We start from the raw sequence: 55,398 nt of genomic DNA on the forward strand, positions 1-55,398 counted from the left end.
GCAGGACCGTTGGCGCCATGGATGGCGCCATCGAGCCCCCATGGACGGGTTTACGGCGTGTCCTGCAAGCCCACACCACCCCGCCCAACAAACAGAAAAGCCAGAGCCGGCTGTTGCTCCGGCTCTGGCTTTGGCTGCTGCTGTTGCTGTTGCTGTTGCTGTTGCCTCTGCAGGTGCCGGGCCGCAGGCCCGGCCGATCAACTCACACCACCGGTTCGCGCAGGGCGGGGTTGTCCCAGCCCGGGCGCGGGGCGAAACGGTCGCCGTGGCGCTGCTGCAGTGCCTTCAGCCGCTCGACGATCGCGTCGGCACCCTCCGCGCGGATGTGCTGGATCGGACCGCCACGGAACGGTGCGAAGCCGGTGCCGAAGATCACGCCGGCATCCAGCAGGTCCGCATCAGCCACCACGCCTTCGTGCAGGCAAGCCACGGCTTCGTTCAACAACGGCAGGATCAGGCGGTCCTCCAGATCGGCCGGTGCCTGGTAATCGCTGGCCACGTCCGGCTTTTTCGGCTTGCCGTTCTCCCAGGTGTAGATGCCCTGGCCATCCTTCTTGCCGCGCTTGTCCGGTTCCACCGTCTGCAGCGCGGCCGGAATCTGCAGGCCCAGGAACGGCGCCAGTTCGCGGCCAACGCCAGCGGCCACGTCCAGGCCCACGGTGTCGATCAGTTCGATCGGGCCCATCGGCATGCCGAACTTCACTGCGGCCTTGTCGATCACCGGGCCCGGGATGCCTTCGGCATAGGCGGTGGCGGCTTCCAGCATGTACGGGAACAGCACGCGGTTGACCAGGAAGCCCGGGCTGCCGGCCACCGGCACCGGGAACTTGCCCAGTGCCTTGCAGAACGCGGCCAGGCGACGCTCGGTCTCAGGCGCCATGCCGTCGTGGTGGATGATTTCCACCAGCGGCATCTGCGCCACCGGGTTGAAGTAGTGCAGGCCGGCGAACTGCGCCGGGCGCTGGATGTGGTCGCGCAGCTCCAGCAGCGGAATCGACGAAGTATTGGTGGTCAGCAGCGCGTCCTGCTTCATCTTCGGTTCCAGCGTCTGGTACAGCGCACGCTTGGCTTCCGGGTTCTCGATGATCGCTTCGATCACCAGGTCGGCCTCGGCCACGCCGTTGCCTTCCAGATCAGCCCGCAGGCGTGCGGCCACCGCTGGGCGCTTGCTTTCGTCGCGCACTTTCTTGGCGAACAGCGCCTGTGCGCGTTCCATTGCCGGGTCGATGAAACGCTGCTCACGGTCCTGCAGGGTGACCTCGAATCCCTTGTAGGCGGCCCATGCAGCAATGTCGCCGCCCATCACGCCGGCACCGACCACGTGCACGTGGCGGATGCCCGAATCACCACCACCCAGGCCCTTCAGCCGCTCGGTAAGGAAGAAGATGCGGATCAGGTTGCGCGCGGTGGGGGTGCTGGCCAGTTTCACCACGGCGCGACGTTCGGCATCCAGGCGTGCCTGCACCGGCTTGCCGCCGCTGCGCTGCCAGGTGCTGATCAGCGCGTATGGCGCGGGGTACTGGTCCTTCTTTGCCTTGCGTGCCACCTGCTTGGCCATCTGCGGCGCCAGCAGCGTGCGCGCCAGCCAGGTGTTGGTGGCCCAGGCCGTCGCGCGCTGCTTGAACGGGCGGGTGGTGCCGGACAGCGCCAGCGCCACGGCGGTGTCGAGTACCACCGCCGGTGCCACCACCTTGTCGACCAGGCCAATGCCACGCGCGGCCGAGGCCGACAGGGTGCGGCCGGTCAGCATCATGTCCATCGCCGCCGGGGCGCCGACCAGCTGCGGCAGGCGCGCGCTGCCGCCCCAGCCCGGGAAGATGCCCAGCTGGGTTTCCGGCAGGCCGATGCGGGTCGAACTGTCATTCGAAGCCACGCGGTAGCGGCAGGCCAGCGCCAGCTCGGTGCCGCCGCCCAGGCAATGGCCATGGATCGCCGCCACGGTCGGGCAGGGCAGCTCGGCCAGCTTCTGGTAGGTGGACTGCCCGCGGCGGATGGCATCGTTGACGGTGCCGCGGCGGTCGAATTCCTGGAATTCCTTCAGGTCGGCACCGGCGATGAAACCGGCCTTCTTCAGCGACTGGATCACCACGCCCTTGGGCGGGTCCATGGCGATACGCTCAAGCAGGTCGCCCAGTTCCAGCAGCACGTCCTGCGACATTGCGTTGACGCTGCTGTCCTGACGATCCAGGGAGAGGATCACCACGCCGTCGTCGCGGATCTCGGGGAGCCAGTGGCTGAAGCGGAGACCATCGAAGCCTGAGAGCATGGACGTTCCATCCGGTTGTGTATGGAGAAGCGGCTATGATCCAGAGGTTGTTTCCCCCGCGTCAAATCCCAATAGCAGGGGGTGCAGCCCCCGGATCCAGAGCCTGGAACCGGGACGCTAACGGAACGGTGGTTAAAAGCTGGTGCGGCGCCAGGTGATCGGCGACTGAACTTTTCCCGGGATTGGCAGTCTCATTGCCCGACGTCGGTTGGGCTGACAGGAGTGCGGCCCCTCATGGCCGATGTTGATACACCTCAGGAGCTGGATCTGGAACTGGTCCGGCGCGTGCAGCACGGCGAGAGTGCCGCCTTCGATGTCCTGGTGCGCAAGTACCAGCATCGGGTCGTGGCCCTGGTCGGTCGCTACATCGCCGACTGGAGCGAATGTCAGGACGTCGCCCAGGACACTTTCATCCGTGCCTACCGCGCGATCGGAAGTTTCCGTGGTGATGCCCAGTTCTCAACCTGGTTGCATCGAATCGCCGTGAATACCGCCAAAAACTACCTGGCTTCACACAATCGCCGCCCGCCGACCGATGACATCGACATCGGCGACGCCGAACAGTTCGACAGCGGGACGCGCCTGCGCGACACCGACACGCCCGAACGCGAGTTGATGCGCCAGGAGCTGGAACAGACGGTGATGAAGGCCGTCAACGCGCTGCCGGAAGAACTCCGGCTGGCGATCACCCTGCGCGAGGTGGAAGGACTGAGTTACGACGAAATCGCGCAGAAAATGGGGTGCCCGATCGGCACCGTGCGTTCACGGATCTTCCGGGCGCGCGAGGCGATCGACACCGAACTCCGGCCGCTGTTGGACATCGGCAGCGCCACCCGTGAGAAGAGCCGCGTATGACCAGTAATCCGTTCAACGAATCGCAGAACCATCAATCGCCTGCCGGGCAGCGCCTGGACCAGCGCCACCGCGAGCAGCTGTCGGCCCTGGTCGATGGCGAGCTGGGCGCCGATGAGGCGCGCTTCCTGCTGCGCCGCATGGAACATGACCCCGAACTGGCAGGCTGCCAGGAACGCTGGCAGCTGCTCGGCGACGTGATGCGCGGCCAGGCCTCGCTGCTGGCGCCTGCCGGCTTCGGTGCCGCTGTGGCCGCCGCCATCGCTGCCGAACCCGCGCCGCAGGCCGAGCCACGCCGCCAGGTGCGGCGTAGCGGCTGGCGGGCCTGGGGAGGTGGTGCCGCACTGGCCGCCTCGGTGGCTGCAGTGGCCCTGTTCATGGGCGGCGAGAAGCTGCAGGAAGCCACGCCGGGCGAGCCGCAGGCGCCGCAGGTGATCGCCAGCCAGGCCGAGCTGGCGCCGGCACCGAGCAACCCGGCTCCGGTCACCGAAGCCTCGGTGGATACCGCAGCGATGGCCGTGGCTGCTGCCCCGGCGGTGGCGATGGCCGCTGCCGGCCGCCGCCAGGACACCCGCCGTGCCAGTGCGACCCGCAGCCAGCAGGCCGCGCGTGCCGCGCAGCGTGACGATGTACCGCAGCGTGCGGTGGCTGCCGCGCAGGCGCCGTTGACCCCGAGCGTGCCGGCCAACGCCAGCCGCAACCTGCCGTTCGGCGAGGTTGGTGGCCTGCAGGCACGACCGTGGCCGCGCTCCAGCCTGGCGCCCGCCGCCGGTGGCGCGCTCAATGCCAGCTTCCCGGCCCACGCCGGTGGTGCCGCGTTCTACCCGTTCGAGCCGCGCCTGCAGGATGACCTGCCGGTGCCGCCGCGCCCGCGCGACTGAGCCGGGCGCTTTCACGCCCCGCCGTCGGCGGGGCCCGTATTCATCTTTCCATCCGACCCGGAGGTTGCCGTCCGATGACTCCCCGACTCCGCACGCAGGCCATTGGCCTGTTCGCCCTGACCCTGCCGCTGGTGGCCTGTGCCCAGCCAGCGCCGCCTGCCGCCCAGCCGCAGGTTGCCGCTGCGGCAGCCCCGCGCGCGCCGGCGCAGCCGCTGGTCAGCGGCCTGCCCGATTTCACCCGCCTGGTAGAACAGGTCGGGCCGGGCGTGGTCAACGTCGACACCACCATCGTGCGCAACAACCGCCAGGCCTCGCGTGGCCCGATGGGCGGCGACGATGACATGCCGGAATTCTTCCGTCGCTTCTTCGGGCCTGACTTCCCGATGCCGGGGCAGGGGCCGGGCGGGCAGGACGGTGGCCCCAGCATCAAGGGCCGCGGCATGGGCTCGGGCTTCATCATTTCGCCCGACGGCTACGTGCTGACCAACTACCACGTGGTGGCCGACGCCAGCGAGGTGAAGGTCAAGCTGGGTGACAGCCGCGAATTCAACGCCAAGGTGGTGGGCAGCGACCAGCAGTACGACGTGGCCCTGCTGAAGATCGACGGCAAGAACCTGCCCACCGTGCGCGTGGGCGATTCCAATACCCTGAAGCCGGGCCAATGGGTTGTCGCAATCGGCTCGCCGTTCGGCCTCGACCACTCGGTCACTGCCGGCATCGTCAGCGCGCTTGGCCGCAGCACCGGTGGCGCCGATCAGCGCTACGTGCCGTTCATCCAGACCGACGTGGCGATCAACCAGGGCAACTCCGGCGGCCCGCTTCTGAACACCCGTGGCGAAGTGGTCGGTATCAACTCGCAGATATTCTCCTCCGCCTCGGGCGGCTACATGGGCATCAGCTTCGCAATTCCGATCGACCTGGCGATGAGCGCGGTCGAGCAGATCAAGAAGAGTGGCAAGGTCACCCGTGGCCAGCTGGGCGCGGTGGTTGAGCCGATCGATGCGCTGAAGGCGCAGGGCCTGGGCCTGCCGGACAGCCGCGGCGCGCTGGTCAACCAGATCGTGGCCGGCAGTGCCGCGGAAAAGGCCGGCGTGCAGATCGGCGACGTGGTGCGCTCGGTCAATGGCAGCCCGGTCAACAGCTGGTCGGACCTGCCGCCGCTGATCGGTGCGATGGCGCCGGGCAGCCGGGTCACGCTGGGCGTGATCCGCGACGGCAAGCCGCGTGACCTGAGCGCCACGCTGACCGCGCTGAGCGAAGACGGCCAGGGCAATGCCCGCACGGCCGCAGGACCGAAGCCCGATGCGGCCCCGCAGGCGGGTGCCAATGCACTGCTTGGCCTGGATGTCAGTGATCTGACCGCGCCGCAGCGCAAGCAGTTCGGCCTGGACGGCAACGAAGGTGTGCGCATCACCGGGGTCAAGGGCCAGGCGGCACGTGATGCGGGCCTGTCGCCGGGCATGGTGATCCTGCAGGTCGGCCGCACCACGGTCGGCAGCGTGGATGCCCTGAACCGCGCGCTGTCCAGCTACAAGAAGGACGATGTGGTGATGCTGCTGGTACGTACCGGCAACGGCAACAGTGCTTTCGTGGCGGTCAAGGCCGGCCAGTAAGGCCTGCCGGGGCCGCCCTGGCGGCCATTGCGACTCCCCCGAAGCCCCGCCCTGGCGGGGCTTCGGGCATTCCGGACCCGGCCCGATGAGGCCGTTTTCGCGACCGGGCCCCGGGCGTGCGATAATCGACCGTTACCCTGACGACGCCGCGCGCCGCCGCCACCTATGTCTTCTGATTCGATGCGGAACATCCGCAACTTCTCCATCATCGCCCACGTCGACCACGGCAAGTCCACGCTGGCCGACCGCATCATCCAGCTCTGCGGCGGCCTCCAGGCCCGCGAGATGGAAGCGCAGGTGCTCGACTCCAACCCGATCGAGCGCGAGCGTGGCATCACCATCAAGGCACAGTCGGTGTCGCTGCCATACCTGGCCAAGGATGGGCAGACCTACCACCTGAATTTCATCGACACCCCGGGCCACGTCGACTTCTCCTATGAAGTCAGCCGCTCGCTGGCCGCCTGCGAAGGCGCGCTGCTGGTGGTCGACGCCGCCCAGGGCGTGGAAGCGCAATCGGTGGCCAACTGCTACACCGCCGTCGAGCAGGGCCTGGAAGTGGTGCCGGTGATCAACAAGATCGACCTGCCCACCGCCGACATCGAGCGCGCCAAGGCCGAGATCGAGGCCGTGATCGGCATCGATGCCGCCGACGCCGTGCCGGTCAGCGCCAAGACCGGCCTGAACGTGCAGGACGTGCTGGAAGCCATCGTGCACCGCATCCCGCCGCCGAAGCCGCGTGACACTGACAAGCTGCAGGCGCTGATCATCGACTCCTGGTTCGACAATTACCTGGGCGTGGTCTCGCTGGTGCGCGTGATGCAGGGTGAGATCAAGGCCGGTGACAAGCTGCAGGTGATGTCCACCGGCCGCAACCACCAGGTCGACAACGTCGGTGTGTTCACCCCGAAGCGCAAGGTGCTGCCGGCGCTGCGCGCCGGTGAAGTGGGTTGGGTCACCGCCAGCATCAAGGACGTGCATGGTGCGCCGGTCGGTGACACCCTGACCCTGGCCGCCGACCCGGCGCCGAAGCCGCTGCCGGGTTTCCAGGAAATGCAGCCGCGCGTGTTCGCCGGCCTGTTCCCGGTCGATGCCGAAGACTACCCGGACCTGCGCGAAGCGCTGGACAAGCTGCGCCTGAACGATGCTGCGCTGCGCTTCGAGCCGGAAAGCTCCGAAGCAATGGGCTTCGGTTTCCGTTGCGGCTTCCTCGGCATGCTGCACATGGAGATCGTGCAGGAGCGCCTGGAGCGCGAGTACAACCTGGACCTGATCAGCACCGCGCCGACGGTGGTGTACGAGGTACTGAAGACCGACGGCACCATCATCAACATGGACAACCCGGCCAAGCTGCCGCCGGTGAACCATGTCGAGGAGATCCGCGAGCCGATCATCCGCGCCAACGTGCTCACCCCCGAGGAGTACATCGGCAACATCATCAAGCTGTGCGAAGAAAAGCGTGGCAGCCAGATCGGCATCAACTACCTGGGCAGCCAGGTGCAGATCAGCTATGAGCTGCCGATGGCCGAAGTGGTGCTGGACTTCTTCGACAAGCTGAAGTCGGTCAGCCGCGGCTATGCGTCGCTGGACTATCACTTCGTGCGCTTCGATGCCGGCCCGTTCGTGCGCGTGGACGTGCTGATCAACGGTGACAAGGTCGATGCGCTGTCGCTGATCGTGCACCGCAGTCACGCCGACCGCCGCGGCCGCGAGCTGTGCGAGAAGATGAAGGACCTGATCCCGCGCCAGCAGTTCGACGTGGCCATCCAGGCTGCCGTCGGCTCGCAGATCATCGCCCGTACCACGGTCAAGGCCATGCGCAAGAACGTGCTGGCCAAGTGCTATGGTGGCGACGTTTCGCGCAAGAAGAAGCTTCTGGAAAAGCAGAAGGAAGGCAAGAAGCGCATGAAGCAGGTCGGCCGTGTGGAGATCCCGCAGGAAGCGTTCCTGGCCGTGCTGCAGATGGACAACAAGTAAGCCCGCACCGGCCCTGCGGGGCCGGTCGTCTGGTGACGTTGCAAAGGACCCTGAATGAAACTGTTTGAGATCCTCCTGGTCGTGCTGACCCTGTCCTCGGGCCTGATCCTGCTCGCGGACAAGCTGTATCTCGCCAAGCGCCGCGCCCAGCGCGCGGGCCTGCTCGATTCCGAGCCGGTGCTGGTGGACTACTCGCGCGCGTTCTTCCCGGTGCTGGCGATCGTGCTGATCGTGCGCAGCTTCATCGCCGAGCCGTACAAGATTCCGTCCAGCTCGATGATGCCGAACCTGCTGATCGGCGACTTCATCCTGGTCAACAAGTTCTCCTATGGCCTGCGCCTGCCGATCAGCAACACCAAGTTCGTGCCGGTCGGTGAACCGTCGCGCGGTGACGTGGTGGTGTTCCACTTCCCGGGCCACAGCGACCAGGATCCGGCCAAGGGCGAGAACTTCATCAAGCGCGTGATCGGCGTGCCGGGCGACACCGTGGTCTTCGAAGGCGACGGCGTGATCCTCAACGGCGAGCCGCTGAAGTACGACAACAAGGGTATCTACGCCGGCCACAAGGGCCAGGGCGAAGGTGCCAACCTGCTGGTCGAGCACCTCCCGGGCCGTACCCATACCGTGCTGGAGACCGACTATCCGCGCGGCCAGGGCCAGTGGACCGTGCCTGCCGGCAAGTACCTGGTGATGGGCGACAACCGCGACAACAGCGACGATGGTCGTTTCTGGGGCCTGCTGCCGGAAGAGAACCTGCGCGGCAAGGCATTCCTGATCTGGCTCAACTGCCAGGGCTGGTTCTGCAAGGATGGCTTCGAGCCGTCGCGGATCGGTTCGAGCATCAACTGATCGGGCATCAACTGAGTATTTTCACATCCAACGCGTATCTGGGGAGAACGCAATGAAGACGATGAACACGCAGCGTGGCATGACCCTGACCTCGTTCCTGGCGGTCCTGATCGTGGTCGGTTTCTTCCTCTACATCGGCATGAAACTGTTCCCGATGTACCAGGAGTACTACGCGGTGCGCTCGGCGATGAAGAGTCTGGCCAACGAGCCGGGCGTGGGCAGCATGGAGCCGTCGCGGATCCAGGACCTGTTCTTCAAGCGCCTGTACATCAACTACTCGGACAACGTGAAGCCGGCCAACGTCAAGTTTGATCGTCGCGACAATGGCTGGACCCTCAAGGTCAACTACGAAGTGCGCCGGCCGCTGGTCGGCAACCTCGATGTGGTTGGCAAATTCGATTCTTCCCAGGACCTGACACGAAGCGGTGCCCAGTAAATTCATCCAACGTGGCGACCTGATCGGTCATGCCTTCAGCGATCCGGCCCTGCTCAAGCAGGCGCTGACGCATCGCAGTGCCGGTGCGCCGCACAACGAGCGCCTGGAGTTCCTCGGCGACAGCATCGTCAACATGATGGCGGCCGAGGCGTTGTACCAGCGCTGGCCCAAGGCTGACGAAGGCGCGATGACCCGTGCCCGTGCCGAGCTGGTGCGTGAAGGCGCGCTGGCGGTGATCGGGCGCACCCTGGAACTGGGCGAACGGCTGACCCTGGGGCCGGGCGAAATGAAGTCCGGCGGTCATCGTCGCGACTCGATCCTGGCCGACGCGGTGGAAGCCGTGGTGGCCGCGATCTACCTGGATGCTGGCTTCGAGGCCTGCCGGGCAGTGGTACTGCCCTGGTTCAGCGCTTCGATCGAGGCATTGCCGGCCTCCGGCCGGCCCGAGAAGGACCCCAAGACCCGCCTGCAGGAATGGCTGCAGGCCCGACAGAAGGCGTTGCCGCAGTATGAACTGGTGTCAGAATCCGGTGACGACCATGCCAAACACTTCCGGGTACGCTGCATCGTAGCCGACCCGGCCGCCAGCACCGAGGGCGAAGGCGCCTCGCGGCGGCTTGCCGAACAACAGGCGGCTGCGGCCGTCCTAGAACAACTGGATTCCAAGTGAGCGAACAAACTCCCCATCATTGCGGCAGCCTGGCCGTCATCGGCCGCCCGAACGTGGGCAAGTCGACCCTGACCAATGCCCTGGTCGGCGCCAAGGTCAGCATCGTCTCCAACCGTCCGCAGACCACGCGCCATCGCCTGCTGGGCATCGCCACCTATCCGGAAGGCCAGCTGGTGCTGGTCGACACCCCCGGCCTGCACAAGGTGCAGAAGCGGGCGATGAACCGGGTGATGAACCGCGCCGCGCGCGGCTCGCTGGAAGGCGTCGACGCCGGCCTGCTGGTGATCGAAGCGGGTCGTTGGGACGAAGAAGACAGTCTGGCCTTCAATGTGCTGCGCGACGCCGGCATCCCGGTGGTGCTGGTGGTCAACAAGATCGACCGGCTGAAGGACAAGGGGGCGCTGCTGCCGTTCCTGCAGGAAGTCACGGCCGGCCGCGATTTCTCGTCCGTGCATCCGATCTCGGCGCAGAAGCGCAACGGCCTGGAAGCCCTGGTGCGCGACGTGCTGGCACTGCTGCCGGAAGCGCCGCCGATGTTCGGCGAAGACGAGATCACCGACCGCAGCCAGCGCTTCCTGGCCGGTGAGCTGGTGCGTGAACAGTTGATGCGCCAGTTGGGCGAAGAGCTGCCGTATGCCACCACCGTGGAAATCGAACGCTTCACCGAAGATGGCAACCTGCTGCGCATCGGTGCGGTGATCTGGGTCGAGCGCGAGGGCCAGAAGGCCATCGTGATTGGCAAGGGTGGTACCCGCCTGAAGGAGATCGGGGCCAAGTCCCGCCTGCAGATGGAGCGTCTGTTCGGGGCCAAGGTGTTCCTGGAAACCTGGGTACGCGTGCGTGAAGGCTGGTCCGACGACGAGGCCGCACTGAAGGCCTTCGGTTACGAGTAACCCGGAACGGTCGCTTCGATGCTGATCGAGGACGATACCGGCTTCGTGCTGCATGCACGGGCCTACCGTGAGACCAGCCTGCTGGTCGAGGTATTGAGCGCGCAGCATGGCCGCATCGGCCTGCTCGCGCGCGGTGTGTCCACTGCCAAGGGCCAGGTGCTGCGCGCCGCCCTGCAACCACTGCAGTGGATCCGCTTCAGCGCATTGCAGCGCGGTGAGTTGGCCCAGCTGCGTGGCGCCGAGGCGCTGGACGCGGCACCGCGTCTGGTTGGCCAGGCGATGCTGGCCGGCTTCTACCTGAGTGAGCTGACCCTGCGCCTGGCCCCGCGCCAGGACCCGCTGCCGGAACTGTACCTGGCCTACGGCGAAGCGCGTGCGCGACTGGGAGTGGGGGCGGGCCTGGCCTGGACTCTGCGCCGGTTCGAACGCGAGCTGCTGACCGCACTGGGCCTGGGTTTTGAGCTGGACAGTGCCAGCGACGGTCAGCCGATCGACCCGGCCGCGCGCTACGAACTGGACCCACAGGAAGGCGCGCAGCGCCTGCTGAGCGAGCGCGGTGGCGAACGCCGCGCAGCCGCGACCGGCTCGGCGCTGCTGGCGCTGGCCGCCGATGAAGAGCCTGATGCCGCCGACCTGGCGAGCCTGCGCCTGCCGATGCGGCGGGTGCTGGCCCATCACCTCGGGCCGCGGGGACTGAAGTCCTGGGAAATGCTAGAGCAGCTCGCTCCCAGGCGTTGAGGGGTGTTTGGCAGGGCTTGCAGCCCTGCACCTGCCGAGGCCAAGGCCAAGGCACGAGCCAGAGCAACAGCAACAGCGTGCATTCCGTGGGATGGCGGGGTGGGTCCGGTTGCGGGAGACGCCGTGAACCCGTCCATGGGGGCTTGGCCGCGGCATCCATGCCGCGGACACTCCCGCAACCGGACCCACTCCGCCTTCGACAGATTCCCGCGATCTGTCGGAATGGCATGGGGTCAGATCCGTTTTCCGAAGGAAAACGGATCTGACCCCAGTTTGAATTTCGATATCTGACAGAAATTCATCCACGCACGGTGTGGATCTACCAGCCGTCACCGGAAATTTGTCGGGGGTGGGGCGGTGTGGGTTGGCAGGACCGTTGGCGCCATGGATGGCGCCATCGAGCCCCCATGGACGGGTTTACGGCGTGTCCTGCCAACCCACACCGCCCCGCCCAACAAGCAGAAAGCCAGAGCCGCTCTGGCTCTGGCCTTTGACGTTGCCCTGGCTTGAAGCTTCGGCAGGTGCAGGGCGCAGCCCTGCCGAGCGACCCTCAATGCAGCAGGGCAGCTACCGCGTCGCGGAACCCCGCCTGGGCCTGCCCGGACTCCGGCGCATGATGCAACTGGCGCACCGCACGGGCCAGGCGTGCCGCGCCCACGAAGCCGCAGCTTGCCTGCAACCGGTGCAATTGGCTGCGCAGCTGGCGCTCGTCGTGCTGGTCCACCGCCTGCTCGACCGCATCGCGCACGCCCGGCAATTCGGCCAGGAACAACTCGCGCAGGGCGATCAAATGGTTGCGCTGGCCATTGAGCGCGGCCAGCGCCGCCGTCTCATCCCAGTCCTGGACCTGCAGCTCGACCGCCGCCGGCACCTGTGCCATGACGATCCCGGCGGGGCTGTTGACCAGGGCGCGCCGCACGGCCTTCAGCAACTGGTCGCGGCCCAGTGGCTTGACCAGGGTGTCGCTGAACCCGGCCTCGCGCAGGCGGGCATGAATGGAGGTATCACCGTCGGCGGTATGCGCCAACGCCGGCGTATCGGGGTGTGAACGGCGCAGTTCGCGCAACAGCTGCGCACCGTTGCCGTCAGGCAGGTTGACGTCGATCAGCCACAGATCATGCGCGCCGGGCTCGGCGCTGGCCAGGGCACTGGCCAACGAGTCTGCGGTGTCCACGTCCGCCGGTAACGTTTCCAACGCCGCTTTGAAAAAACCGCGGCTGATGATGTCGTCCTCGACAAGCAGGAAGCGGGGCCGGCTGGCCCGCGGGGTCATCTGCATCAGGGCTGCCTCCATGTCAGCTGCTGTAATCATCAAGCACGGCGGCGGCGGGCGCAAGCGGGTCCGGACCCTGCCGGTCAGGATCTGCGACAATACGCGCCCATTTTTGCCCGCAGCCTGTCGCCACGTGGCCCGATCCCGTTCCCGCATCGACCGTACCCCGTTCCAGACCGAAATCCTCGACCTCAGCCATGATGGTCGCGGCGTCGCCCGCCGTGAAGGCGAGGGTGGCAAGGTCACCTTCGTCAGCGGCGCCCTGCCGGGTGAGGTGGTCATGGCTGAACAGACCGCCCGCAGCCGCCATTTCGACGAAGCGCGTACGGTGGAAGTGCTGAAGGCCTCGCCGCAGCGCGTCACCCCGAAGTGTCCGCACTTCGGCACCTGCGCTGGCTGCGTGCTGCAGCACCTGGACGAAGACCAGCAGATCGTCGCCAAGCAGCGCGTGCTGATGGACAACCTGGAGCGGATCGGCCATGTGAAGCCGGGCACCGTGCTGGCGCCGCTGGTCGGCGAGAGCTGGGGCTACCGCCGCAAGGGCCGCTTCTCGGTGCGCCGGGTCGAGAAGAAGGACAAGACCCTGGTCGGCTTCCGTGAACGGGATCCGCGCTTCGTTGCCGATCTCAGCCAGTGCCTGACCGTGATCCCGGAAATCGGTACCAAGGTCGAGGCATTGTCGACCTTCATCGAGTCGCTCGATGGCAAGCGCGACATCCCGCAGATCGAATTCATCGCCGGTGACCAGGCCGTGGTGCTGACCGTGCGCCACCTGCAGCCCTTGAGCGATGCCGACCGTGCTGCCTGGGCCGCCTTTGGCCAGCAGCATGGCTTCGTGATCTACCTGCAGTCCGGTGGCGTGGATACCGTGCAGCCGCTGGACGGGCAGGGCGTGCCGCTGTCGTTCCGGCTGGCGCCGTGGGACGTGGAGCTGGCGTTCCGTCCGCTGGACTTCATCCAGGTCAACGCCAAGCTCAACGAGAAGATGATCGCCCATGCCCTCGACCTGCTGGAGCCCGGCGAGGATGAGCGCGTGCTGGACCTGTTCTGCGGCCTGGGCAATTTCACCCTGCCGCTGGCCCGCCGCGTGCGCGAAGTGGTGGGTGTCGAAGGCGATGCCGGCCTTGTCGCCCGCGCCCGTGAGAATGCCGAACGCAACGGCCTGGCCAATGCCCAGTTCTTCAGCGCTGATCTGACCCAGGACCAGCGCAGCACGTCGTGGATGCGCCAGGGCTTCGACAAGCTGCTGCTGGATCCGCCGCGTTCGGGTGCGATCGAAGTGCTGCAGCAGCTGCCGTTGAAGCAGTTCAAGCGCATCGTCTATGTCAGCTGCCACCCGGGCTCGCTGGCACGCGATGCCGGCTACCTGGTCAACGAGCAGGGCTTCACCCTGGTCAGCGCCGGCGCCATGGACATGTTCCCGCATACCGCGCACGTGGAAAGCATCGCGGTGTTCGAGAAGCGCTGAACGGCTGTCATGCCCATCGCGCATAATGGCGCGATGGGCATCGAAATCGAACGCAAATTCCTCGTCAGCAGCGACGGCTGGCGCGCCGCCGCGCACCGGGTCATCCCGATGGCGCAGGGGTACATCAACGACCTGGGCGCGCTCGATCGCGGCACACAGAACGCCTCGGTGCGCGTGCGCATCGAAGGCGACCATGCCGCGCTGAACCTGAAGTCGCGCACCATCGGCCACACCCGCCAGGAGTTCGACTATCCGATCCCGGTGGACGATGCCCGCGCACTGCTGGCGCTGTGCGTGGGTGGCCTGATCGACAAGCGCCGCCATCTGGTCGAATACGCCGGCCTGACCTGGGAAGTGGACGAGTTCCTCGGCGACAACGCCGGCCTGGTGGTGGCTGAGGTTGAGCTGGACAGCGCTGACCAGGCTATCGACCTGCCGGACTGGGTTGGTAACGAAGTCACCGACGACGCCCGCTACTACAACGTCGCGCTCGCCAACCACCCCTATTCACAGTGGTGAACCCTGAAAAGGGGACGGAGGGGATTAAGCCGCCTTTACCCCATCTGTGCGGAAAGCGACTTAATCCCCTCCGTCCCCTTTTATCGAGGGTGTCGGCCCCCATGTGGAAAGGATGAGAATCGACATCTACTCCGACGTGGTCTGCCCGTGGTGCTGGATTGGCAAGCATCGTTTCCAGCAGGGTGTGCAGTTGCTGGGCGCGAACGCGCCTGAACTCGACATCCATTGGCAGCCGTTCCAGCTGGACCCGGACGCGGACGCCACCCCGGTCCCGCTGCGCGAGGCCTACGTGCGCAAGTTCGGTGGCGTCGAGCGCACCGAGCAGATCCTCGGCCAGACCCAGACCACTGCGCGTGCAGAAGGCCTGCCGATGGATTTCGGCCAGGGCCAGATGCGGGTGACCACGCTGCCGGCGCACCGGGTGCTGTGGCTGGCCGGCCAGCACGGCGTGCAGGATGCGGTCGGCGAAGCGCTGTTCCGCGCCCACTTCGAGCATGGCCAGAACCTGGCGGACCCTCCGGTGCTGATCAAGGCCGGCGTGGCTGGCGGCCTCGACGCTGGTGAAATCGCGCAGATGCTGGCCTCCGACTGCGGCCTGGCCGAGGTCGAAGCCAAGCTGGCGCAGGCCCATGCGCTGGGCATTTCCTCGGTGCCGACCTTCGTCATCGATGGAAAGTGGGCCATTTCCGGGGCACAGCCGCCGGAGGCCTTCGCCAACGCGCTGCGCCAGATCGCTGCCGAACAGGGCGCTCCGGCAGCTTCGGCTGACGGAGACGAGGCCTGCGGCCCGGACGGCTGCAAGGTCTGAGCGCACTCCAAAAGGGGACGGAGGGAATTAAGACGTATCCAGCCCGTAGGGGCCGATTGCGACTTAATCCCCTCCGTCCCCTTTTCTGACCACTGCGCCTGTCGGCCGGTTCTGCGACAATGCGGCACTGCGCCATGCTGGCGCGCGTTGTGGAGATTGACCATGCTGCTGATCGGCGTTGCCGGCACCGAACTGACTGCCCAGGAGCGTGACTGGCTGCAGCACGATGCCGTGGCCGGGGTGGTGCTGTTCAAGCGCAACTTCGCCTCGCGCCAGCAGGTGACCGATCTGAGCGCGGCGATCCGTGCCGCCGCCCCGCGCCCGCAGCTGATCTGCGTGGACCAGGAAGGCGGCCGTGTGCAGCGTTTCCGCGAAGGCTACAGCGAGCTGCCGCCGCTGCAGGACATCGGTGCGCTGTACGCCACCGATCCGCAGCAGGCGCTGGCCCTGGCCGAACAGCATGCCTGGCTGATGGCCAGCGAAGTGCGTGCCAGCGGCCTGGACCTCAGCTTTGCGCCGGTGGTCGACCTTGGTCGTGGCAACCGCGCCATCGGCAACCGTGCCTTCAGTGAAGACCCGCACGTGGTGGCGGCGTTCACCGCAGCGTACGTGCGTGGCATGCACGCGGTCGGCATGGCCGCCACGCTCAAGCATTTCCCCGGCCACGGCACCGTGCTGGAAGATACCCACGTCGATACCGCGATCGATCCGCGCGCGCTGGACGAGCTGCGCGCGCAGGACCTGGTGCCGTTCCAGGCCGGCATCGCCGCAGGCGCTGACGCGGTGATGATGGCGCACGTGATCTATCCGCAGGTGGCACCGGAACCCGCTGGCTACTCGCCGCGTTGGATCCAGGACGTCCTGCGTGGCGAGCTCGGCTTCCGCGGCGTAGTGTTCTCCGACGACATCGGCATGGCCGCTTCGCACAGTGCCGGTGGTGTGCCGGCACGCGTGCATGCGCACCTGGATGCCGGCTGCGACGTGGTGCTGGTCTGCCATCCGGAACTGGTCGATGAAGCCCTGCATGCGGTGCAGGGACGCTCCCTGAATACTGCTGCGCTGCTGGGCCTGCTCGGTCGCGGCGCGCTTGGTTGGGACGGCCTGTTGGCCGATGCCCGCCATGGTGACACCCAATCCCATTTGCTTGAAACCCTTGGAAGAACCGTCTGATGCCCAACCTCACCATTTCCCAGGCCCTGGCCCAGGCTGACCTGCTGGTCGACCGCCCCACCATCGACAAGGCCATCGCTGGTATCGCCGACGCCATCGCGCGCGATTACAAGGGCGAGGTGCCGCTGTTCCTGTCCATCATGCACGGCGCGCTGCCGTTTGCCGGCCAGCTGGCGCTGGAACTGGGCGCGCGCGGCCAGGACGTGCAGTTTGATTACCTGCACGCGACCCGCTACCGAGGTGAAACCACTGGCGGCGACCTGGTCTGGAAGCACAAGCCGGCCACCTCGCTGTTCGGCCGCCGCGTGTTGCTGGTCGACGACATCCTCGACGAAGGCTACACCCTGCAGGGCGTGCGTACCTGGTGCCTGGAGCAGGGCGCGACCGACGTGCGCATCGCCGCGATGACCGTGAAGCAGCATGACCGCGCGCTGCCGGACGTGGTTGCCGACTACGCCGGTATCGAACTGCCGGACCGCTACGTGTTCGGCTTCGGCATGGACGTCAACGAAACCCTGCGCTGCGTGCCGGCCATCTACGCGATGAAGGAATAACGGCGCAGCCGCCCACGGCGTGTCTTCTTCCACCGCCGGCATCCTCGGGTGCCGGCGTTCGTCTTTTCATGGAGTGCTTCGAATGCAACAGATCGCCCTGGCCGTGATCGGCGGTACCGGTGTCTACAACCTGGCCAAGCTCGACGACGTGCAGACCCATGAGGTCGACACGCGTTTCGGTCGTCCCTCCGGCCCGGTACGCGTGGGCACGCTGCTCGGCCATCGCGTAGCGTTCCTGGCACGGCATGGCGAGGGCCATTCGCTGCCGCCGCACAAGATCAACTATCGCGCCAACCTGGCCGCATTGCAGCAGATCGGTGCGCAGCGGGTGCTTGCGTTGAACACGGTGGGTGGCATCGGCGACGACTTCGGTCCGCGCGTGCTGGCTTGCCCGGACCAGATCATCGACTACACCTGGGGCCGCATCAGCACCCTCTGTGAAGAAGAGGGCAGCGACGTGCTCCACGTCGATTTCGGCCATCCGTACACTCCGATGCTGCGCAGCAAGATCCTGGCGGCGGCCAAAGTGACCGGTGTCACGGTCCATGACGGTGGCTGCTACGGCGCGACGCAGGGCCCGCGCCTGGAAACCATCGCCGAAATCGCCCGCATGCGCCGCGATGGCTGCGACCTGGTGGGCATGACCGGTATGCCGGAAGCCGCGCTGGCACGGGAGCTGGGGCTTGATTACGCCTGCCTGGCGATCATCGCCAACTGGGCTGCCGGCTGTGGGGACGGCGAGGAGATCACGATGGCCGAAGTGCTGGCCAACGTGCAGGCGGCCAGCAACGGACTTCCGGAACTGGTGGGCGAATTGGCACGGGGGTGATTGTCTTCGCTGAGCAAGCTTTGCATACTCAGCTTGTGCGCGGGTTCAGCGTACACCACCCATTCATTGCATAAGGTCTCGCATCACCATGCCGAACGGTACCGTCAAGTGGTTCAACGACGCCAAGGGATTTGGCTTCATCTCGCCGGAGGATGGCAGCGCCGACGTGTTCGCGCACTTCTCCGCCATCAACTCCAAGGGCTTTCGCAGCCTGCAGGAAGGCCAGCGTGTCACCTATGACGTGACCCAGGGCCCGAAGGGTGCCCAGGCTTCGAACATCACGCCGGCCGAGTGATCCACTCGACAGTGCGTTGAAAACCCCGCTTCGGCGGGGTTTTTTTTGCATTGCCGCCTGCGATCCGTTCGCCATCGGCCCGGCTCGGGCACAATGCGGGAATGACGGAACGACTGCGCATCGCCGTGATTGGTTACGGCACCGCTGGCCAGGCATTGGCCATCCTGCTCACCCGTGACGGCCACGAGGTGGAGATCTTCGAGCGTGTGCCCACGCCCGGGCCGGTCGGGGCCGGCTTCCTGCTGCAGCCCAGCGGCCTGCAGGTGCTGTGGCAGATGGGCCTGCTCGAGGCCGTGCGTGCGCATGCCGCACCGGTACATCGCCTGTATGGCGATACGCCGTGCGAGCGTGCGGTGATGGACATGCGCTACGACGGCCTGGACGCGCGCCTGCATGGCCTGGGGATGCAGCGCGGGGCATTGTTCTCGCTGCTGGATGAAGCCCGCGCCGGCGCGGGCCAGTTGCATGCCGGAACGACCATCGTCGAGGTGGATGCCGAGCACGGCCGCCTGCGCGACAGCGAAGGGCGTCAGCACGGCCCGTTCGATCTGGTCATCGCTGCCGATGGCGCAGCGTCTTCGCTGCGCGGCACCATCGAGGGGGGCGCCGGGCTGGATCGTGTGTATCCGTGGGGCGCGCTGTGGTGCCTGTTGCCGGCCGAAGATTGGCCGCATCTACAGGAGCTGCGCCAGCGCTATGTGGCTGCGCGCAAGATGATCGGGCTGCTGCCGGTGGGTACCCGCCCGGGCGACGACACGCCGCGGCTGAGCTTTTTCTGGAGCCTGCCACGCGCCGACTTCGAACGCTGGCAGGCCGATGGCATGGCCCCCTGGCTAGATGAACTGCACACGCTGTGGCCGCAGGCCAGTGCGCGCTTCGCGCATCTGCAGGGCGCCGGACAGCTGGCGCGCGCGGTCTATCGCGATGCAGTGATGACGCGCTGGCATCACGGCCGGATGGTGCTGGCCGGTGACGCCGCGCATGCGATGAGCCCGCAACTGGGGCAGGGCGTGAACATGGCGCTGCTGGATGCGTGGGCGCTGCGTGATGCGCTGCGCGCGCACGGCGGCGGTGCGATCGCGCTGCAGGCCTACCAGGCGCAGCGGCGTGCGCACGTGGCCGTATACCAGCGCTGGAGCCGCTGGCTGACGCCGCTGTTCCAATCCGATCGTGATGTGTGGGCGAAGGCACGCGACGTGCTGCTGGGACCGATGGGGCGCCTGCCCGGTGGCCGTGGGCGCATGCTGCGTGTGCTCAGCGGCACCCAGCACGGCTGGTTCGGTTCGCTGGCACTCGATCCCGCCTTCATCGATGCACTGGCCGATGTTGCCGAGCCACACCGCATCAGCACGGCAAAAGCACTCGCGTGAAGCCGCGTCGTCACGTGAATTAACGGTTGCCTCACCGCGGATATGCGACAAGAAGGGAGCACGCAAACGTCGCGTCGCCCGTTTTCCTTTCCGTGATCAACATCGCGCGTGGCCCGGGCGGTCCTGCCGTTGCAGCCTGTTGCGGCCCGGATGTGCCGCCCGATGTTGAAGAGGAGGACGCCATGTTGTTCGCGGTCGAAGAGCTGGAATCGGAAATCTGCAAGCTGCGCGGTCTGCTGCAGATGCTGCACGAGGACCAGCCCGACGTACTGGAGGACGTGTTCGAGTTCCATGTCGGCAGCCTGATCAGCCACGCATCGCAGGAGCATCACGCGCGTATCCGCGCCTGTGCGCAGGAGATGCTTGCGGCGATCCGGGCACTGCCGCGGCGGCGTGACGATGACACGCCGGATTTCCGCGTGATGCCGGAGCTGGACATCCGCCCGGCCTGAGTCACGGCGCTGGCAGTTGCACCAGGCTGCCTTCCACGCAGGCCAGCATGCGCTCGCCGCGTGCCGGTGCAGGAACGATGCCAGCGGTGAACGCGGAGAACGCGGGCAGGACCGTGATCCGCTCGCGCAGCCAGAAGGCGGGAAAGCGCCGGCGCAGCGAAGGTAATGCAACCTGCGGATGCAGATGCCCCGCGATCACGTGCAACGCCGCATCCGGTGTTGGTTCATGGCGGAGCAGGAATGGCGGCAGTCGCGCTTCCTCGTGGATCTGCACCTGCAGTTGGGCATGCGGCAGCTGACGGTCGTGATTGCCGCGCAGCACATGCACCTCCAGCCCGGCATTCCGTTCGCGCCAGCCCAGCCACTGCTGGTACCACGCTGCGCGATGCGCTGGCCCATGCAGGATGTCGCCGAGAATCCACAGTTCGCGACAGGCATGCTCGTCCAGCAACACCTGCAGTCGTTGCAGGTCTTCCGAAGTGCCGCCACTCGGCAGCGCGATTCCCGCGCGGCGGAACACATCAGCCTTGCCCAGGTGCAGGTCGGCGATCAGCAGCGCCTGCCGCGCTGGCCAGTACAGTGCGCGCGTGCCGGCAACAATCATCGGCTCGCCGGCCAGCAGCAGCGGAAGTTCATCGGCCATGGCGGCGTTCCAGCTGGTGTGCGGCGCGCTGCACGCGGGTCCGCCAGTCTTCGTTGCTGAACTGCCCGCGCAGCCGCTCGGCCCACAGCGGGAACCCCAAAGGCGTGAGTGATGAAGGGCGCTGCACCGAAAGGGACTTCGTGCCGATCTTCGCCAGTACCTGCTGCAGTCCGGGAAGGTCCAGGCTGTCGTGCAACACTTCGTGTTCGGCCAATGCCAGCAGCAGATGGTCGGGATCGTGCTCGCGCAGCACGTCGTACAGCAGGCCCGCCGAGGCCTGCAGCTGGCGCAGCGAACGCGGCATGCCGCCTGGCAGGCTCGGCACCAGCAGGCCGGCCACGCGCGCGATGCCGCGGAACTGCCGACGCGCCAGCTCACCGAGGTTCACCGCTGCACGCAGGTCATCGAGCAGTTGATCGGTGGTGAACAGGGCCAGCCACTGCTGCGCGTCCAGATCGACCGCCTGTGCCGGTGCCAGCACCAGGCCGTGGTCGTTCACCGCATAGCCGATGCTGTTGCGCTGCCGGCGCGTGATGCGCAGTGCCAGCAGTGCGGCCAGTGCCTCGTGAACGTGACGGCCGGCAAACGGAAACACGAACAGGAACTGGCCCTCGCGGCGCCGCACCTCCTCCACCAGCAGGCGGTCCTGCCCCGGAAGTGCGGACAGTTGCTCCTGCAGTGCCAGCAGCGGTGCCAGCCAGCGTGATTCGGCACTTGCGTCGGCTCCTGACAGGACCGCTTCCAGTTCGTGCCCGAGCGCCATCGACAACGGCAGTTGGCCACCCTGCCAGCGCGGCACAACGCCGTCGCCAGCTCCGCGCGCCAGCCGCACGAAGGCGGTCATGTCGCGCAGCTGCACCAGCTCAAGCAGGCGGCCCGCGAACTGGAAACGATCACCGCGGCGCAGACGGCTGGCGAACTGTTCCTCCACCGCGCCCAGGCCCCCGCCGCGCAGGAACTGCACGCGAACGCTGCCATCGCTGCTGATGGTGCCGATTGACAACCGGTGGCGCAGCGCCTGGCGGCGATCATGCATTCGGTAGTGGCCATCGGCGTCCTGCACGACCTTGTGGAAATCGGGGTACTGGGCCAACGCCTGGCCGCCCTGCACGATGAATGTCAGCACCGAATGCCACTGATCATCAGCAAGCGCGGCGAAGGCATGGGTGCGACGTACCTGCGCCAGCAACGCATCGCTGTCGAAGCCGCCGGCGAGCGCGCGGCTGACCGCATGCTGGGCCAGTACATCCAGCGACAGCGTCGGCGGTCGCCGTGCTTCGACCACGCCTTCACGCAGCGCGCGGCGCACGGCTGCGTACTCGGCCAGTTCCAGCGCGTGGCTGGGAATGCACAGGACGGTGCCGCTGGCACCGGGACGATGGCGCGCGCGGCCTGCGCGTTGGCGCAGGCGTGCCACGCCCTTCGGGCTGCCGAGCTGCAGCACCTGTTCGACCTCTGGAAAATCCACGCCAAGGTCGAGGCTGGACGTGGCGACCACGCAGCGCAATGCGCCGGCGCGCAGTCCTTCCTCGACCTGCTGGCGCAGCACCGGATCCAGCGAGCCGTGGTGCAGCGCCAACGTGTGTGGATCTTCCGGCCAGACCGCGGCCAACGCCTGGTGCCACAGTTCGGCCTGCGCGCGGGTGTTGGTGAACAACAGGCTGCTGCGCGCCTGCATCAGCGCGTCCAGCACACGCGGCAGCTGTGCAAGGCCAAGATGCCCGGTCCACGGAAAACGTTCGCCTGGTTCGGGCAGCAGGCTGCGTACCGTGATCGGGCGCGGGCGGACGCCTTGCACGATCAGTGCGTCCGGACGGTCGGGCAGCAGCACGTCGCGCGCCTGGGCAAGATTGCCCAGCGTGGCCGACAGCCCCCACAGCTGCAGCGCGGGGGCGGCGTCGCGCAGCACCGCCAGGTCCAACTGCAGCAGCACGCCGCGCTTGTTGCCCAGCAGTTCATGCCATTCGTCCACCACCACGCAGCGCAGCTGGCGCATGCGCGGCAGCGTATCCGGATAGCTCAGCAGCAGCGCCAATGATTCCGGCGTAGTCACCAGCACATCGACGCGACCCTCGCGTGCCTGTCGGCGTTCGCGGCTGCTGGCGTCGCCACTGCGCAGCCCGACGCGCCAGCCCAGTCCCAGCCCATCGACCACGGTCTGCAGTGCGCGGGCGGTATCGCTGGCCAATGCGCGCAAAGGCGTGACCCACAGCACCTGCAGCGGACGCACCGCACTGGCGCGGCGGGGAGCCGGCTGCGGATCGATCATCGCCTGCAGCAAGGGGCCGCCGAACATCGCCAGCGTCTTGCCGCTGCCGGTGGGTGTGTGCAGCAGGCCGGATTCTCCTGCGAGGTAATGCCGCCACATCGCGCGCTGGAACGGCAGTGAGCGCCAGCCTCGCGTCGCGAACCAGTCTTCCAGCCGGCGCAGCGCCTGGCTGCGGGTCATCGCGCCAGCGCCTGCAGGCTGGCCAGCTGGTCGGCCTCACTGGCCGGTTTGTCGTGCCGCCAGCGCAGGATGCGCGGAAAACGCACGGCGATCCCGGACTTGTGCCGGCTGCTGCGGTTGACCGCTTCGAACCCGAGTTCGAATACCTGTTCGGCGCGCACGCTGCGCACAGGCCCGAAGCGCTCGCGCGTGTTGGCGCGGATCCAGCGATCGAGAGCCAGGATCTCCTTGTCGTCCAGACCCGAATAGGCCTTGGCTACCGGCACCAGCGCGTCGCCGTCCCATACCCCGAAGGTGTAGTCGGTGTACAGCGTGCTGCGCCGCCCGTGTCCAGCCTGCGCGTACAACAGCACGGCATCGATGGTGAGTGGATCGACTTTCCATTTCCACCAGTCGCCGCGTCGTCGTCCGGACTGGTAAGCCGATGCGCGCCGCTTCACCATCAATCCTTCGACACCACGCTCGCGTGCTGCTTCCCGCAGTGCTGCAGCCTGCGACCAGTCATCGGCGGGAACTTCGGGCGAGAGCTGGATACGCGTGTCGCCCAGTGCGCCGATGACTTCGGCGAGGCGCATGCGCCGTTGCTGCAACGGCAGTCCGCGCAGATCCGCGCCCTCCTGTTCAAGCAGGTCGTAGGCCAGCACCCGTACCGGTGTGTTGCGCAACGTCGCCGTACCGGGCTTGCGCCGTTGGATGCGGGTCTGCAGCGCGGTGAAGGCGCGCGGCAGGCCGATGGCCTCATCCCAGGCCAGCAGCTCGCCGTCCAGCACGCAGCCATCGGGGAGGCTCATCGCCGCCTGTTCGATCTCGGGGAAGCGGCCGTCCAGGCGTTCCTCGCCGCGTGACCACAGTGCCACTTCGCCACGCCGGCGCAGCAGTTGCAGGCGGATGCCATCCCATTTCCATTCCAGCAGCCAGTCGTCGACGGGACCGAGGCGATCGCCGGGAGTGCCTTCCAGTGGCGAGGCGAGGAAGAACGGGTAGGGCTGTTGCCGGTCCAGTGGCAGCTCGTCCGGCGACAACAGCTGGCCCAGCAGCCCGGGTGAGGGCACCCAGTCGCCGAGCATGCGCTGGGCGATGCGCGCGATGTCCAGGCCGGACCATTCGGCCAGCGCCTGCTGCACCAGACGCTGCGAAACACCCACGCGCAGGGCGCCGGTCAGCAGTTTGTTGAACACCAGGCGTTCGCGGCTGCACAGCTGCTGCCAGCCGGAGACCACCGCCTCGCGGCGTACCGGTTCGGGCTGGTTGGCCACGGCCAGCAGGTGCTGTTCGATCCATTCGGCCAATGGCCGGTCGAGCGAAGGCTGCGCTGGATCATCCAGCAGCAGGGTCAGTGTCTCGGCCAGGTCTCCGACCTGGGCATAGCTGTCTTCGACCAGCCACGGTGGCAGCGCCGATTCTTCGGCAATCCAGGCGCGCAGTTCGCCACTGGCGGCGATCTTGCGGCGTGCGCCGCCTGCCTTGCCGCCGCTGAGCAGGTACAGCGCCCACGCCGCATCATGCGCACGTGCCTGGCGGAAGTAGTCGACCAGCGCCGCACGCTTGTCCAGTGTCGCGGTGCTGCGGTCCAGGCGCTGGTAGAGCGCGGCGAAGGCCTTCATTCCTCGCTCCCGAAATCGGTACGGAAGGCTTCGGCAGCCACGCCGCGCTCGCGCAGGTAGGGAATCAATGCGTCGGTATTGCCATGGGTGGCGATTACCCGCTGCGCGCCGGTCTGTTCGATGGTCTGCAGCAGTGCGGGCCAATCGGCGTGGTCGGAAATGACGAAACCGCGATCGACATTGCGGCGACGACGGTTGCCGCGCAGTTGCATCCAGCCCGAGGCGAAACCCAGCTGGTGGCGGCCGAAGCGGCGCATCCATGGTGTGCCCGCGGCCGAGGGCGGGGCGAGGATCAACTGGCCCGCCGCGTCCGGCTGGCGGCCCTGTTCGGCCACGGCGAGCGTCTCCAGCATCGGTACGCCGGCCTGCCGGTAGACCGCCACGCCATTGGCGATGGCGCCGTGCAGCCAAACCGGGCGATCATCCAGCGGCAGCAGTTCAGCCAGCACCCGCTGCGCCTTGCCCAGGGCATAGCAGAGCAGGATCGCGGCCTCGCCGCGCTGCTCGCATTCGCGGCGCCAGGCGACGATCTCTGCGGCGACTGCGGGGGTGTCCGGCCAGCGGTAGATCGGCAAGGCAAAGGTGGCCTCGGTGATGAAGGTATCGCAGCGCACCACTTCGAATGGCGTGCAGGTGGGATCAGGCTGGCGCTTGTAATCGCCGGAGGCTACCCAGACCTGCTCGCCGTCATCGATGCGCACCTGCGACGAACCGAGTACATGGCCGGCCGGATGCAGCGACACCTGCACCCGGCCGAGCTGGAAGGGCACACCTTCGGCATGCGCCTGCACCGGCACATCACCGAGCCGCCAGCGCAGGATCGGCAGGCTGCCTTTGCTGCAGTGGTATTCGCCCATGCCCGGGCGGGCGTGGTCGCCATGGCCATGGGTGATGACCGCGCGCGGCACCGGCCGCCAGGGATCGATATGGAAATCACCCGCGGCGCAGTACAGCCCTTCCGGGCGCAGTACCACCAGATCGTCGTTGCCTGCCATGCGATCACTGTGGCGCGCGCTTCGTGCACGGGGTGAGAATCGGCCTGAACGCGGGCTTGGCGGGCGATGCGGCACAATCGGGACGCACACTTCTTGCCGCCAGGATGGACCGGATGAGTGGACCGAGCTTCAGCAGCAATGCGCCCTTCGAAACCCATGTGGTGCTCAACCAGCCACCCCCGTTTGCCGGCCGCCAGCTGTGGACCGACGATGTGGCGTTGATGGAGGCGGTGCAACGCGAAGGCGCCGGCAGCTTCGCGCCGCGGTTGGCGGTGTACGGCGCGCTGGCCGGTGATGAGCTGTACCGGCTCGGCTTCGATGCCAACCGCGATCGCCCGCGCCTGCGCACGCACGATGCGCAGGGCCACCGCATCGATACGGTGGAGTTCCATCCGGCCTATCACCAGCTGATGGGTACGGCGAAGTCGCACGGCGTTGCTGGATTGTCCTGGCACGAGCCACAGCCCGGCGCACATGTCGCGCGGGCGGCGCTGAGCTACCTGCACCACCAGGCCGAGGCCGGCACCAGTTGCCCACTGACCATGACCCACGCAGCGGTGGCGGTGCTGCAGTCGCAGCCGCACCTGGCCGAGTGGGCGCGCAAGGCCGCCGCGCCGGTCTACGACCCGCGCGATGTACCGGCAACGGACAAGGCCGGCATTACCCTCGGCATGGGCATGACCGAGAAGCAGGGCGGTTCGGATGTGCGTGCCAACAGCACGCGGGCCGAACCGATCGATGGCGAGCGTTACCGGTTGGTTGGCCACAAGTGGTTCTTTTCGGCACCGATGTGCGATGGCTTCCTGGTGCTGGCACAAGCGCCGGGGGGATTGACCTGCCTGCTGATGCCGCGCCGGCTGGCCGATGGCGACCGCAATGCGTTCCGGTTGATGCGGCTGAAGGACAAGCTCGGTGACTGGGCCAACGCGTCCAGCGAGGTCGAGTTCTGCGGTGCGCAGGCATGGCGCGTGGGCGAGGACGGGCGCGGCGTGGCCACCATCATCGGCATGGTGATGATGACCCGCCTGGACTGCATGCTGGGCGCGGCGGCGGAGATGCGCATGGCCTTGTCGCAGGCGCTGCACCATGCACGCCATCGGCGCACGTTCGGCAAGCTGCTGGTGGAGCACCCGCTGATGGCCAATGTGCTGGCCGACCTGGCGCTGGAGTCGGAGGCGGCCACGGTGCTGTCGATGCGCGTCGCGCGTGCAGTGGACCGTGCCGGTGTGGACGCCAATGAGGCGGCGCTGGCGCGGGTGGGTACGGCGCTGGGCAAGTACTGGGTCTGCAAGCGTGCGGCGGGCTTCGTCAACGAGGCGCAGGAATGCCTGGGTGGCGCGGGCTATGTGGAAGAGTCGATGCTGCCGCGCTTGTACCGGCAGGCGCCGTTGAATTCGATCTGGGAGGGCAGCGGCAACATCCAGTGCCTGGACGTACTGCGCGCGTTGGCGCGTGAGCCGGAGGCGCTGGAGGCGCTGCGCACGGAACTGGCGTCGGTGGCCGACCGGGATGCGCGCTATGCAGCGGCATTGCAGCGCTGGGCAGCGGCGGCGCCGCCGGACGAGTCGCAGGCGCGGCTGTTCTGCGAGCGCACTGCGCTGCTGCTGCAGGCCGCGCTGCTGCTGCGTGCGCGCAGCCCGATGGCGGAGGCATTCGTACGCAGCCGCTTGGAAGGGGAGCACGGGCTGGCGTTCGGGACGCTGCCGATGGGGCTGGATCTGTCGGCGATGCTGGCGCGCGCGCTGCCGTAGGAGGTGGCCAACGGCGGAGCCCCTCGTGGTGCGCGCTGATATCGGCGGTGGCCGCGCGAGTGGGTTGCGCAGGGGACGCCGTGAACCCGTCCTTGGGGGCTTGGCCGCGGCATCCATGCCGCGGACACCCCTGCGCAGCCCACCCGCGCGTCTTTGGGCGGTTTCCGTGCCGTCCACCACGGAATCAACAGAAAGAGCGGAGAGCGAAAAGCAGAAAAGCCGCGGCAATGCCGCGGCTTTTCCTGTAGCGCCGAGTCGATGCTCGGCTGCCGGTAGGGCTTAGTGCTTGGCTTCTTCCTTGGCCGCGTTGGTCTTCGCGTCGTTGGCGACATCGCGGGCCTTGTCGGCAACCTTCTGCGCGGCGTTGGCGGTGGCGTCGCTGGCGTGTGCGGCGGCGTCGGTTGCAGCGTCCTTGGCCTTGTCGGCAGCGTTGGCGGTAGCGTCTGCTGCCTTGTCCAGCGCCTGCTGGGTATCGGCGGCGGCCTGTTCGGAGGCGGCGGCGGTCTTGTCGGCGGCTTCGCGGGTGGCAGCCGCAGCCTTGTCGACGGCGTCGCGGGCGGCAGCGCCAGCGCTGTCGGCGGCCTGCTGTGCATCTTGTTTGGCCTGTTCGGCTTCCGGGCCCTTGCAGGCGGCCAGGGCCAGCAGCAGGGAGGCGGCCAGCAGGGTGGTGGTGATCGGACGAATCTTCATGGCGGTCTCCGGTACTGCAATGGATGGGGACGCCAGCCTATTCATGCCGTTGTGAAGACGGGGTCGCGATGCAGCGGCTCAGTCGCGCGCATTCGGGAAAAGAAAAAGCCGCTGGCGAACCAGCGGCTTTTCCAGAACAGCGTGAAGAAAGAAGTTATTACTTCTTGGCTTCTTCAGCAGCGTCCTTGGCCTTCTCAGCGGTGCCTTCAGCAGCCTTGGCAGCGTCAGCAGCGGCGCCGGCAGCGGCGTCGGTGGCAGCAGCGCCAGCCTGGGCAGCAGCGTCAACCGAAGCGTCAGCAGCGGTGGCGGCGGTGTCAGCGGCCTGCTGGGCAGCGTCGGCGGTCTGGGCGCCAGCAGCGGCGGCCTGGTCGGCAGCAGCCTGGGCTTCGGTGGCGGCTTCGTTGGCCGAAGCAGCGGCGTCCTGGGCAGCTTCCTGCTTCGAGCAGGCGGCCAGGGCCAGAGCCAGGGACATCGCGACCAGCAGCTTGTTGATGCTCATTGTGTAAATCCTCGTCGTTAGAATTAGGCAACGCGCATGCTGCGCGCCGACAACATGATGACAAGCCAAGATTGGGTGTCAAGCGATCCCGCATTCATTTTTGCGAAATCATCGTTAAATCTTTTTAAATCAATTCGATGGCGATTGCGGTTGCTTCGCCGCCGCCGATGCACAGGGTGGCAATGCCGCGCTTGCCACCGCGCGTGCGCAGGGCGTTGACCAGGGTCACCACCAGGCGTGCGCCGGAGGCACCGATGGGATGGCCCAAAGCGCAGGCACCGCCATTCACGTTGAGCTTGTCGTGCGGGATGCCCAGTTCGCGCATCGGCGCCATTGCGACCACGGCAAAAGCCTCGTTGATTTCGAACAGGTCGACCTGGTCCAGCGACCAGCCGGTCTTGTCCAGCAGCGTGTGCAGCGCGCCGATCGGGGCGGTGGTGAACCACTCCGGTTCCTGCGAATGGGTCGCGTGGCCGACGATGCGGGCCAGCGGCGTGATGCCGCGTGCCGCGGCATCCTCCTCGGTCAGCAGCACTACAGCCGCGGCGCCGTCGGAGATGCTGGAGGAGCTGGCGGCGGTCACGCTGCCATCTTTCTTGAAGGCTGGACGCAGGGTCGGGATCTTGGCGATGTCCGAACGGCCCGGCTGCTCGTCGGTGGCGACCTCAACCTCGCCCTTGCGGGTGGCGACCTTCACCGCGACGATTTCATCGGCGAACGCACCGTTGGCCTGTGCGGCCTGCGCGCGCTTGACCGATTCAATGGCGTAGGCGTCCTGCTCTTCGCGGCTGAACTGGTACTTGTCCACCGCGCATTCGGCGAACTCACCCATCGCCTTGCCGTCGTATGCGTTGACCAGCCCATCGTGGGCCATGTGATCGACCGCCTGGAAGTTGCCGAAGCGGTTACCGGTGCGCGAATTGGGCAGCATGTGCGGCGCGTTGGACATCGATTCCATGCCGCCGGCGACCACGATGCGGGCCGAACCGGCCTTGATCAGGTCATGGCCGAGCATGATGGTCTTCATGCCCGAGCCGCATACCTTGTTGAGGGTAGTGGCACCGACCGACAGCGGGATGCCGGCAGCGATCGCGGCCTGGCGGGCGGGCGCCTGGCCGAGGTTGGCCGGCAGCACGCAGCCCATCAGGACTTCAGAAACGTCGCTGGCCGGGACACCCGACTGCTCCAGGGCGGCGGCGATGGCGGCCGCGCCGAGGGTCGGGGTCGGCACACCGGTGAACTGGCCGAGGAAGGAGCCGATGGCGGTGCGCTTGGCGGCGGCGATGACGATGTTGGACATGGCAATCTCGTTGATGCGTAAGCAATGTTCGGAAAGGAGACCGGGGCCGTTGGAAGCGTCCCGGTTTCCCGGCAGACTGCGTGGGGGTCGGCCCAAGTATAGAGGGTCGGGGAGGGCCGCCGCTGGGCGCCGCCGCATGCCTGCCAGGATCAAGGCAGGCCAACGTTCATGGGAAGGAATCGATGGAACGCACGACGATGATGAGGTCTGTCCTGGCAACCGCGCTGGCGCTGGCGCTGGCGCTGACCGCTTGTGGTGGAGGTGGTGGCGGCAGCAATGTGCGCATTGATCCGCCTGCTCCCCCCGTGCCCCCGCCGACCACGCCGCCACCCACCACGCCGCCGCCGGCCAAACCGCAGGAGCCGACCTTCGATGCGCATCTGGCAGTCACCAACGCGCGTGCCGCACAGGCCGCCGGACTGACTGGCCAGGGTGTGCGCATCGGTATCGTTGACTCGGGCGTGCAGCGCAATGCGGTGGCGCTGAATGGACGGGTGCTGGCCAACTTCAACTACATCGATCCGGCCAGGAACAATCTGGGCGTTGACGACGTGGTCGGCCATGGCACCGCGGTGGCCAGCCTGGCCGCCGGCGCAGCGGTGGGGTCGTGGCCGGGGGGGATCGCGCCGGGCGCCCAGATCGTGTCGGCACGGATCATTTCCGACAAGCCACCGACCGATGACGGCAGTGGCCAGGGCAATTCCTTCAGCGGCCCGCTGGGCGTGGCCCAGGTCCACCAGGACCTGATCAGCTACAACGTGAAGGTGATGAACAACTCATGGGGCGGCCTGTACTGGACCGACCTGCCGACCACTGCGCAGGTGGCTGCCGAGTACCGGCCGTTCGTGATCAGTCACGGTGGCCTGGTGGTGTTCGCCGCTGGCAACGATGGTCGCAGCGAGCCGAGCAGCCTGGCCGCGCTGCCCAGCCAGAAGGGCGTGGCCGGTTCACTGCCCGCGGCCGATCTGGAGCGCGGCTGGCTGGTGGCCACCGCCGTGGATCCCTATGCGCCCGGTACTCTGGCCAGCTACGCCAATGCCTGTGGGCAGGCCGCACGCTATTGCCTGGCGGCACCGGGCAGCGCGGTCTATCCCGATGCCGGTGGCGGCAGCTACTACTGGAACTACGGCACCTCGTTCGCGGCGCCATTGATTTCCGGCGCTGCCGCACTGGTCTGGCAGCGCTTCCCATACTTCGACAACAACCTTGTACGGCAGACCCTGCTGGGCACCGCCAAGGACATCGGCGCGCCCGGCGTGGACCCGGTGTTTGGCTACGGTCTGCTCGACATCGGCCGTGCGATCAACGGTCCCGGCCGCTTCGACTGGGGTGATGTGGTCGCCAACGTGGATGCGGGCTCGACCAATTCGATCTGGAGCAATGACATCACCGGCGGCGGTGGCCTGGTCAAGCAGGGCGGCGGCAAGCTGGTGCTGGTCGGCAACAATAGCTATGCCGGCGCCACCCGCATCGAGCGCGGCATCCTGTCGCTGCAGAACGGCGGCGTCATCCGCTCCAACGTGACCATTCTCGGCCAGCCCGATCCGGACTCCACTGGGCTGCAGTTCAACGGTGGCACGCCACGGGTGATCGGGGACGTGACCAACGGCAGCAGTGTGTTCCTCACCACCGCTAATACCACCGGCACCATCGAGGGCAATTACACCCAGCAGGCCGGTGCGCAGCTGATGATCGCTCTCGGCGCCAATGCGCTGCAGGTCACCGGCAACGCGAAGATCGACGGCGGCGTACGCGTGCACGGCATGGTCACCGGCTACGTGCCGCAGAACGGCGCCCGCCAGGATCTGATCCATGCGGCGGGCAGCCTGAGCGGCACCTTCAGCACCCCGGCCACGTCTACCGGTCTGCAGGGACTCTCCCTGGTGTCGTCCACTTATGGCTATGACAGCAACAACGCCTGGTTGAACCTGACCCAGGTCAGCGTCACTGCCGCGGCCAGTGGACTGAGTACCTCGGCGCAGGCGGCCGCGCAGCGCGTGCAAGGCGCATTCGCTGTGCTCGATGGCAATCCCGGCCTGCAGGGATCGCAGTTCGGCGCGGCGGCCGCTGCGCTGCAGTGGACCGGCGGTGGCCAGCAGGGTCTCGCCGACAGCCTGCAGAGTCTGTCCGGGCAGGCGCACGCGCGGGCCGAGGCGGCGACGTTCGACAGCATCGACATGTCGCGGCGCGCGATCGCCGAGCGCTTCGATCGCGTGCAGGCGGCACCGCGGCTGCGCGGCACCTGGCAGAGCGCGCTGGGCGAGGCCGGGCAGGGCAGCTTCGCCGGCAATACCGCCGACAGCCGTGGCTGGATGGCGGGCCAGGATCTGCCGCTGGGCAGCAACGGCTTGATGGGCGTGGCCTTCGGCGAGACCCGCAGTAACGGTGGCAGCAGCTTCGGTGGTGATCGCGGCCGCGACCGGCAGGCACAGGCGCAGCTGTATGCCGGCTGGAACCTCGGGCGTGGCTACGCGCTGGCCCAGTTCGGCAGCGGCCAGTTCACCCGCGCGCTGGACCGCCAGCTGCTGCTGGGCGCTGGCGCGTATGGCGTGTCTGCACGCTACGGCGGCCGTTTCAGCAGTGCCAGTGTCGAAGGCGGTTATCGCTTCGGTCGCGCAGGGGCATCGTTGACGCCGTATCTGGGGGCCAGCAGCACCCGCGTCGATACTGATGCGTTCAACGAGCTGGGCGGGTTCGGCTTCGGCCTGCGCGGTGATGCCAACCGCGTGCAACGCAGCCAGATGCTGGCCGGCCTGCGTGGTGAACGTGGGTGGGGACGCTGGACCCTGCGTGGTCACGCCGAATGGCAGCAGCGCTTGGATGGACGCGACGCGGACTGGCAGGCCAGTTTCGTCGGCGTCGATGCCTGGGCGCCGCTGGCCGTCTGGGATGCCCCACGCGGTAGTGTGCTGTTCGGTGTGGCGCTGGAATCGTGGTGGGGCCGCAATGGACGCCTGAGCCTGGGCTTCGACCAGCGCGTGGGTGGCAATGATGCGCGGCAGGCCGCGTTGCGCTACAGCAGCGGCTTCTGAGGATCGGGTCGCGCCGGGGAATGCCCGGCGCGACCACTGCAGGCTCAGCCGCCGCGCAGGTTGCCCAGGCGCGGGGTGCTGCGGCCGAGCGGCATCTTCAGCTTGCCGATCGACAGGATGCGGCTCTCGGCGATGCGGTCGGCCGCCCGCTGCGGCGCGATGTTCTCGCGCTGCGACAGTTCAAAGATGCGGGTGAGGTTGTGGTAGATGCTGCGGATCAGGCGCATCGCGCGTTCGCGGTTGTAGCCATCGATCTCCAGCGACACGTTCATCACGCCGCCGGCGTTGACCGCATAGTCCGGCGCATACAGGATGCCGCGCGCGTGCAGCTCATCGCCGATTTCCAGACTCGACAGCTGGTTGTTGGCGGTGCCGCAGATGATCTTCGCCTTGATCCGCGGCAGGGTGTCGGCATTGATGGCGCCTTCCAGTGCGCACGGTGCGAACACATCGGCGTTCACCTCGTGGATCTCGTCCGGCTTGACTGCTTCGGCGCCGAAATCGCTGACCGCGCGATCAACCAGCGCGCTGTCCAGATCGGTGACATACAGCTTGGCTCCGCGATCGCGCAGCAGCTTCACCAGTTCCATGCCGATGTGGCCCAGGCCCTGCACCGCGATGCTGGTCTTGCCCACTTCCTCATGGCCGAACTTGAAGCGCATCGCCGCCATCAGCGCCTGCAGCGCACCGTAGGCGGTGAAGGGCGCCGGATCGCCGGAGCCGCCATGGACCTGGTGAACGCCGGTCACGAACTGGCTCTCCAGGTAGATGTTCTCCATGTCGTTGACGTCGGTGCCGACGTCCTCGGCGGTGATATAGCGCCCACCGAGCGAATCGACATAGCGGCCGAAGGCACGGAACAGAACTTCGGTCTTGTCCACTTTCGGGTCGCCGATGATCACGGCCTTGCCGCCACCCACGTTGAGGCCGGCCAGCGCATTCTTGTAGGTCATCGTCCGGCTCAGCCGCAGCACGTCAGCCAGTGCCTCGTCGGTGCTGGCGTAGGGACGCATGCGCACGCCGCCCAGGGCCGGGCCCAGGGTGGTGTTGTGGATGGCGATGATCGCCTGCAGGCCGGCGTCGTGGTTGTGGCAGAACACCACCTGTTCGTGGCCGGTGGTGGCGAGGGTTTCGAATAGCATGGCGTCTCCGATGGCGCGAACAGCGGCGAACTGCAGCGAACGGCCAGTGAACGGTAGGGTCCCAAAACAAAAAAAGCGACGTCGTCGGTGCAGGGGGACGGGTCGCGCGGCGCCATTCTAGTCCATTCCCCCGGCCGGTGCCGTCGACATCGGCAGCCTTCCGGTTAAAGAAGATGAAAGTGCGGCCGATGCTGCGACGACGGCGGGTAGCCGGATTCGTGTGAAGAGGCAGGGCAGTCAGTGACGGCACGGGCACCACAACGACAGGGCGGGCGGCGATGACGCCGGCCTGGTGGCGATCGCTGCGCGGCTGGCTGGCGCGCTCGACCGGGGCCGCACCGTCCCGCTTGGCGGCTGTATCGCGACAGGCGGTGGCGGCGGCAGCTGCCAGCCTGCAGGGTGAAGCCCTGCCATCGGCGGAGATCGCGGCACATCTGCAACGCGGCCTGCACGCGCTGGCGCTCTACCCTCGGCTGGCCGGTGAGCCGGCGCCGGTGCAGGATCCGGCGTTGGGGGAAGCGGTGGCACGCGCGCTGCAGGACCGCGACTGGGCCACCCGGCAGCTTCCACGCCGTCCGCAGCTGCTGCCGCAATTGATCCAGACCGTGAACGACGATGCCGCCTCGGCACGGGTAATGGCCGCGATCATCGGCCAGGACCCGGTGCTGACCGGCAATTTGCTGCGCATCGCCAACAGCCCGGCCTACAAAGTGCACGAGCGACCGGTGGAAAGTCTGCAGCGGGCGGTGACCCTGGTCGGTACCGAAGGCGTGCGGCAGATCATCAGTGCAGTGCTGGTGCAGCCGGTGATGCAGATGCAGTGCGATGCGTTCCCGCAGTTCAGCACGATCATCTGGGAGCACGCGCTGCTGGCTTCGCGCGCGGCTGCCGACCACGCGCGCACGGTCACCTTCGGTGATGCCTTCGCTGCACAGTGGCTGGGTCTGGTGCAGGGGCTGGGTGCGGCGCTGGTGATGCGCCAGCTGCTGCAGGAAGCCCAGGCACGCGGAGAAGCTGTGGAGCCGGCGCTGGCCCTGCAGCTGCTGCAGCAGTGGTCGCTGCCGTTGGCACAGCGCGTGGCAGCGGCATGGGAACTGCCCGAGCCGGTGCACCAGGCGCTGGCGCCGGAGGCGGACGGACCACTGGCCGACAGTCTCCGCCTGGCCAGCGCGGCGGCTGCGGCCAGCCTGTTGTGCCGGCATGGCCATGCCAGCCAGGGCCGCATGCTGGCCCTGCTTGAACAACTGCCGTCGGCACCACCGCATGCGCTGCGCTGGATCTGGCGGCGCCTGCACGGCCGCAGCGTGGAAACGCTGGATGAAGCCGCACAGGATGAGGCCGGAACGGCACCCTGAGCGCTACAGCTGCGATTCCACCGGCAGCCAGCTGATCACCCGCGCGGTCCAGCGCTTGCCGAGGCTGGCACCGGGTTCGGCTTCGACCCAGTGCGGCGGCGGCTGCCGTTGCAGCCAGCGCAGCGCATCGTTCCGGCCCAGTGCCAGCCACCAGCTGTGTTCGGGGCTGGCCAGGCGCAGGTATTCATCGCGCAGCTGCGCCCCCAGCACTGGGTCGTCGAACAACACGCCCATTTCGGTATTGAGGTAGGCCGAGCGCGGGTCGAGGTTGAACGAGCCGACGAAGCCGCGGCGATCATCGACCACGAACGCCTTGGTGTGCAGGCTGGCGCCGCTGCTACCGAACAGGCTGGTGTCCAGCTGGCCATGCGCCTTCAGCTCGTACAGCTGCACGCCGGCCTTCAGCAACGGCACGCGATAGCCCATGTAGCCACCGTGTACCGCCGCCACGTCGTTGGCGGCCAGTGAGTTGGTGACCACGCCGACCTGCGCACCGCGCGCAGCCGTTGCCGCCAAACCCTCCACGCCTTCCACGCCAGGCACGAAGTACGGCGAGATCAGCAATGCACTGCGACGGGTGCTGCGCAGTTCCTCACTGAGCGTGCTGACCAGCCAGCCGCGGCGATCATCGTCGCGGTGCTTCATCGGTGGATCGGAAGCGATGCGTACGTTCGCGCTCCAGTGCAGCGGCTCAGGGCTGGGCCGCTGCAGGCGGCGCGAGTCGGCCACACGCTGCAGATAGGGCTGCGCCTTGGCATGCATCGCATCCAGGTCCGACTGCCGTACCAGCTGTCGCAGCTGTTCATCGCTGTATGACGCCAGCGCGGAAATCGGGATGGCCGCGCTGCTGTTCCAGTAGTCGTCGAAGATCTGGTTGGCCTGCTGCACGGCGGGCCCGGCCACCACCAGGTCCAGGTCCTGGAAGTTTACGTCGTCGCGCGCGCTGAAGTATTCCTCGCCGATGTTGCGGCCACCGACGATCGCGATGCGGCCGTCTGCGATCCAGCTCTTGTTGTGCATGCGGTGGTTCACGCTGAAAGCGCGCTGCACCAGCTCCAGCGTACGCGCGATGCCGCTGCGGTTGCGGAACGGGTTGTACAGGCGGATCTCGATGTTCGGATGCGCATCGAGCGCCATCATCAGCGCGTCCTTGTCCTTGGCGTTCATGTCGTCGAGCAGGATCCGCACGCGCACACCGCGCTCGGCGGCGTCGTACAGCGCCTTGGCCATCAGGTGGCCGATCAGGTCGTCGTGCCAGATGTAGTACTGCAGGTCGAGGCTGCGTCCCGCATGCGAGGTGATCATCGCGCGCGCCGCGAAGGCGTCCATGCCATCGCTGAGGAAGGCCACGCCGGATTGCCCGGGATGGGCCGCCTGCAGCGGCACGATCTGCTGGTCGATACGGGTCTGCGCCGGCTGCAGTGGCAGCACCTGCGAGGGCACGCCACGCGCCTGCGGGGTGAGGTGGTCGGCCAGCAGCAGGCCGGACAGGACCAGCAGCAACAGGATTGCGAGGAGGATCGCAGCGACGCGCAGCAGGCGTCGCCACAGGGGCTTGGGCGGGCTCATGCCCCGATGGTAGATCCACGCCATGCGTGGATGAAAGCCAACAGACCTGTCGCCGTAGATCCACACCATGCGTGGATGGGGTCAGAGCCCTTTCCCGCGGAAAGGGATCCGACCCCGAGGGTTGAAAGGGCAGAGCCCTTGCCTGCGGCAGGGGATCCGACCCTGGACGGCCTCAGAACCGCTCGTCGCTGCCCAGGTAGCGCCACTGCCCCGGCGGCAGCGGCCCCAGCGCCACGCGGCCGATGCGCAAGCGGCGCACTGCGGCAACCTGCAGCCCCGCGGCGCCGACCGCCACGCGCAGGCCCTTGGCCGTCAGGCCCTTGCCGGCGAAGCGCAGGCGCTGCTCACTCTGCCAGCTGACCTTGGCTCCACCGGATTCGTGCTGCAGCCGCGCCATCAACCAGGGCCCGCGTTCGGGTCCGCCTTCAGCCACTTCGATCAGGTACTCCTGCTCGGTGCGGCCGAGATTGCGCTGCAGGTGGGCGAGCGCCGCCAGATCCTGGCTGACCACCACCAGGCCGCTGTCGCTGGCCGGAAGCGCGGCAGCCAGCTGCAGTCCATGGAAATGGCGCTGCAACGGGCGGGTACCGCTGGCATCAAGTTCACTGCGGCTGTCGCTGCTGATCAACGCACACAGCGCTTCGGCCGCGACGCCAGCAGGCTTGTGCAGCAGCATGGTGACCCGCTCGGCCTTGTCATCGCTGGCCTGTTCGGCCACCACGATCACCGCGCTCTCATCGACCGGCCGCTGCGGCTGCTCGACCACCTCGCCATTGACGCTGACCCAGCCGCCTTCGATGTAGCGCCGGGCTTCACCGCGCGGGATGCCGAGCAGGGCGGACAGGCGTTTGTCGAGACGGGTCGGTTCCATGGCGGAAAGGTCAGGCAGGGGGCGCGCAGTGTAGCCGCAACGCCGGTTCAGCGCTGGCCGCGGTTGGCCAGCTCGGTCAGGTACAGGCGGGTATCGAACTCCAGCTGCAGGTAATCCGGCTCCATGTGCTGGCACAGCTGGTAGAAGGCCTTGTTGTGGTCGGCCTCCTTCAGATGGGCCAGTTCGTGCACCACGATCATGCGCAGGAATGCGGCCGGCGCCTGCCGGAACACGGTGGCGATGCGGATCTCGCGGCTGGCCTTGAGGCGGCCACCGTGCACGCGGGAAATGGCGGTGTGGGTGCCCAGTGCGTGCTTGATGACTTCCAGCGTATTGTCGTAGCAGACCTTGTTGAGCGGCACCGATTTGCGCAGGTAGCGGTCCTTCATGTCCTGCGTGTAGTCGTACAGCTGGCGGTCGCTGCGCACTTCATGCAGATCGGGATAGCGCTGCTGCAGCCAGGGGCCGAGCTTGCCCTGCGCCAGTAGTTCGCTGACCTGGGCGACCAGGGGTTCGGGATAGCCGGTGAGGTACTTCAGGACTGCCATGCAGGGGCGGCGGGGCGTCGGTAGAATGGGGCCTCCAGATTACACGCGGTACGCATCGACCATGGCAAAGCCCAACGCGCTGCAGGAACAATTGCTCAAGGCCGGCCTGGCCAAGAAGTCGCAGGCCAGCGCCGCCGCGAGCGCGCAGGCCAAGGCCCGCCAAGGCAAGGCCGAATCGACCTCGGCCGAGGTCCAGCGTGAGGCTGAACGTGCCCGCGCGGAGAAGATCGAGCGCGATCGCGCGCTGGCGGCCGAGCGCAATGCCCAGGCCAAGCAGGCTGAACAGAAAGCCCAGGCCAAACAGATCATCAGCGCCCATGCCGTGCCCCACAAGGGCGACGACGAGTACCGCTTCAGCGACGGTGCGGCGATCCGCACCCTGTTGATCGACCCCAAGCTGCGCAAGGCGCTGTCGGTGGGCGTGCTGGTCATCGTCGCCCACGGCGAGGGCTACGCGTTGCTGCCGCGCGCTGCCGCCGAAAAGGTGCGTGAACGTGCCCCGGAAGCGATCATCGTCGATCACGGCCAGCAGGGCTCGACCTCCGAGATCTCCACCGGCAACGCTGAAGACGATGCCTACTACGCCCAGTTCCAGGTGCCGGACGACCTGGTCTGGTAAGCAAGAAAGGGGACGGAGGGGATTAAGTCGCGATCGACCTGATCCGGGCCGTCTGCCTTCTGCTCAGCTTGCTGAAGGCCCGCCGGGAATGGCCCGGCGCTACCGTTTACTGCGCGGTGTATCGTCCCCATATCAGGCGACACACCTGCGGAGGATGGCCATGGCCACCGGTTGGGCGGGAGACGGCGCGGTCCAGGACCAGATCGACGCCACCGTTGACGATGCGATTGCCCGCGCGCGGCGCCAGCTGCGTGAGGGCCCGGGTCTGGAACACTGTGAGGAGTGCGACGCACCGATCCCGTTGGCGCGGCGCCAGGCCGTGCCGGGTGTACGTCTGTGCGTGGCGTGCCAGCAAGCGCACGACGAAGAGCAGGCGCACAGTGGCTACAACCGGCGCGGCAGCAAGGACAGCCAACTGAGGTAAAGGTTGTTCGGCAGGGCTTGCAGCCCTGCACCCGCAGATGCTTCAAGCCAGGGCAACAGCAACAGCTGGCATTCAGTGGGATGGCGGGACGGTGTGGGTAGGCAGGACACGCCGTAAACCCGTCCATGGGGGCTCGATGGCGCCATCCATGGCGCCAACGGTCCTGCCTACCCACACCGTCCCACCTCTGACAGATTTCCTGGATCTGATAGATCCACGCCATGCATGGATGAAATCTGTCAGATATCGATAGTCAAATTGGGGTCCGAGCCCGTTGCGTAGCAACGGGATCCGACCCCGTGCCGTCCCGGCAGATCGCGGAAATCTGTCGAAGGCGGGGTGGGGCCGGTGGCGGGAGTGTCCGCGGCATGGATGCCGCGGCCAAGCCCCCATGGACGGGTTTACGGCGTCTCCCGCCACCGGATCCACCCCGTCATCCCACAGGAAGCCAGCTTTTGCTGTTGCTGTTGCTGGTGCAGTTGCTCCAGCTCGTAGCGGGTGCAGGGCGCAGCCCTGCCGACCCCCCCCTCAGCCGTCGCCTTGGATGCCACCGGGGGCCTGCGCCGGGTCACGCCAGCGGCGCACCGTGCGCTGGAAGAACAGGTTGTTCGGCAGCTGCAGCACCGTGCCCTCGTGGCCGTCGCCGGTTTCCTGCAGCGTGGTGTAGATCAGGTTCACGTCGATCACCCGGCCCTTCAGGCCCGGCTTCTCGCCGTTCTCCAGTACTTCGATGTAATCGTGCAGGCGGAACGGGCGGGTGGTGAAGATCAGCAGCGTGCAGAAAATGTTGGACAGCACGCTCCAGGCCGCGAAGAAGGCCACCGCGCCCACGGCAGCGAAACCGGTGAACGCAGTCCACAGCACCGAAGGTGACGCGCCCAGCAGGCTGAGGATGTACAGCAGCGCGCTGAAATAGACCACGAAACTGCTGATCCGGCGCGCGCCCATCGCCATCTCCGGCGGCAGTGTGTAGTGCTCGGCGAAGCGGCGGATCAGGCGCCGTGCCAGCACCCTGACCAGCCAGGCGGCAAGCAGGGTCAGCAGGATCTTCACGGCGATACCCACGTCATGCAGCCAGGGGTAGGTCCAGGGGGGCAGGTGATCCTTCAGCGACAACATCATGGGACGACAACAGGTGGCGGTAACAAACGCTGATGTTACCCGGCGCGTGCCGGCGATTCGACCGTGGGTGTCCAGGCCAGGCAGACCAGCTCCTGGCGATGCTGCTGCAGGCAGGCGCGTCCGTTGTCCGCACGCAGCTGCAGTGACAGGCCCAGTGCCTGCAGCACAACGCAGGCGGCGATCACCAGCAGGGCGGCGCAGGATGGGCTGGACATGGCAGGGCTCCCGGACGGCATTTTCATGAAGGACCTACCATGGATGCAGCAGCCGCCGAAAAGGTTGCATCGCGTTGGCGGTCGATTGCCTTAAACCTTTTCCCGGGCCGGTGCATCCAAGCGATATGCTCGACACCACCATGCCCGCGCTGCCTGCCGCCAACGACGCCGTCGACGAACCCGCCCTGGTGCGGGCAGCGGCCGCCGGCGATACCGCTGCCTATGAACTGCTGTACCGGCGCCATGCGCCCCGTGTATTTGCTGTGCTGTGGCGGCTGTGTGGCGGCCAGCAGGCACGCGCCGAAGACGCATTGCAGGAAGCGTTCCTGCAGGCGTGGAAGGCGCTGCCGGGGTTCCGCTTCGAAAGCAGCCTGTCGACCTGGCTGCATCGCCTGGGCGTCAACGCCGCGCTGATGGAACTGCGTGGGCGTGCTGCCGGGCAGGATCACGACAGTCTCGACGAAGTGGACGGAGGCTTGCAGGAACTGGCGGTACACGACCGCTGCGCCGGCACCGAACGCGACCTCGAACGGGCGCTGTCGACGCTGCCACCACGGGCACGTGCGGTACTGGTACTGCACGACATCGAAGGCTGGAAACACCAGGAAATCGCCGAACAGCTGCAGATGGCCGTCGGCAGTTCCAAAGCACAGTTGCATCGTGCGCGCGGCCTGTTGCGTGCACGGCTGGGAGACATGACATGAGTACACACGACCACGATTCCGCCCACGACCTGCTGGTACGCCTGCGCGCGCTGCCAGCCGAACGCAGCGTACCCACCGATGGCTGGGCGCGCCTGTCGGCGCAGTTGCCGCCGCGCGAAGCGCCCGCGGACCCCACGCCGGCCGACAACGTGGTGGCCCTGCCGCTGCGCCCACGTCGCCGTTGGTGGTTGCCGGTGGGGGCTGCACTGGCCGCCAGTCTGGCGCTGTACGCGGTGGCGCCGTGGCGCCATGCGCAGTTGGATGCGCCGATGCCGGCACAGTCAGCGCTGCAGCTGCAGGCGGCGGCAATGACCGAGCAGTACCAGCAGGCCGTCGCTTCGCTGCCCGATGGACGGGCGCCGGAATGGCAGCCAGCCCTGCACGAACTGGATGAAAGTGCGGCGCAGATCCGTGCCGCACTGGCGCAGGACCCGCGCGCCCCGCACCTGCTTGGCCAGCTCAAGCGTACCTACGCGCTGCGGCTGGAACTGACCCGGCAGGCGGCCTATGCCGCCGAGTCCGGCTTGACGACCTGAGGAGATCCCCCATGACCCGAATCCTGATGACCTGCTGCGCCGCCCTGTTGCTGGTGCCCGCCGTGGCGCTGGCCGATACGCGGATCGACGAGCGCCACAACCTGGCGCCGGGCGGCCGCATCGAGCTGAGCAACGTAGCCGGCAAGGTGACCGTGCGCGGCTGGGACCGCAACGACGTGCAGCTCACCGGCACGCTCAGCGATGGCCTGCAGCTGCGCCAGGAAAAGAGTGCAAACCGCGTGCGCTGGGAGATCGAATACCCGCGCCGCAACAACAGCGGTGGCGCCACGCTGGTGCTGAATGTGCCACGCTCGGTGGAGCTGCTGTTGAGCACGGTCAGCGCCAGTCAGGAGATCAGCGGCATCGATGTTCGCCGGCTGCAGGCCGACACCGTCAGCGGCAGCCTGAGCGCGTCAGGGCGCAGTGGCGACAGCAAGCTCAATACGGTCAGTGGCAGCGTCAATGCACGCCTGCAGACACCGAGACTGGACGTGAACACGGTCAGCGGTCGCATCGAAGCGGGCGGCGGCGTGTCCGGTGATATCGGTGCGCAGACCGTATCGGGTCGGGTCGACGTCGATGCGGGGCGGGTGCAGCGCCTGGCGGTGGAAACCGTGTCGGGCAGCATCGACCTGGCCGCGGCCGGACTGGCGCCGGGTGGCCGCATCAATGTCGAATCGGTGAGTGCATCGGTCAACCTGCGCCTGCCGCGCACAGTGTCGGCACAGCTGTCGGTGAACAGCTTCAGTGGTTCGATCAACAGTGACGCCGGTGACGTCGAGCGGCCGCGCTATGGGCCGGGCAGCCGCCTGGACACCCGGCTGGGCGGCGGTGATGGTGACATCCGCATCCAGTCGCACTCGGGCAGCGTGCAGGTACGCCTGGATCGCTGAGCGCGGTCCGGCAGGCCGCGGCGGCAGCGCCGCCGCGGTCGGGGGAGGGTCAGCTGGCTTTCTTCAGCGCCCAGGTGGTACCGAGAACTTCGATCTTGCCACCGCTCTTGCGGAACGCGGCCAGGTCCGAAGCGATCGAGTCGCTGCTGACCACGGTGCTGGCGGATGCGCCCTTGCGTTCACTGCGGATGCTGTTGCTGGCCTTCGCGGGGGTCTTTGCCTTGCGGGGCATGGTGGCTCCTGTCAGGTGGAAGGGGAGGAAAGCGCGCAGGACTCGGCCTGGCGCAGGTAGTCCTGCCGCTCGCGGCGGCAGTCGTCGCCGCCCATCGAGAACTGGCGGCAGATCGCCGGGCGCTGCGAATAGATCGTGCAGCGCAGGTGATACGGATCGATTGCCGCGCACCAGCCTTCTTCGTTGCGCGCCATCACGGCACGGCCGTGGGTGTCGCGCGACAGGAACTGGCCGGGCACGTGGTCGCCGGGCTGCAGCAGGACCGGCAACCGGCAACAGACCGCGTCACAACGGCGGCAGTCGATGGGTGCTGGTTCAGCGTCAGGTTGTACGGCCACAGGGGCCTGGCGGGTGCCCAAAGCGGGTCTCGATGGCGGCTCGGGTAGTACGCGGACCATGATCGAGCCAGAGGGCATGGTCGCCAGGCCCGCTGGGCGGGCCAGGCTGCACCATGGGTACACACACCGGCGAGGCCAGTGGACGGTGCAGCGGTTTTCTAGCCGGCCAAGGGTAGCGCAGACCGCGTAACGTTTTGTTAATCCTGGCTGGCTGCCGCCAGCGCCAGGCCCTGGGCCACGCCCAGCGAGGGTTCGCCATGGACCATGCGGGCACCCGGGAAGGCCTCGGCCACCGCTTTGCGGAGGTAGCCTGCGCGGGACATGCCGCCGGTCAGGAACACCGCATCCGGGTCGCCGCCAATGTCATTGCGGACCTGGGCCAGCAGTTCCCGGATCTGCTCCAGGTAGCCATGCGCGGCGGCGGCCAGGCCATCGGCGCTGCTGTCGGCGTGCAAGTCGCGGGCAATGTAGTCAAGCGTGCTGCGGTGCTCGCTGCTGGTACTGAGCGCGATCTTGGCGCGCTCGACATCGCGGTACAGGCGGGCCGTGTTGCCGGTGTCCTGCAGTGCCTGCAGGCGCGCGCCCCACGGCGCGTCGACGTGGTCGTAGTTGTGCTGGCGGAAGTCGCGCTGGCGGGTCATGTCCTGCACAGTGGCCGCTTCCACGTAATGGTGGGCGGGCACACGGGTGATGCCGCGGCCGAACAGCGGCATGTAGCCGGACAGGCTCAGCGCCAGGTCGATGTCGGTACCGCCACGTGCGATGCCCCAGGCGCGGTGGATGCGCGGAGCGGTTTCACCACCAACTTCGGCGTGGGCGATGTCGGTGGTACCACCGCCGATGTCGACGATCACCGCCTGGTGCCGCTCACGGCTTTCGGCGTGGTAGTGCATGGCCGCCGCCGCAGGTTCTTCGAGGAAATCGATCTGATCGAAGCCGGCCTGGGTGGCCGCCTCGCGCAGGATGTCCAACGCCTGGTCGTTGCCTGCAGCGCCGATCGAGCTGCGGAACTGCACCGGGCGGCCAAGCAGGGCGGCCCGCAGCGGCTGGCCGAGCTGGGCGCTGGCGGTCAGCCGGATGTGTTCGAGGATGTGCGCGGCGATACCGGTGATGGTCTGCTTCGCGCGCGGGTGCAGGTTGTAGCCCAGCATCGACTTCGGGCTCTGCACCAGGTTGCCCTCGTGTTCCTCGAAATAGGCTTCCAGCGCTTCATCGCCGTAGATCGCGTTCTGCAGCAGGTCATTGGCACTGCGTTCCTTGCCGGCGCGCGCTTCCATCCATTCGCGACGCAGGGCGCGCAGGGCTTCGCGACGCAGCGCCTGCGGCGTGCGTTCCTGGCCGGCGGCGCGGGCCGCGCGCGCGGCGCTGTCGATCATCTGCTGCAGCTGGTGTTCCTGGCCGTCATCGAGCTGGAAGTCGTCCGGGTCGGGGACCACGCCGGGGAAGTACACGCTGGTGCGGAACTGCTCGGCGTCACCGAAGCGGATCGGCAGCAGTTCACCGTCACGCACGATGGCGGCGGCGGAGTTGCTGGTACCGAAGTCGATGCCGAGGCGCATGGGGGGTTCCGGGGACGATCAGGGGCCGCGCACTCTGCTGCAGTTCGCGGCCGACTGCAAGTTCCTGCGTCCTCGCGGGCCGGGCTGGAACGGGGCACCCTCAGGCACCACCCGTGGAAATGGGAAAAAGGCCGGGCGGTTACAATGCAGGCTGTTGATTCATTTCGAGGTACTTGCCGATGTCTTCTGTTCCCGCCTGCCCGCAGTGCACCCTGGAAAACACCTATGCCGATGGCGCGCTGTGGATCTGCGCCGACTGTGGCTTCGAGTGGACCGCCGAAGAAGGTTCCGGTTCGACCCTGGTCGTGCGTGACAGCAACGGCAACACCCTGCAGGCCGGCGATACCGTTACGGTGATCAAGGACCTGAAGGTCAAGGGCTCCTCAATCCCGCTCAAGCAGGGCACCGTGATCCGCAACATCCGCCTGGTCGAGGATGATGCCGAGCACATCGAAGGCAACTCGGACAAGATCAAGGGACTGGTCCTGAAGACCTGCTTCCTCAAGAAGGCCTGACCGCCGTTCAGCGCCGGGCCTGCTGCTGCGCGCGCCAGCGGGCCAGGCTGTCCAGCTTGGCCTGGTAGCGCGCCTGCTCGGGGGCTCCGCCAAGTTCCTGCGCACGCAGCAGTTCACGGTCGGCGCGCCTGAGCTGGCCGGCCAGGAAATACACCCGCGCCAACCCGAAGTGGAACTGGTGCGCGGTGTCGTACAGGCGTACTGCCTGACGGTAATAACGGATCGCCGCATCCAGCTGGCCCGCGCGTTCGGCCTTGGCGCCGAGCATGTACTGGGCGAACGGATCTTCGCGCTGGACCCACTGCAGGCGCCGTTCCAGCACCTGCGCCTGGGCCACCAGCCCCAGCTTGCGGTACAGCGCACTGGCGTTGTTCAACGCGGCATCATGGCGGCCATCCAGGCGCAGGGCCATTTCCAGTGAACGGCGCGCCGCAGCGACATCGCCGCTGCGGTTCTCCAGCACGCCCAGATTGTTCCAGGTGGCGGCAAAACTACTGTCCTGGCCCAGCGCGGCCGCGTAGAACGCACGCGCGCCGGGCATGTCGCCAGCGGCCATGCGTTCGGCGCCGCGGTTGTTGTAGAAATGCGCCAGCGCACGCGCCTGACTGATCGGTTGCGGGCCGTGGCGGTCGTACAGCACGTTGCGGTCCAGGTCGACGGTGGCGAAGCGCCCGCCGAATCCAACCCCGGCATTGACGTGGCCCACGCTGTAAACCAGTCCCTGCGCCTGGTCCTGGTACCAGGACACCACCTGGCCCACTTCCTGCACGCGCGCCTGGATGCCGGCCTCGCGTGCCAGCGCAACGAACATCAGGGTGAAGGCCAGGCAGTTGGCACGACGCTGCTGCCAGATCTCGGTGACGGTGAGGGTCGCGTCGGCGTCGTACTGCAGGTCCATGCCGTGGCGGTCGAAGATCATCTCCACCAGTCCCTGCAGGCGTTGCTCACGCGAGTAGCCGCGATTGATCACCTGCGTGCGCAGCATCTCGCGCATCTCAGCGGGGATCGCCGATACCTGCTGCGGCGACGGAATGGTGGGGGAGGCGGTGATCGCGGTGGCATCGGCCCCGGCGGGGCCCAGTGCAAGCGCGGGCGGCGCTGCCAGCGTGGCCAGTGCGAGGAACAGGAAGCGAGCGGAAGGATGGTACATGACGGCTCCCGACAGCGGCGGGCGCTCCCACCTGCGGCGAGTGTAGACCCGCGAGGAGGCCGCCGTCGTCACCGTTGGTCGGCAGCGCCATCCATCCACAACCGGTGTGGACCAGCGCTCGACAAAGCTGTGGACAACCGCGTCCAGGCCGCGCCTGGCAAGCATCGTGAGGGTGTGGTGAAAAAACCGCCAGCTTGCCCGGTGCCAGCACAGGCGTGATGATCCGGGTATGGACTTCTCTCCGCTGACGCTTGCACCGGCGCAGTGGCAGGCGCTGCAGGACAGCTATGCAACGCCGCCACGGGCCTACCACCACTTCGGCCATGTGCGCGCGGTGCTGCAGCACTGCCAGGAGGTGGCCGAGGGCCCGGGCTGGCAGCAACCGGCCGAGGTCTATCTGGCCGTGCTCTACCACGATGCGGTCTACCAGGCCGGGCGCAAGGACAACGAGGCGCGTTCGGCGCAGCTGGCGGTGCAGGCCATCGCGCAGGCGCCAGAACTGGCCGGCGTCGATGTGGCCCGGGTGGAGCAGCTGATCCTGCTGACCGCACGCCATGGCGCGCTGGGGCCGGACGATGTCGACGCCGAAGCGGCCTTGTTCCTGGACTGCGACATGGCGATCCTGGCCGCGCCGGAACCGGTGTTCACGGCCTACGACCGCGGTGTGGCCGAGGAGTACAAGGGCGTGGTGCCAGGCTTCCTGTACCGTGCCGGCCGGCGTCGATTCCTGCAGGGCCTGCTGCGCGCGCCGCGCATCTTCCTCAGCGAATTCTTCCACCAGCGCCTGGACGCAGCGGCCCGTGAAAACCTGCGCCGCCAGTTGGGCGCCTGAGCCAGCCCGTTACACTGGGGCCTGTTTCCACCGATTGCCGTTTGCCACCGTGTCCGTCACTGATCCCGATCCCCGCCCCGTGCCGCCGGAAGAACCCGGTCCCAACGAATGCTGTGGCAGTGGCTGCCCGCTGTGCGTACTCGACCTGTATGCCGACGAGCTGCAGCGCTATCGCAAGGCGCTGGCCGAGTGGAAGGCGCGGCATCCGGAGGCGACGCCATGAGCCGCATGCGGCCTGCGGCGCTGCTGGCGATGGCGGCATTGCTGCTGTTCGTGGCCACAGCGTTGTGGACCCAGTTCGCACGCACCGACCTGGACTGGGTGCGGGCAACGCTCAGCCTCTACCTGCACGGACCGTGGGGGCTGCTGCTGCGAAGTGCGTACTGCCTGCTCGCGTTGGCGATCGCCGTGCTGGGCATCGCGTTGTATCGCGGCAGCATCGGCCCACGGCGCAGTTCGGCGGCGCCGTTGTTGTTCACGGTGTCCGCGCTGGGCCTGGCCACGGTCGCCATCGGTGACAGCTGGTTGCCCGAGGCAACACCGCTGCTGGCCCCTTTCATCCATGGGCTGGCGGCCAATACCGCGTTCCTGTGCGCCAGCGTCGGCATGCTGCTGCAGGCCTGGTACCTGCGCCGCGAACCGGGCTGGAAGACCGCTGCCGGCCTGCTCTGGGGCTGGGCCTGGCTGGCCTTCGTGCTGCTGTGGCTGCATGTGTTGTGGCGCGCCGGGCCGCCGCGCGGGCTGGGGCAGAAGGTGGTGATCGCGGTGATCGTGGGCTGGCTGCTGTACTTGGCCCTGGCGCTGTACCGCCGCGGCCGTCAGGCCGCAGCCGACTGAATCCCCAACGGACTGCGCCGGTACATGCCGTGCACGCGGCAGCGGCGTATCGTGTGCGCATTCCACCGGGGTTGCGACATGAAGCATGCAGGGCTGGGCAGGGCAATGGGAGTGGTACTGGCGCTGGCTGCACTGCCGGCGACAGCGGCGGTCACCGCACAGCAGTTCAGTCATGGGCGCTTCGAGCAGATCCCGGTGCACATGCCGGCCGGCACGCCGCAGCGTGTGGTGATCTGGTTCCATGAGCCCGCCGCTGGTGGCGACACCAGCCGCCTGCCGATCGAGGCCCTGCGTGCAGACGGCGCGCTGGTTGCGGCGGTGGACATCGCGCACCTGCGCGGGGTGCTCAAGCGCGAAGGTGATCCGACCTGTTCGTTCGGCTCCGGCGATGTGGAGAATTTCTCGCGCTGGCTGCAGGCCTCCCTGCATCTGCCCGGCTACCACCTGCCGCTGGTCGGCGGCGATGGCGAAGGTGCCGAGATGGCCTACACGCTGGCGGCGCAGGCCGACACCCAGGTGTTCGCCGGCCTGCTGACCACTGGCTTCTGCCCGGACCACAACCATCAGCGCATGGTCTGCGGCGATGGGGTCAAGCACAACGCGCTGCAACCGGCCGAACTGAATTTCCCGTGGTTGAGCGCGGCTGGCGACCGCGGCTGCAAGGTCGGCCAGGCCAGCGCGTTCGTGCAGCAGGTCGCGATGGCGCGCGAGTTCAAGCGCACCACGCGTGGTGATGCATCACCGGGCCTGGTGGCTGCGGCGCGGGTGATTGGCGCACAGGCGGGCATCAGCCTGGCCCCGCCACCAGCTGTGCTGAAGGGGTTGCCAGTAGTGGAAGTGCCGGCCTCCGGCAACGGTGACACGCTGGCGGTGTTCGTCTCCGGTGACGGCGGCTGGGCCGGCCTGGACAAGGACGTTGCGTCTGCGCTCAACGAGCAGGGCGTGGCAGTAGTCGGCATCGATTCGCTGCGCTACTTCTGGAGCGAGCGCACGCCGAAGGGCTTTGCCGGTGACCTGCAGAAGATCATCGACCACTACCGCACCCAGTGGCATCGCGACAAGGTGATGCTGATCGGCTTCTCGCAGGGCGCCGACGTACTGCCGGCCACCATCAACCAGCTCGATGCCAGTACGCGCGACTCGCTGGATCGTATCGTGCTGCTGTCGGTCGGGAAGAAGGCCGACTTCGAGTTCCACGTCAGCAACTGGCTGGGCGGTGGTGGCGACGGCCTGCCGATCGCACCGGAAGTGGCCAGGTTGCCGGCAGCCAAGACCGTGTGCGTGTATGGCGACAAGGACGAAGACACACTGTGCCCGGATCTGCCGGCCAATGATGGCGTGAAGAAGGTAAAGCTGCCCGGCGATCACCATTTCGGTGGCGATTATGACCGCCTCGCCGAAGTGATCCTGAAGGGTGGTATGTAGCGCTTGGTAGATACTGACCTTGATCGGCGCTGGGGCTGAGGGGCCTTGGGGATGAGCGTGTCGACCAAGGTCGACACCTGCCGGGTGGCAAGTAGCGCCGGGCCATGCCCGGCGGATCGCGGCCTCAATTCCGCCGTGGGTCCAGCGAGATCAGCCGCGTGGCATCGAGCAGCGCGGCGGGCAGGTGCATGCCACCGGGTGCGGCCAGATAACGCGGCCGCCATTGCGGGTCGAACTTGGACTTGAAGCGGCGCAGGCCACTGAACCCGTAGAAGCGCTCGCCGTGTCGTGCCAGCAGGCCGGCCAGCCGGTTCCAGCGCCCGGCCAGTCGATGCTGGGCCAGCCCGGACAACGGCGCCATGCCCAGCGAGAAACGCGCATAACCTTGTGCGCGGCCCCACAGGAACAGCTCGATGAAGAGGAAGTCCATCGTGCCCTTCGGAGCCTCGTTGACGTGGCGCATCAGGTCCACCGACAGCTCGGCACCGGCCGGTGCCTGCCACAGGTTGGCGAAGGCCACGATCTGGCCCTCGGCTTCGACCAGTGCCACCGGGAAGCGGACCAGGTAATCCGGGTCGTAACTACCGAGCGAGAAGCCCTTCTCGTCGCCGGCCTTGTCTTCCAACCATGCGTTGGAGATCGCGTGCAGGCGCGGCAGCAGGCTTGGGATCTCTTCCACCGATGCCACGCGGAAGGACAGGCCGCTGCGCTTGCCGCGGTTCCAGGCCTGGCGCAGGTCGGCACGCTCGCGTCCCTCCAGCCCGAAATCATGCAGCGGCACCATCGCTTCTTCGCCCAGCTTGACCAGTCCCAGGCCGAGGTCGAGATAGGTCTGCCAATAGGTTTCACCGACCTGGTAGAACACCGGCCGCAGCCCGAGCCGGTCGGCTTCCTCGCGGAAGCGCCAGATCAAGGCGCGCGCCACGTCCGGCGGACCGACCGGATCGCCCATCGCGATCAGCGAACCGCCATAGCGCTGCATCATCACGAAGCCCTGCTTGGCCTCATCACGCAGAACCGCCTTGTCGGCAGTCAGGACCAGACAGGCCTGGGTATCAGTGGCGCCAGCCAGCACGGGTGCCAGTGACTGCAACGTAGCCTCGTCGGCGGGTTGCAGTGGGCTGCGCGTGCTGTGCAGCAATCGCGCCAGGCCGAACATCACCAGCGCGATCGCGACCACCAGCAACGCACGCAGTGCGCGCGGTGCATTGCCCGACACTGCGAACTGCCACCACAGCTCGTTCTGGTACTCGACGTGGCTGTAGGTGAAGAACAGCAGCCAGGTGACCGCCACCAGCACCAGGCCGAGGTTGCGCAGCCATGGCCATGACCAGGCTTCATCGAGCAGTGCGCCCTGGCGGTAGAACTCGCGGCGTGCGGCCCACAGCGCCATCGCCACCAGCAGCGCAGAAACCGCGATCAGCAGCTGGCCACCGCGCAGCCATAACGGCAACGGGGTGATCACGCACACCGCCATCGCCAGCATCCACGCGGCGTGGCTGCGCCTGGCCAGGCCTTGTCCGATCAGCAGCAGGGCGACACCGCTGAGACTGCCGATCAGGTGCGAGGTTTCCAGGATCGGCAGCGAGGCGCCGACCAGATGACGACGTGGTGTTGGCAGCGTGCCGTCAATGACCAGCGCGGCACCGATGCTGAACACCGCCAGCGCGATGATCTGCGGCAGCCATGGGCGCAGCGCGTTCCAGCCGGCACGGGTTGCCCCGGCACTGGCCTGCAGCGGTTGCCGCAGCGCGGGCGCGAGGGCAAGCAGGGTGGCCAGCAGTAGTGGCAGCACGTAGTAGGTGACGCGGTAGATCAGCGCTGCGGCCAGCACCGCTGCCGGGGCTACCTGTGGCAGCAGCTTCAGCAGGCTCCACTCGAACACGCCCAGGCCCGCCGGCACGGTCGAGACCAGGCCGGCCAGCACCGCCACCAGGTACAGGCCGACGAAGCCGGGCAGGCCGGTGGGCGTGGAGTCGGGCAGCAGCACATAGAACGCAGCACTGGCCAGCACCAGCTCGATGACGCTGAGTACGGTGACACCCAGCATGGTGCGGCGGTCGGGCAACCAGAGTGCATGGCCGAACACGCTGAACTGCCGTCCCTCGCGGCCGACCAGCAACACGGTGCCCACAAATGCGAGCAGGGCGGCCACGCCGACCACGCGCACCGCGTCTGGATTCAACGGCAACGCCAATGCCGCCGCTGCAGGCTCCATGCACAACGCCACGCTGATCAACAGCCACGCACCGAACACGAAACCGAGCGTACTCATCAGCACCACCTGGCCGATCTGCGCCAGGTCCAGGCCGGCGCTGCGGTAGCCGCGCAGGCGCACGGCGCCGCCGGTCAGTGCGGCAAAGCCCACGGTCTGGCCGAGGGTGTGCGCGAGGAAGGCCGTGATGCCGATGCGCGCCGGATGCACGCGGATGCCGCTGCGGCGCAGGCCGATGGCGTCGAAGCCGATCAGGCAGGCATAGCTGGCCAGGCCGAGTACCACGGTAAGCGCGATCTGGGTACCGCTGAGCTGGCGGAAGGCCTGGCGGATGGCACGGTAGCCATGCTCGTCGAACTCACCGGCCAGGCCATGCAGGGCCAGTGCTAGGATCAGCAGCGGGATGACGATGGTGGCCACCCGCTTCCAGGTGGGCGTGGAAGGGGGAGCGATGGAATCGGAGGGGGCGGTCATCGGCGCAAGGGTGCGGCAGCAGGGGCGAGGGCGGTGTCAACGCGGGCGTGGCGCATCGTGCGCCTGTCGCTGGCATTTGACCAGCAGAACTGTCGTAGGCCGGTAGTGGCATTGCGTGGAAAGCGTCCATGCACCCACCGTTGGCTGGTTTGGAGGACAATGCAGGCCTGATCACCCGCAGGAGCCACGCCCATGATGGAGCGTTACGACGTCGGACCGCGCATGTCCGAAATGACCGTGTACAACAAGGTCGCCTATCTCTCCGGCCAGATTCCGGAAGACACCAGCCAGGACATCACCGGGCAGACCCGGCAGGTGCTGGCCGAGATCGACAAGCTGCTGGCGCTGGTGGCCAGTGATCGCCAGCACGTGCTGCGTGCGGAAGTCTTCCTCGCCGACATCGCCGATTTCGATGGCATGAACAAGGCGTGGGACGAGTGGGTGGTCGAGGGTGCAACGCCGGCCCGCGCAACGTTCGAAGCCAAGCTGGCCCACGCCGAGTGGAAGGTCGAGATCGTGGTGACGGCGGCCGTGCCATAACCCTTTTACGGGGTCAGATCCCTCTCCGTTGGAAAACGGATCTGACCCCTGCTGCAGACCCCGTTACAGCTGCACCAGCTCGATGCAGTCCACCGGGCACGGCGGGATGCAGAGCTCGCAGCCGGTGCACAGATTGGCGATCACCGTGTGCATGTACTTGGCACCGCCGACAATGGCATCCACCGGGCAGGCCTGGATGCACTTGGTGCAGCCGATGCAGTCGGCTTCCACGATCAATGCCACCTGCGGCGCCTTGTGTTCGCCGCGCGTGCGGTCGAACGCAGCCGCAGGCACACCCAGCACCTGCGCCAACGCCCGCGCGCCTGCGTCGCCTCCGGGTGGGCAGCGGTCCACGCCGGCTTCGCCACGTGCCATCGCCTGCGCATACGGGCGGCAGCCGTCGTAGCCGCATTGCCCGCATTGGGTCTGCGGCAGCAGGCGGTCGAGGCGTTCGGTCAAGGGCGGGGTCAGGCTCATGCGTGGCGAAGGCTGCGCGTTGGGGTTACTTCAGGGGTTTGCCACGGAACCAGCGCTCGTGCGCCAGCGCCAGCATCGGTTTGTCTTCGGAACTGTCACCGTAGGCATGGATGCGTACGTAGCGCGACAGATCGAACTGGCGGCGGATGTGCTCGACCTTGCGCGGGCCGCAGTCGCCGCCCGCATAACGGCCGGTCAGGCGGCCGTCCTGGCTTTCCAGCCGGTTGCAGATCAACTGCAGGCCCAGCTGTTCGCACCACGGCTTCAGGTACAGATCCAGCGAACCGGACACGATCACCACGGTGTGCTGCTGTTCCTTGTGCCAGCGGATCTGCTCCAGCATCTCCGGCCGCACCACTTCGGGCAGCACATCACGCGAGAAACCGGCTGCCAGCGTGGTGATGTCATCGCTATGACGGTCGCTGAAGGCCAGGCGGGTGACGCGTGCGCGGATGCGTTCTGCCGAGATCAGCTTCAGCTTGTACGCAGCCAGCCACGGGCCGATCTTCCACCATGCCTGTGCCAGCTGTTCGGCCGTGGCGACGCGGCGCAGGAAGCGGCCATAGGTATCGCAGGTGGTCACGGTGTGGTCGAAGTCGAACAGCGCCAGTTCCATTGCGTTGCCTCCCATCGCGTTGCTTCCCCGGGCCGGTGCCGGCGGGCGCGGCCATAGGCCACGCCCGCAGCGGGCATCAGCGGACCGGCATGCCCGGCTGTGCGCCGCTGTCGGCGTCCAGCAGCGCCAGTGCGCCGCCGTCGAAACCGGCCGACAGGATCATGCCTTCGCTCAGGCCGAAGCGCATCTTGCGCGGGGCCAGATTGGCGATGAACACCACGCTGCGGCCGACCAGCTTTTCCGGCTCGCCATAGCTGCCGCGTATGCCGGAGAAGATCTGGCGCTTGCCCAGTTCGCCGGCGTCCAGTTCGAAGCGCAGCAGCTTGTCCGAACCTTCCACGAACTCGCACGCCAGCACCTTGCCAATGCGCAGATCGAGCTTGGCGAAGTCGTCGATGCCGATCGTGGCCGGTGCATCGGCGTTGTTCGCTTCGGGTTTGGCGGCGACAGGCGCGGCGGGCTTGGCAGCTTCGCTCTTGGCGGTGGGGGCTGCAGCGGTGGTGGTCTGCAGGGTGTCCTTGGAGGCGTCGATCATGGCGTCAATCTTCTTCGGGTCGATACGGGTGAACAGCGGGGTGTAATCGGCGATGCGATGGCCCAGCAGCGGCTGCGCCAGTTCGGTCCAGTCGTTCACCTGTGCGGCCAGGAAGGTTTCGGCCTGTGCGGCGGTGGCCGGCAACACCGGCTTGAGTGCGGTGACCAGCACGCGGAACAGGTTCAGGCCCTGGCTGCACACGGCCTGCAGCTGCGCATCGGCGCCTTCCTGCTTGGCGATCACCCACGGCTTTACATCATCGATATAGCGGTTGGCTTCGTCGGCCAGCGTCATGGTCAGGCGGATGGCGGCGGCCGGGTCGTTGCGCTCGTACGCTTCTCGGATCGGTGCCAGGCCATCGACGAAGCGCTGGTACTGGGCCGCGTCGGGCAGCTGCGCAGCCAGCAGGCCGTCGAAACGCTTGCTGATGAAACCGGCACAGCGGCTGGCGAGGTTGACGAACTTGCCGACCAGGTCCGCATTGACGCGCGCGATGAAGTCACCCAGGTTCAGGTCGAGGTCGTCGACGCCGCCACCGGACTTCGCCGCGAAGTAATAACGCAGCGCTTCCGGTTCCAGGCCGGCATCGAGGAACGTACGCGCCATTACGAAGGTGCCGCGCGATTTGCTCATCTTGGCACCGTCCACGGTCAGGTAGCCGTTGACGTGCAGGCGGGTTGGCGCGCGGTGGCCGGTGCCATGCAGCACCGCCGGCCAGAACAGGCCGTGGAAGTTGACGATGTCCTTGCCGAGGAAGTGGTGCAGCTCGGTGCTGGTGTCGG

55 protein-coding genes (1 of these 55 only partly in view) are annotated in these 55,398 nt (G+C 67.3%); 32 read left to right on the forward strand and 23 right to left on the reverse strand.

Going from position 1 to position 55,398, the window contains the following annotated elements; all coding sequences use genetic code 11:
• Positions 1–202: 202 nt before the first annotated feature.
• Entirely contained in the window at positions 203–2,266 is a 2,064-nt protein-coding gene (locus tag AC07M7_RS15515; protein ID WP_495207803.1) for a 3-hydroxyacyl-CoA dehydrogenase NAD-binding domain-containing protein, read from the reverse strand.
• Positions 2,267–2,500: 234 nt separating this feature from the next.
• Here AC07M7_RS15515 and rpoE point away from each other — a divergent pair, with 234 nt between their 5' ends.
• From rpoE to recO, 9 genes are all read left to right on the forward strand, one after another.
• Complete coding sequence (rpoE, locus tag AC07M7_RS15520) at positions 2,501–3,121, forward strand: RNA polymerase sigma factor RpoE (RefSeq protein ID WP_006383094.1); 621 nt, start codon at positions 2,501–2,503, stop codon at positions 3,119–3,121.
• Positions 3,118–3,999 carry a sigma-E factor negative regulatory protein gene (locus AC07M7_RS15525; protein WP_495207804.1) on the forward strand — a complete coding sequence of 294 codons (882 nt, stop codon included), beginning with the start codon at positions 3,118–3,120 and terminating at the stop codon, positions 3,997–3,999. Before rpoE ends, AC07M7_RS15525 begins: the two co-directional genes overlap by 4 nt.
• A gap of 74 nt (positions 4,000–4,073) precedes the next feature.
• Positions 4,074–5,612: a DegQ family serine endoprotease gene (locus AC07M7_RS15530; protein ID WP_495207805.1), complete on the forward strand. Its 1,539-nt coding sequence runs from the start codon at positions 4,074–4,076 to the stop codon at positions 5,610–5,612.
• 180 nt (positions 5,613–5,792) lie between these two features.
• Positions 5,793–7,586 carry a translation elongation factor 4 gene (gene lepA / locus AC07M7_RS15535; protein WP_046985802.1) on the forward strand — a complete coding sequence of 598 codons (1,794 nt, stop codon included), beginning with the start codon at positions 5,793–5,795 and terminating at the stop codon, positions 7,584–7,586.
• A gap of 54 nt (positions 7,587–7,640) precedes the next feature.
• Positions 7,641–8,435, forward strand: a complete 795-nt coding sequence (lepB, locus tag AC07M7_RS15540) for a signal peptidase I (protein ID WP_006382890.1) — start codon at positions 7,641–7,643, stop codon at positions 8,433–8,435.
• A 52-nt stretch (positions 8,436–8,487) separates the two neighbouring features.
• A complete protein-coding gene (locus AC07M7_RS15545; protein ID WP_006382889.1) occupies positions 8,488–8,871 on the forward strand; it encodes a DUF4845 domain-containing protein in 384 nt (127 codons plus the stop codon).
• Entirely contained in the window at positions 8,861–9,541 is a 681-nt protein-coding gene (gene rnc / locus AC07M7_RS15550; RefSeq protein WP_046985803.1) for a ribonuclease III, read from the forward strand. The genes AC07M7_RS15545 and rnc overlap by 11 nt, the downstream gene beginning before the upstream one ends.
• Positions 9,538–10,434: a GTPase Era gene (gene era / locus AC07M7_RS15555; RefSeq protein WP_495207806.1), complete on the forward strand. Its 897-nt coding sequence runs from the start codon at positions 9,538–9,540 to the stop codon at positions 10,432–10,434. Before rnc ends, era begins: the two co-directional genes overlap by 4 nt.
• An 18-nt stretch (positions 10,435–10,452) precedes the next feature.
• Entirely contained in the window at positions 10,453–11,172 is a 720-nt protein-coding gene (recO, locus tag AC07M7_RS15560) for a DNA repair protein RecO (RefSeq protein ID WP_046985804.1), read from the forward strand.
• Positions 11,173–11,722: 550 nt separating this feature from the next.
• On the opposite strand, the gene AC07M7_RS15565 is transcribed toward recO, so the two are convergent.
• Positions 11,723–12,451, reverse strand: a complete 729-nt coding sequence (locus AC07M7_RS15565; RefSeq protein ID WP_046985822.1) for a response regulator — start codon at positions 12,449–12,451, stop codon at positions 11,723–11,725.
• A 127-nt stretch (positions 12,452–12,578) separates the two neighbouring features.
• Between AC07M7_RS15565 and rlmD the strand changes: the two genes are divergently transcribed.
• The 9 genes from rlmD to AC07M7_RS15610 all read left to right on the forward strand — a co-directional run bounded on the left by rlmD (position 12,579) and on the right by AC07M7_RS15610 (position 19,910).
• Positions 12,579–13,913, forward strand: coding sequence for a 23S rRNA (uracil(1939)-C(5))-methyltransferase RlmD (gene rlmD, locus AC07M7_RS15570; RefSeq protein WP_495207807.1), 1,335 nt, complete (start codon positions 12,579–12,581; stop codon positions 13,911–13,913).
• Between the two features lie 33 nt (positions 13,914–13,946).
• A complete protein-coding gene (locus AC07M7_RS15575; RefSeq protein ID WP_253079463.1) occupies positions 13,947–14,432 on the forward strand; it encodes a CYTH domain-containing protein in 486 nt (161 codons plus the stop codon).
• Positions 14,433–14,544: 112 nt separating this feature from the next.
• Positions 14,545–15,240: a DsbA family oxidoreductase gene (locus AC07M7_RS15580; protein ID WP_495207808.1), complete on the forward strand. Its 696-nt coding sequence runs from the start codon at positions 14,545–14,547 to the stop codon at positions 15,238–15,240.
• A 162-nt stretch (positions 15,241–15,402) separates the two neighbouring features.
• Entirely contained in the window at positions 15,403–16,410 is a 1,008-nt protein-coding gene (nagZ, locus tag AC07M7_RS15585) for a beta-N-acetylhexosaminidase (RefSeq protein ID WP_495207809.1), read from the forward strand.
• The gene (locus AC07M7_RS15590) at positions 16,410–16,964 is read left to right on the forward strand and encodes a hypoxanthine-guanine phosphoribosyltransferase (protein ID WP_006382796.1); all 555 of its coding nucleotides are present in this window, start codon (positions 16,410–16,412) and stop codon (positions 16,962–16,964) included. Before nagZ ends, AC07M7_RS15590 begins: the two co-directional genes overlap by 1 nt.
• Positions 16,965–17,046: 82 nt before the next feature.
• Positions 17,047–17,793, forward strand: a complete 747-nt coding sequence (locus AC07M7_RS15595) for an S-methyl-5'-thioinosine phosphorylase (RefSeq protein WP_046985807.1) — start codon at positions 17,047–17,049, stop codon at positions 17,791–17,793.
• Between the two features lie 88 nt (positions 17,794–17,881).
• On the forward strand, positions 17,882–18,088 hold the full coding sequence (locus tag AC07M7_RS15600; RefSeq protein ID WP_005410590.1) for a cold-shock protein: 207 nt from the start codon (positions 17,882–17,884) through the stop codon (positions 18,086–18,088).
• Between the two features lie 101 nt (positions 18,089–18,189).
• Complete coding sequence (locus tag AC07M7_RS15605; protein ID WP_495207810.1) at positions 18,190–19,458, forward strand: FAD-dependent oxidoreductase; 1,269 nt, start codon at positions 18,190–18,192, stop codon at positions 19,456–19,458.
• A 182-nt stretch (positions 19,459–19,640) separates the two neighbouring features.
• On the forward strand, positions 19,641–19,910 hold the full coding sequence (locus AC07M7_RS15610) for a hypothetical protein (protein ID WP_046985809.1): 270 nt from the start codon (positions 19,641–19,643) through the stop codon (positions 19,908–19,910).
• Between the two features lies 1 nt (position 19,911).
• On the opposite strand, the gene pdeM is transcribed toward AC07M7_RS15610, so the two are convergent.
• From pdeM to AC07M7_RS15630, 4 genes are read right to left on the reverse strand one after another with little or no spacing between them, the layout of a single operon-like run.
• Entirely contained in the window at positions 19,912–20,553 is a 642-nt protein-coding gene (gene pdeM / locus AC07M7_RS15615) for a ligase-associated DNA damage response endonuclease PdeM (protein ID WP_295376415.1), read from the reverse strand.
• The gene (locus tag AC07M7_RS15620) at positions 20,543–23,002 is read right to left on the reverse strand and encodes a ligase-associated DNA damage response DEXH box helicase (RefSeq protein WP_495207811.1); all 2,460 of its coding nucleotides are present in this window, start codon (positions 23,000–23,002) and stop codon (positions 20,543–20,545) included. The genes pdeM and AC07M7_RS15620 overlap by 11 nt, the downstream gene beginning before the upstream one ends.
• Positions 22,999–24,606, reverse strand: coding sequence for an ATP-dependent DNA ligase (locus tag AC07M7_RS15625; protein ID WP_495207812.1), 1,608 nt, complete (start codon positions 24,604–24,606; stop codon positions 22,999–23,001). Before AC07M7_RS15625 ends, AC07M7_RS15620 begins: the two co-directional genes overlap by 4 nt.
• On the reverse strand, positions 24,603–25,601 hold the full coding sequence (locus AC07M7_RS15630; RefSeq protein ID WP_046985813.1) for a ligase-associated DNA damage response exonuclease: 999 nt from the start codon (positions 25,599–25,601) through the stop codon (positions 24,603–24,605). The genes AC07M7_RS15625 and AC07M7_RS15630 overlap by 4 nt, the downstream gene beginning before the upstream one ends.
• A gap of 113 nt (positions 25,602–25,714) precedes the next feature.
• Between AC07M7_RS15630 and AC07M7_RS15635 the strand changes: the two genes are divergently transcribed.
• On the forward strand, positions 25,715–27,352 hold the full coding sequence (locus AC07M7_RS15635) for an acyl-CoA dehydrogenase family protein (protein WP_495207813.1): 1,638 nt from the start codon (positions 25,715–25,717) through the stop codon (positions 27,350–27,352).
• Positions 27,353–27,631: 279 nt separating this feature from the next.
• Here the strand turns inward: AC07M7_RS15635 and AC07M7_RS15640 are convergent, their stop codons facing one another.
• From AC07M7_RS15640 to AC07M7_RS15650, 3 genes are all read right to left on the reverse strand, one after another.
• Positions 27,632–28,042 carry a hypothetical protein gene (locus AC07M7_RS15640; protein ID WP_046985815.1) on the reverse strand — a complete coding sequence of 137 codons (411 nt, stop codon included), beginning with the start codon at positions 28,040–28,042 and terminating at the stop codon, positions 27,632–27,634.
• 157 nt (positions 28,043–28,199) lie between these two features.
• Positions 28,200–28,541: a hypothetical protein gene (locus AC07M7_RS15645; protein WP_004153024.1), complete on the reverse strand. Its 342-nt coding sequence runs from the start codon at positions 28,539–28,541 to the stop codon at positions 28,200–28,202.
• 124 nt (positions 28,542–28,665) lie between these two features.
• Entirely contained in the window at positions 28,666–29,841 is a 1,176-nt protein-coding gene (locus AC07M7_RS15650) for a thiolase family protein (RefSeq protein WP_012511797.1), read from the reverse strand.
• A gap of 182 nt (positions 29,842–30,023) precedes the next feature.
• Between AC07M7_RS15650 and AC07M7_RS15655 the strand changes: the two genes are divergently transcribed.
• Positions 30,024–32,873, forward strand: a complete 2,850-nt coding sequence (locus tag AC07M7_RS15655; RefSeq protein WP_495207814.1) for a S8 family serine peptidase — start codon at positions 30,024–30,026, stop codon at positions 32,871–32,873.
• Between the two features lie 44 nt (positions 32,874–32,917).
• Here the strand turns inward: AC07M7_RS15655 and AC07M7_RS15660 are convergent, their stop codons facing one another.
• A complete protein-coding gene (locus AC07M7_RS15660; RefSeq protein WP_004153019.1) occupies positions 32,918–34,015 on the reverse strand; it encodes a Glu/Leu/Phe/Val dehydrogenase dimerization domain-containing protein in 1,098 nt (365 codons plus the stop codon).
• A 278-nt stretch (positions 34,016–34,293) separates the two neighbouring features.
• Between AC07M7_RS15660 and AC07M7_RS15665 the strand changes: the two genes are divergently transcribed.
• Positions 34,294–35,370: an HDOD domain-containing protein gene (locus AC07M7_RS15665; protein ID WP_136639573.1), complete on the forward strand. Its 1,077-nt coding sequence runs from the start codon at positions 34,294–34,296 to the stop codon at positions 35,368–35,370.
• 3 nt (positions 35,371–35,373) lie between these two features.
• On the opposite strand, the gene AC07M7_RS15670 is transcribed toward AC07M7_RS15665, so the two are convergent.
• From AC07M7_RS15670 to AC07M7_RS15680, 3 genes are all read right to left on the reverse strand, one after another.
• Positions 35,374–36,963 (reverse strand): phospholipase D family protein, encoded by a 1,590-nt coding sequence (locus AC07M7_RS15670; protein WP_495207815.1) that lies wholly within the window; start codon positions 36,961–36,963, stop codon positions 35,374–35,376.
• Positions 36,964–37,111: 148 nt separating this feature from the next.
• Complete coding sequence (locus AC07M7_RS15675) at positions 37,112–37,810, reverse strand: RNA pseudouridine synthase (RefSeq protein ID WP_495207816.1); 699 nt, start codon at positions 37,808–37,810, stop codon at positions 37,112–37,114.
• A 47-nt stretch (positions 37,811–37,857) separates the two neighbouring features.
• Positions 37,858–38,358 (reverse strand): M48 family metallopeptidase, encoded by a 501-nt coding sequence (locus AC07M7_RS15680; protein ID WP_253079454.1) that lies wholly within the window; start codon positions 38,356–38,358, stop codon positions 37,858–37,860.
• Positions 38,359–38,419: 61 nt separating this feature from the next.
• Here AC07M7_RS15680 and AC07M7_RS15685 point away from each other — a divergent pair, with 61 nt between their 5' ends.
• Both AC07M7_RS15685 and AC07M7_RS15690 read left to right on the forward strand, forming a co-directional pair.
• A complete protein-coding gene (locus AC07M7_RS15685; protein ID WP_046985821.1) occupies positions 38,420–38,977 on the forward strand; it encodes a DUF2058 domain-containing protein in 558 nt (185 codons plus the stop codon).
• A gap of 160 nt (positions 38,978–39,137) precedes the next feature.
• Complete coding sequence (locus AC07M7_RS15690; protein ID WP_046985823.1) at positions 39,138–39,401, forward strand: DksA/TraR family C4-type zinc finger protein; 264 nt, start codon at positions 39,138–39,140, stop codon at positions 39,399–39,401.
• 528 nt (positions 39,402–39,929) lie between these two features.
• Here AC07M7_RS15690 and AC07M7_RS15695 read toward each other — a convergent pair.
• Positions 39,930–40,523: a mechanosensitive ion channel family protein gene (locus AC07M7_RS15695; RefSeq protein WP_136639571.1), complete on the reverse strand. Its 594-nt coding sequence runs from the start codon at positions 40,521–40,523 to the stop codon at positions 39,930–39,932.
• A gap of 35 nt (positions 40,524–40,558) precedes the next feature.
• Positions 40,559–40,738 carry a hypothetical protein gene (locus tag AC07M7_RS15700; protein ID WP_046988612.1) on the reverse strand — a complete coding sequence of 60 codons (180 nt, stop codon included), beginning with the start codon at positions 40,736–40,738 and terminating at the stop codon, positions 40,559–40,561.
• A 125-nt stretch (positions 40,739–40,863) separates the two neighbouring features.
• Between AC07M7_RS15700 and AC07M7_RS15705 the strand changes: the two genes are divergently transcribed.
• Genes AC07M7_RS15705 through AC07M7_RS15715 form a run of 3 tightly spaced genes read left to right on the forward strand, consistent with a single transcriptional unit; the run spans position 40,864 to position 42,871 of the window.
• Positions 40,864–41,442 (forward strand): RNA polymerase sigma factor, encoded by a 579-nt coding sequence (locus tag AC07M7_RS15705; protein WP_019337006.1) that lies wholly within the window; start codon positions 40,864–40,866, stop codon positions 41,440–41,442.
• Positions 41,439–41,978 carry a hypothetical protein gene (locus AC07M7_RS15710; protein WP_495207817.1) on the forward strand — a complete coding sequence of 180 codons (540 nt, stop codon included), beginning with the start codon at positions 41,439–41,441 and terminating at the stop codon, positions 41,976–41,978. The genes AC07M7_RS15705 and AC07M7_RS15710 overlap by 4 nt, the downstream gene beginning before the upstream one ends.
• Positions 41,979–41,989: 11 nt before the next feature.
• Positions 41,990–42,871, forward strand: coding sequence for a DUF4097 family beta strand repeat-containing protein (locus tag AC07M7_RS15715; protein ID WP_136639569.1), 882 nt, complete (start codon positions 41,990–41,992; stop codon positions 42,869–42,871).
• 49 nt (positions 42,872–42,920) lie between these two features.
• Here the strand turns inward: AC07M7_RS15715 and AC07M7_RS15720 are convergent, their stop codons facing one another.
• The 3 genes from AC07M7_RS15720 to AC07M7_RS15730 all read right to left on the reverse strand — a co-directional run bounded on the left by AC07M7_RS15720 (position 42,921) and on the right by AC07M7_RS15730 (position 45,000).
• A complete protein-coding gene (locus tag AC07M7_RS15720; RefSeq protein ID WP_012511788.1) occupies positions 42,921–43,103 on the reverse strand; it encodes a hypothetical protein in 183 nt (60 codons plus the stop codon).
• Between the two features lie 11 nt (positions 43,104–43,114).
• Positions 43,115–43,408: a YkgJ family cysteine cluster protein gene (locus AC07M7_RS15725; RefSeq protein WP_050559906.1), complete on the reverse strand. Its 294-nt coding sequence runs from the start codon at positions 43,406–43,408 to the stop codon at positions 43,115–43,117.
• Between the two features lie 230 nt (positions 43,409–43,638).
• Entirely contained in the window at positions 43,639–45,000 is a 1,362-nt protein-coding gene (locus tag AC07M7_RS15730; protein WP_495207818.1) for an Hsp70 family protein, read from the reverse strand.
• A gap of 179 nt (positions 45,001–45,179) precedes the next feature.
• On the opposite strand from AC07M7_RS15730, the gene AC07M7_RS15735 reads away from it, so the two are divergent.
• Complete coding sequence (locus AC07M7_RS15735; protein ID WP_046985596.1) at positions 45,180–45,515, forward strand: zinc ribbon domain-containing protein YjdM; 336 nt, start codon at positions 45,180–45,182, stop codon at positions 45,513–45,515.
• Between the two features lie 7 nt (positions 45,516–45,522).
• Here the strand turns inward: AC07M7_RS15735 and AC07M7_RS15740 are convergent, their stop codons facing one another.
• The gene (locus AC07M7_RS15740) at positions 45,523–46,665 is read right to left on the reverse strand and encodes a transglutaminase domain-containing protein (RefSeq protein WP_495207819.1); all 1,143 of its coding nucleotides are present in this window, start codon (positions 46,663–46,665) and stop codon (positions 45,523–45,525) included.
• Between the two features lie 229 nt (positions 46,666–46,894).
• Here AC07M7_RS15740 and AC07M7_RS15745 point away from each other — a divergent pair, with 229 nt between their 5' ends.
• From AC07M7_RS15745 to AC07M7_RS15760, 4 genes are all read left to right on the forward strand, one after another.
• Complete coding sequence (locus tag AC07M7_RS15745) at positions 46,895–47,497, forward strand: HD domain-containing protein (protein ID WP_495207820.1); 603 nt, start codon at positions 46,895–46,897, stop codon at positions 47,495–47,497.
• Positions 47,498–47,531: 34 nt separating this feature from the next.
• Complete coding sequence (locus AC07M7_RS15750) at positions 47,532–47,720, forward strand: oxidoreductase-like domain-containing protein (protein WP_136639565.1); 189 nt, start codon at positions 47,532–47,534, stop codon at positions 47,718–47,720.
• Entirely contained in the window at positions 47,717–48,334 is a 618-nt protein-coding gene (locus AC07M7_RS15755; protein ID WP_136639564.1) for a DUF998 domain-containing protein, read from the forward strand. The genes AC07M7_RS15750 and AC07M7_RS15755 overlap by 4 nt, the downstream gene beginning before the upstream one ends.
• Positions 48,335–48,412: 78 nt before the next feature.
• On the forward strand, positions 48,413–49,759 hold the full coding sequence (locus AC07M7_RS15760; RefSeq protein WP_253079460.1) for a virulence factor family protein: 1,347 nt from the start codon (positions 48,413–48,415) through the stop codon (positions 49,757–49,759).
• Between the two features lie 124 nt (positions 49,760–49,883).
• Here the strand turns inward: AC07M7_RS15760 and mprF are convergent, their stop codons facing one another.
• Positions 49,884–52,448 carry a bifunctional lysylphosphatidylglycerol flippase/synthetase MprF gene (gene mprF, locus AC07M7_RS15765; RefSeq protein WP_046985601.1) on the reverse strand — a complete coding sequence of 855 codons (2,565 nt, stop codon included), beginning with the start codon at positions 52,446–52,448 and terminating at the stop codon, positions 49,884–49,886.
• Between the two features lie 192 nt (positions 52,449–52,640).
• Here mprF and AC07M7_RS15770 point away from each other — a divergent pair, with 192 nt between their 5' ends.
• Complete coding sequence (locus AC07M7_RS15770; RefSeq protein ID WP_005418155.1) at positions 52,641–52,988, forward strand: RidA family protein; 348 nt, start codon at positions 52,641–52,643, stop codon at positions 52,986–52,988.
• Between the two features lie 63 nt (positions 52,989–53,051).
• Here the strand turns inward: AC07M7_RS15770 and rnfB are convergent, their stop codons facing one another.
• The 3 genes from rnfB to metG form a co-directional block, all read right to left on the reverse strand.
• On the reverse strand, positions 53,052–53,465 hold the full coding sequence (gene rnfB / locus AC07M7_RS15775; protein ID WP_495207821.1) for an Rnf electron transport complex subunit RnfB: 414 nt from the start codon (positions 53,463–53,465) through the stop codon (positions 53,052–53,054).
• 25 nt (positions 53,466–53,490) lie between these two features.
• Positions 53,491–54,081, reverse strand: a complete 591-nt coding sequence (locus tag AC07M7_RS15780; protein ID WP_046985603.1) for an HAD family hydrolase — start codon at positions 54,079–54,081, stop codon at positions 53,491–53,493.
• A gap of 76 nt (positions 54,082–54,157) precedes the next feature.
• A protein-coding gene (metG, locus tag AC07M7_RS15785; protein WP_495207822.1) for a methionine--tRNA ligase crosses the window boundary here: on the reverse strand, positions 54,158–55,398 show its 3' portion. The gene runs 841 nt beyond the window's last position; only the last 1,241 of its 2,082 coding nucleotides appear in the window; its start codon lies beyond the right edge, outside the window; it ends in the stop codon at positions 54,158–54,160.

The sequence above is a fragment of the Stenotrophomonas sp. GW821-FHT09E08 genome (assembly GCF_059416125.1).

Coding starts and splice junctions, on each gene's coding strand:
- rpoE (WP_006383094.1), top strand. CDS start 2,501: ATGGCCGATGTTGATACACCTCAGGAGCTGGATCTGGAACTGGTCCGG.
- AC07M7_RS15630 (WP_046985813.1), bottom strand. CDS start 25,601: ATGGCAGGCAACGACGATCTGGTGGTACTGCGCCCGGAAGGGCTGTAC.
- AC07M7_RS15530 (WP_495207805.1), top strand. CDS start 4,074: ATGACTCCCCGACTCCGCACGCAGGCCATTGGCCTGTTCGCCCTGACC.
- AC07M7_RS15665 (WP_136639573.1), top strand. CDS start 34,294: ATGACGCCGGCCTGGTGGCGATCGCTGCGCGGCTGGCTGGCGCGCTCG.
- AC07M7_RS15565 (WP_046985822.1), bottom strand. CDS start 12,451: ATGCAGATGACCCCGCGGGCCAGCCGGCCCCGCTTCCTGCTTGTCGAG.
- AC07M7_RS15610 (WP_046985809.1), top strand. CDS start 19,641: ATGTTGTTCGCGGTCGAAGAGCTGGAATCGGAAATCTGCAAGCTGCGC.
- AC07M7_RS15780 (WP_046985603.1), bottom strand. CDS start 54,081: ATGGAACTGGCGCTGTTCGACTTCGACCACACCGTGACCACCTGCGAT.
- AC07M7_RS15745 (WP_495207820.1), top strand. CDS start 46,895: ATGGACTTCTCTCCGCTGACGCTTGCACCGGCGCAGTGGCAGGCGCTG.
- AC07M7_RS15605 (WP_495207810.1), top strand. CDS start 18,190: ATGACGGAACGACTGCGCATCGCCGTGATTGGTTACGGCACCGCTGGC.
- recO (WP_046985804.1), top strand. CDS start 10,453: ATGCTGATCGAGGACGATACCGGCTTCGTGCTGCATGCACGGGCCTAC.
- AC07M7_RS15700 (WP_046988612.1), bottom strand. CDS start 40,738: ATGTCCAGCCCATCCTGCGCCGCCCTGCTGGTGATCGCCGCCTGCGTT.
- AC07M7_RS15695 (WP_136639571.1), bottom strand. CDS start 40,523: ATGATGTTGTCGCTGAAGGATCACCTGCCCCCCTGGACCTACCCCTGG.
- AC07M7_RS15580 (WP_495207808.1), top strand. CDS start 14,545: ATGAGAATCGACATCTACTCCGACGTGGTCTGCCCGTGGTGCTGGATT.
- AC07M7_RS15645 (WP_004153024.1), bottom strand. CDS start 28,541: ATGAGCATCAACAAGCTGCTGGTCGCGATGTCCCTGGCTCTGGCCCTG.
- AC07M7_RS15690 (WP_046985823.1), top strand. CDS start 39,138: ATGGCCACCGGTTGGGCGGGAGACGGCGCGGTCCAGGACCAGATCGAC.
- AC07M7_RS15650 (WP_012511797.1), bottom strand. CDS start 29,841: ATGTCCAACATCGTCATCGCCGCCGCCAAGCGCACCGCCATCGGCTCC.
- AC07M7_RS15660 (WP_004153019.1), bottom strand. CDS start 34,015: ATGCTATTCGAAACCCTCGCCACCACCGGCCACGAACAGGTGGTGTTC.
- AC07M7_RS15755 (WP_136639564.1), top strand. CDS start 47,717: ATGAGCCGCATGCGGCCTGCGGCGCTGCTGGCGATGGCGGCATTGCTG.
- AC07M7_RS15710 (WP_495207817.1), top strand. CDS start 41,439: ATGAGTACACACGACCACGATTCCGCCCACGACCTGCTGGTACGCCTG.
- AC07M7_RS15760 (WP_253079460.1), top strand. CDS start 48,413: ATGAAGCATGCAGGGCTGGGCAGGGCAATGGGAGTGGTACTGGCGCTG.
- AC07M7_RS15640 (WP_046985815.1), bottom strand. CDS start 28,042: ATGAAGATTCGTCCGATCACCACCACCCTGCTGGCCGCCTCCCTGCTG.
- AC07M7_RS15600 (WP_005410590.1), top strand. CDS start 17,882: ATGCCGAACGGTACCGTCAAGTGGTTCAACGACGCCAAGGGATTTGGC.
- AC07M7_RS15620 (WP_495207811.1), bottom strand. CDS start 23,002: ATGACCCGCAGCCAGGCGCTGCGCCGGCTGGAAGACTGGTTCGCGACG.
- AC07M7_RS15625 (WP_495207812.1), bottom strand. CDS start 24,606: ATGAAGGCCTTCGCCGCGCTCTACCAGCGCCTGGACCGCAGCACCGCG.
- AC07M7_RS15770 (WP_005418155.1), top strand. CDS start 52,641: ATGATGGAGCGTTACGACGTCGGACCGCGCATGTCCGAAATGACCGTG.
- AC07M7_RS15735 (WP_046985596.1), top strand. CDS start 45,180: ATGTCTTCTGTTCCCGCCTGCCCGCAGTGCACCCTGGAAAACACCTAT.
- AC07M7_RS15740 (WP_495207819.1), bottom strand. CDS start 46,665: ATGTACCATCCTTCCGCTCGCTTCCTGTTCCTCGCACTGGCCACGCTG.
- AC07M7_RS15655 (WP_495207814.1), top strand. CDS start 30,024: ATGGAACGCACGACGATGATGAGGTCTGTCCTGGCAACCGCGCTGGCG.
- AC07M7_RS15515 (WP_495207803.1), bottom strand. CDS start 2,266: ATGCTCTCAGGCTTCGATGGTCTCCGCTTCAGCCACTGGCTCCCCGAG.
- AC07M7_RS15590 (WP_006382796.1), top strand. CDS start 16,410: ATGCCCAACCTCACCATTTCCCAGGCCCTGGCCCAGGCTGACCTGCTG.
- pdeM (WP_295376415.1), bottom strand. CDS start 20,553: ATGGCCGATGAACTTCCGCTGCTGCTGGCCGGCGAGCCGATGATTGTT.
- mprF (WP_046985601.1), bottom strand. CDS start 52,448: ATGACCGCCCCCTCCGATTCCATCGCTCCCCCTTCCACGCCCACCTGG.
- AC07M7_RS15635 (WP_495207813.1), top strand. CDS start 25,715: ATGAGTGGACCGAGCTTCAGCAGCAATGCGCCCTTCGAAACCCATGTG.
- lepB (WP_006382890.1), top strand. CDS start 7,641: ATGAAACTGTTTGAGATCCTCCTGGTCGTGCTGACCCTGTCCTCGGGC.
- AC07M7_RS15545 (WP_006382889.1), top strand. CDS start 8,488: ATGAAGACGATGAACACGCAGCGTGGCATGACCCTGACCTCGTTCCTG.
- AC07M7_RS15680 (WP_253079454.1), bottom strand. CDS start 38,358: ATGGCAGTCCTGAAGTACCTCACCGGCTATCCCGAACCCCTGGTCGCC.
- AC07M7_RS15670 (WP_495207815.1), bottom strand. CDS start 36,963: ATGGCGTGGATCTACCATCGGGGCATGAGCCCGCCCAAGCCCCTGTGG.
- AC07M7_RS15595 (WP_046985807.1), top strand. CDS start 17,047: ATGCAACAGATCGCCCTGGCCGTGATCGGCGGTACCGGTGTCTACAAC.
- AC07M7_RS15705 (WP_019337006.1), top strand. CDS start 40,864: ATGCTCGACACCACCATGCCCGCGCTGCCTGCCGCCAACGACGCCGTC.
- AC07M7_RS15730 (WP_495207818.1), bottom strand. CDS start 45,000: ATGCGCCTCGGCATCGACTTCGGTACCAGCAACTCCGCCGCCGCCATC.
- lepA (WP_046985802.1), top strand. CDS start 5,793: ATGCGGAACATCCGCAACTTCTCCATCATCGCCCACGTCGACCACGGC.
- nagZ (WP_495207809.1), top strand. CDS start 15,403: ATGCTGCTGATCGGCGTTGCCGGCACCGAACTGACTGCCCAGGAGCGT.
- AC07M7_RS15575 (WP_253079463.1), top strand. CDS start 13,947: ATGGGCATCGAAATCGAACGCAAATTCCTCGTCAGCAGCGACGGCTGG.
- AC07M7_RS15525 (WP_495207804.1), top strand. CDS start 3,118: ATGACCAGTAATCCGTTCAACGAATCGCAGAACCATCAATCGCCTGCC.
- AC07M7_RS15685 (WP_046985821.1), top strand. CDS start 38,420: ATGGCAAAGCCCAACGCGCTGCAGGAACAATTGCTCAAGGCCGGCCTG.
- AC07M7_RS15675 (WP_495207816.1), bottom strand. CDS start 37,810: ATGGAACCGACCCGTCTCGACAAACGCCTGTCCGCCCTGCTCGGCATC.
- AC07M7_RS15720 (WP_012511788.1), bottom strand. CDS start 43,103: ATGCCCCGCAAGGCAAAGACCCCCGCGAAGGCCAGCAACAGCATCCGC.
- AC07M7_RS15715 (WP_136639569.1), top strand. CDS start 41,990: ATGACCCGAATCCTGATGACCTGCTGCGCCGCCCTGTTGCTGGTGCCC.
- rnfB (WP_495207821.1), bottom strand. CDS start 53,465: ATGAGCCTGACCCCGCCCTTGACCGAACGCCTCGACCGCCTGCTGCCG.